Consider the following 54113-nt stretch of genomic DNA (forward strand, 5'->3'; position numbering starts at 1 on the left):
CACACGGACCGGAGGTTGCCGACGTTGACGTTGTTCAGGTACGCGCCGTTGCAGTAGCAGTGCCACATGCCGTTGATGCCGCCGTACACCCGGCACCGCACCCACCGGCCGCGGGCGTTCCACGGCTGGACGAACCGCGTGTCGCCGCTGCTCGTGGGCTTCCCGTCGCCGTCCCTGCGGTCCCACGACGACAACTCGCGGGCGTCGGGCCAGCCGTCCGGGCCGCGGGTGAACCGGTCCGCGCCCCATCCCGAGTTGAACGCGGCGAGTGGGTCGCGACCGCTCGGGCTCATGCACAGCCGCTCCGAGGCGAGCGGGAACCCCATGCCGGCCAGGAGCGCGAGCAGGTGCCGCCGGGTCCACACGAACCGGAGCCGCGTCAGGTAGTCCATCCGGTCGACTTTGCGGAAGTCGTACCGGCCGCCGGCGGGGTTGCTCGCGCGGCTCTCCTGCCACGCCTCGAACTTGACCGTCCGCCCGCTGAGTTCGAGGGAGTAGTCCAGTTGCTCCCGGCGGCCGCGGCGGTGGCCCGGTGCGAGCGTCGGGTAGTGCTTCTCCGTCTCGGCGCAAGGGCCGACGGTGAACCCCAGGCGGAGCAACTCGGCCTGGAGCGCGGCGTACACCGGCCGCGCGAGGGCCTCCGTCTCGTGCCAGAGCATCAGCCCGGTGTCGGTGGTCGCGATGTGGGGCTCACGCATCACGCCGCCCCCCGCAGTTCTTCGCCGAAGGGCAGCGACACGCCCACCTCGCCTTGGTCGAGTTGCTGCCGCAGCGACTCGCACTCGGCCTCCAGGTCCGCGACCCGGCCGGCCCGCTCGTGGCACCTCGCCGTCGCCTCGGCGAGTTTGCTGCGGAGCCGCACCCCGTACTCGCGCTCCGCGGCCAACTCGCGCCGCAGCCGCCCGACCTCGTCGCTCAGCGTGTCCATCGCGTCCTCCTTGCACACATAAAGGATCAGGTCCGCCAGCATCCCCAGCACCTCGGGGTCCGTCCCGAGCGTGCCCCGCCGCACGAGCGCCGCCAGCACGCCGGCCCCGCGCATGGCGTCCGCCCGCCCCGGCATCAGGCCGCCACCGCTTCGGCCGCGGCAACACAGTTCGCCCGCATCCCGCCCCCTGTGCTTCCTGGTCCGGTCGTGCTGATTGCGCGACTCGTGTTGGCTGGATAAGACATACGGCCATGCCGTTTTTCGCGCGCAGCGTCGCTCCTGTTACGTGATCTTGTTCCGTCTGACTCCTGAGCCGGAACGCTGGCCGTTCGCGCCCTACGCAGCGCCCTGGCGCGAACCCGGGCCGGCTCAGGATCGGGCCGCGTTCTCGAACCGGACGCACGACCTGCGGTAGGCGAGCGTCACGTCCCCGACCGGGCCGTTCCGCTGCTTCGCGATCCCGACGTCGATGAGCCACACGTCGTTGGCCTTCGGCTGGTCCGGCTGCGGGTGTAGAAGCAGCACCACGTCGGCGTCGGCCTCGATGTCGCCGCTCTCGCGGATGTCGGCCAGCCGCGGCTTCGCGTCGGCCCCGCGGTTCTCGACGCCGCGGTTGAGCTGGCACAGGCACACCACCGGCACGTCGCACGACCGGGCCAGGTGCTTCACCCGGCGGCTCATGAGCCCGACCTGCTGGGTCCGGTTCTCGCCCGGGTTCTCGGGCCGCATGAGCTGGAGGTAGTCGATCACCACGAGCCCGACGCCCCGGCGGCGGACCTCGCGGCGGGTCGCCGCGACGAGCCGGGCCGCGGTCTGGCCCGGGGCGTCGTCCACGTACACCGGCACCGTGCCCAGGCCACCCGGGGCGGCCACCGCCGCCAGCCGCTCGTAGTCCTCGGGGGCCAGGTGCCGGTCCCGGACGATGCGGTTGAGCGGCACCCCGGAGCCCATCGCCAGGAACCGCTCGCCGATCTGCGACGCCGGCATCTCCATCGAGAAGAACAGTACCGGCGTCCCCTGCATCGCCGCGTTGGCCGCGAGGCACGCCGCCAGGGCCGTCTTCCCGCCCCCGGGCCGCGCCCCGACTACGACCATCTGCCCGCCGCGGAGCCCGCCCAGGAGGTCGTCCAGGTCCACGAACCCGGTCCCGAGTTCCGGCTTGCCCGTCCCGGTGACCCGGTCGTCGATCCGCTGGAGCGCGGCCCGCACCGCGTCCGGGACCGCGACGATCCGGTCCGAGCCCCCGAGGGCCAGCTCGTTCGCGTCGGACAGTTGGGCCGCCGCCCGGGAGATCACCTCGGCCGCGTTCTCGTCGGCGTGCGCGGCCCGGATCAGCTCGTTCGCGACGTGGACCGCCGACCGCAGCGCGGCCTTCTCGCGGACGATGCCCGCGTGGTACACCGTGTTCGCCCCGGTCGGCACCGCGTCCCAGACCTCGGCGAGGTAGCCCGCGCCGCCGACCTCGGCCCCGTGCCCCACGGCCCGGAGGTGGTCGTGAAGGGTCACGAGGTCGATCGGCCGCCCGGCCCCCGCGAGCGCGATCATCGCCTCGAAGAGGACCTGGTGGGCGCGGAGGTAGAAGCTCCCGGGGCCAATTGCGGCGGCCACGTCGTGGAACGCGTCGGGGTCGCGGAGCACGCCCCCGACGACGGCCCGCTCGGCGGCCAGGTCCTGGGGCGGGATTCGGGTGGCGAGTGAGTCGTTCACGTCAGGCGGCCTCCGGCCGGGGTTTGGGCTTGGGGTACGGGGCCGCGGTCGGCGGCGCGTACCCGGGGTTGTCCCGCGGGTCGTGGACGTGCGGGACGTGCTTCGGCTTGTTCGCCCCCGAGCCGGCGTCGTCGAACTCGCCCTCGAGGACGCGGACGAGCATGTCCGGGTCCTTGAGGAACGTGTCGAGCCGGAGCCCGGAGGGCCACGAGGGGTCCAGGCCGCGGAGCTTGGCCGAGCGCCCGGCGCGGTCCACCGCCGCCCGCCACCGCTCCCGCCAGTCGGCGGCCGCGAGCCGCTGCTGGAGCAGCCCGACGCGGTTCGCGGTGCGCTGGACCTTGCCCGCCCCGGGGAGGCCGGCGGCGGTCCACGCCGCAACGAACTCGGCCCAGAGGTTCGTGTCGATGATCTCGAAGGCGGCCGCCCCTTCGCCGCCCCCCGGCTCTGCGGGGGGTAGGGGGGTCTTCTCTTCTCTTCTCCAATCTCCAATCTCTAATGGCATTGCTTGGGCATTGCTCGGGCACTGCTCGGGCACTGCCCCGGCTATAGCTGGAGCAATGCTTGTGCTATCGGTCGTGCCGCCTGCGTAGTCTGTGGCGGCCGGGGGGCCGTGGTCGCCGCGTTGCTTGCCCCGGGTGCCGTCCGGACCCGCCCCGACCCGTCGCCCACGGGCACTGCTCGGGCACTGCTCGGGCATTGGCACGGGCATAGCTGGAGCAATGCCTGTGCTATCGGTCGCGCGGCCTGCGGGGTCTGTGTCGCGGGGGTCGCCGCGCCGCCACCGCTGGTCGGACCCGCGCCGGCCCTTCTCCTTCGCGGTCCGCATCCGCTTCAGTGCCTCGTCGTACTCCTGCCGGAGACGCTTGCTGTGCAACCTGCCGTCCGTGCCGACGCGGAACGGGACGAGCACGCCGCGCTTGATCTCCTCCCACGTCGCCGCGTCCACGCGGGCGAGCCGCGCGAGGATCTGGTCGTCGTTCGGGAGACTCGCGGGCGGGTCGGCCTGCCACGCCTTACAGAGCAGGAGCACGTAAGCACCCACCTGGAGTGTGGACATCGCGGCGACGTTGAAGTCGTCCGCGAAGTCCGACGGGTAGAACGCGAAGAACGGGGGCCGCATCAGGTCCTCACGCTGCTTCCAGGTCCGGGTACAGGTCGGCCCGCTGCTCCGAATCCGCCAACTCGACCGGTTGGCCCTTGGGCGCTGTTTCGAGGTTCGCGATCGCCTGCCGGTAGTACGCGCGCTTCAGTTCGACGCCCACCCCGCGGCGGCCGTGCCGACCTGGGCCTTCGAGTCGAGGAACGTCGCGTAGTCCTTCACGCAGCCCTCCGATCGGTCAGCCAGGGAAACCGCCGCCCGTCGATCGCCCGCATCGTCTCGGTGACCGCGGCCGGGAGTTCCACAACGACCCGCACCAGGGCCGGCCCCGACCCCGTCGTAACCACCGCCCGCGTGTGCTTCAGGAGGATCCGGGGCTCTCCCCCGAACCCGGCCCGCCGCCGCACCCAGGTCGCGACCGGGCAGTCGAGCGGGTCGTGGGCCGGCCCGTGGCACCCCGCCGCGGCGAGCGCCCGGCCGACCTTCTCGGCGGCGTCCGGGCCGTCGCCCGCCAGCACGCCCGCGGCCGCGAGCAGATCAGCGAGGGCCGCGCCGACACGGGCGGCGACGTCGGCGTGGTTCACGCGGCCCCCGCTTGGGCCCGTGCCCGGTAGTGCGCCCGGACCATCTCGATGACCGCGTAGCAGTCGTGCAGTGCGCTGTGCGGGTGGTCGTTGGTGACCCCGGCCCGCTTCATGCACTCGCCGGTGTCGGGCACGCGGTCGTCCGCGAGCGGGTCGAGGAACATCGACCCGGGGTCGAGGACGCGGTGCCGGAACCGACAGTGCTCGTGCCAGTTCTTCAACCGCTCGAGGAAGCGGAAGTCGAACATGCCGAAGTTCTTGCCGGCCAGGGTCGGCGTGCCGGCGACGTGCAGTGCGGAAAACGCTGCGATCCGGCACGCCACCTCGTGGGCCCACACCGACTCGACGAGCCGCTCGGCCTTCGGCTTGGCGAGTTCGAACAGGAGCCGGGCGTTCATCGCCAGGCCGAACGGCTCGCCGCGGTACTTCTTGTGCTCGACGAGGAACCGAACGCTCGGAAGTCGGTTCACCGGGACCGACCAGTCGCGGGACTCTGCGACCGCCGCGACCTCGAGGATCTGGCACTTCCGCGGGTCGAGCCCCGTCGTCTCGATGTCGATGGCGATGTACGGCGTCACGGGTCAGGCCCTCTGGAGGTTGGTGCGGACGAGCCCGGCGAGGCGGAGCAGCTCGGCCGTGGTGAGCTTGTCCACCGCGGGCGGCCTGCCGGCCGGCCAGCCCATCTCGGCGGCGTGGTAGTGGGTCAGTGACTCGGCCGACTGATCCGCGTCGTCGCACGCCTGCTGGAACCGCTCGAGCGCCGCGGCCCGGTCGGCAACCGGGTCGGCCTTGGCCCCCGCGGCCGGCCGCCGGACGGTCTGTTCGAACTCCTTCACCACGTCCACGGCGAACGCCAGGGCCGGCCCGGTCCAGTCGGTCATGTTCGCGGTGTACCCGGCCCGCACCCCGGCCTCGACGACATGGGCCAGGAGCGCCCCGCGGCCGCACAGTTTTTGGGCCGCGAGTTTGGCGTCGTACTCCTGCAACCGGCGGTGCAGCTCCTGGCCGGTGGCGGGGAGGGCGGCCGTCGGCGGCTTCGGCTGTTCCGGCGGCTTCGGACCGGCCGGCTTCTGGGTCGGAGCCGCGGCGGCCGGCTTCGCGGGCTGCTGCTGCGGGGCGGTTCCCTTGGCGGCGGGCCGCTGCTTCGCGGGGAGCGCGAAGGCCGGGAGCTGCGGGACCTGGGTGAGCTGCTTCTTGGCCGGGTCGTAATCGACCCACTGAGACGGGATCCGGTACAGGTACCGGCCGACCCCGAACTTGACCGCGGCCCGCTTGAGCGCGTCCGACACCGCGGCCTTCACCCGGTCGCCGGAGTCGGGCTGCTCACTGGGCGAGCCCACGTCGGTCTTGGCGACCCACTTCCCGCCGAGCCGCAGCCGGAGCCGGCACACCACCGACCCGTCCGGGAGGAACTCGTAGCCGTCCTGCCAGTTCTCGACGCCGAGGACCGCGTCCAGCCGCTCCTGGACGAGCCGCGCGTCGATGTACGCCATCGCCAGGGCGCGGTTGCTCTTCACCATCTGGGGCTTGAACCGGACCTCCTTCGGGTCGAACGGGTCCGCCAGGGAGGCCTGGATCGCCTGGAGCTCGGGGGTCTGGGTCGCGTTCACGTCGGCCTCGCGTTGGTGGTCTGTGGAACGGGCGGGCCGCCCCGCCGGTTGGGCTACGAGCCCGGTTGCCTGTCACGCCGCCATCGGCAGCGGCGTCCGCGTCGTGCGCTCCAGGGCGCGGCGGGCCTTGTTCGAGCCCCACCCGTGGAGGGCGAACCCGATGACGAGCCCGGCCGTGCGGAGCCGCCCGTCGTCGAAGCACAGCCGGCAGTCGGTGCAGGCCCGGCCCCGCGTCTGCTGCGGGCACGGGAGCAGCCGCACGCCGCCGGCCGCGTGCGCCGCTTCGGCCCCGAACTCCGGCACCACCAGGGCGGCCGCGTACCCCCGGCCCCGGGCGGCCGCGACGTCGGCGGCCGTCTCGCAGCTGGCCAGGACCGACACCACGCCCCACGCGGCCCGGGGCACGGTCCGGTAGGCGTGCGTGTACGCCCACACCTTCACGTCGCAGCCGGCGCCCCGGCCCCGCTCGACGTACCGCCCGCACGCGGCGGCGATGGCCCGCGTCCCGGCCACGGTCACCGAGTCGCCCGCGACGTGGAGCCGCAGGTCGCGGGTGCCGGGCAGGCCGTCGATTAGGGCGGCCTCGCGCCGGGCCAGCTCCACCGGCCCGGCCCCGGCCGAGCCCGCGGTGATCCGGTCCCACGTCGCCCGCGTGTTGTCGTGCTCCGCGTAGCACCCCTCCGCCCGGAACGGGCACGAGGCCGGGCACGACTGGCGGGCAACGTAGGTCGCCGCGGCCCGGCCGAGCTTCGCGTTCAACGAGTGGGCCTTCGCGATCACGCCCGGGTGCGGGGCGACCGCCGACCGCCAGGCCCGGAACGCCGCCAGGGTCGCCCCCGAGACCCGCCAGGGCCGCTCGGACGCGAGCGGGAACCGGCCCCGCATCGGGGACCGCGGCCCGGTCGCCGAGCGCCGGGCCCACCGCCGCGGCTGGGCGGTGGCAACCCCGAACAGGCGGGCCACCTCGGCGGCCTTGTACAGGCGGTCCGGGTCGATCTCGGGCGCGGCGTCCATGCGGTCCCCTTGTTGGTTCAATAAGCCGGCTTACCGCACCCCCCGTCGAGAGGATTGGACCACCGCCGGCGGGGCTCCGTCTTGGGCGGACGGAGACGCTGGACACTCGAGGCTGTCCTGCACCTTCCTCCCGGCCCGCCGTCCTTGGCGGGCCGGCCCTGCCGTCCTTGGCAGGGGTGGTTCGTGGCCCGGGGGCGCTCAGCCGAGGAGGGCCGAGTCGGCGCACCAGGCGTAATCGATCAACCGCGACGGGGAGGGCGGGTTGACCACCCGGATGAGCACCCAGCCCGGCTCCTCCTCGTCCAGTAGCTTCACGAGCTTGTCCGCCGCTTCGCGGAGTGTCCTTTGCCGCGGGATCAGGTCGACCCCCCACTCGTCCTGCACGATCACTTCTTTGCGGTCCACGGTCACTCCTTGGGTCCGATCCGCCCGGCGATGTCGGGCATGTTCTTGTCTCGCCAGTCGTCGTCGGGGGCCGGTCCCGGGTTGCGGCCGCGCCGGGCCGCCTCGAGTTGCCGCTCCAGGTCGCGGATCCGGTCGTTGGCGGCGAGGATCGCCTCGACGCCCGACGCCCACACCCGCTGTGCGGCCCTGCGGCACTCGTCCAGTCGCTCGCGGCACGCCGCGTGTCGTGACCACCCGACCAGGGCCGCGACCGCGAACCCGATGAGTCCGGTTGCGAGGTGGCTCACGGTCCCTCCGGGGCGACGGGGAAGGGGACGGCCGGCACCGGGATCAAGTCGCCGGGGCCGACCTCGGCGAACGGCCCGGCGGGCTTGTGCAGCTCGTGCCACAGGTCGGCGTTCGCCAGCGCGAGCCGCGCCGACAGCACCCACAGGTCCGCGAGGTCGGCCGTGACGCGGAGCGAGTGCGACTCCGCGGCGTCCGCCCGGGCGGCGGCGGTGTCGGCCCGGATCTTCAGCCGGAGCACCTGGTCGCCCAGGTCCCGCTCCCGGGCCGCCGCCTCCGGGTCGGGGGCGAACGGGTCGTCGACCGCGAGCATCGTCACGCACGTCCCGGCCGACCCGAGGAACAGGCCCGCGACGAGCGCCATGAACTGCCACCGGTCGTCGAGCCGCCGCCGCGCCACCGCGGCCCGGCCCTCCGCGACCCGCACCGCCTCGTTTGCCACCCGCGTCATCCCTGACCCTCCGTGGTTGGGCCGCCCGTCGTGGGCGGCCCGGTTCATTTGGCCCGGCCCGCCAGCACCAACTCGACCTCGGCGAGGAGCTCGCGCCGCATTTCGGCCCGCGGCGTGTCGTCGAACCAGTTGAGGAACCACCGGCACGCGGCGGGCTCGCCGAGCCGCTGGTCCGCGTCGAAGCATAGGGCCGCGAACACGTGCTCGACGTGACCCGTCGTCGTGGGTCCGCCGCCCACGAAGGCGCACAGCCCGAGGACGCACGCCGCCTTGGCCTCGGTGGTCGGCGGCACGGACAGCGGGACCGGGCTCGCTGTTTGCCCCTGGATGAGCCGCGGGTCGTCGTCCCGGAGCGCGTCGCGGATCGCGACCAGGCGGTCCGTAGAGATGACCGGAGCGAACCCGTCGCGCCACACCAGTCGCCAGCTTTCCATGACCTTCTCCCAGTTCAGTAACGGCGTGCGGAATCGCACCGCGGCCCGTAACGTCGAACACCCCGGACCCGCTCCGCCGGCGCGACCACGAGTCGCCCCGGCCCGCCGTCGTGTCTCACACGCACGCCTCGCGGCGCGCCCGCGCCCACCGGAACAGCGGGTCCAGGTCGCGCCGGATCGCTTTGGCCATGTCCCGCGGCTTGACGGCCCCGGCGCGGCACCAGTCCTTCTCGACCCGGTTCCGCCAGTGGTGGGCGATCTGGTGCCAGGAACCCCGCGTGTGGTCGCAGAACAGCGGCCGGCCCACGTACTCGCCGTCCGCCCCGTACGTGGCACTCGTGAACTCGCCGAGCCGGTTCAGCACCGCGGCCGCGTCCCTGCCGGCGGACGCCGCGTCGCGGAGCACCCGGTCGAGGTTCGTCACCCGGCGGATCAGCAGTTCCGTGTCCATCGCCGCCTCCTCAGGTTCGTGTGGCGTGTTCCGGCGTTCACCTGTTGAAGTCTGTCACACGGACCCGCGTCGCGCAAACTCGGTTCATCTCTTGGGCGGTCCAAACCAGCCGGCCGCGACCAGGGGGCCGACGGCGTCGAGGTGCTTGCACCCCGCACTCGGGTGCGTGTCCCGGCCCTCGTTCCAGGCCCGCTCGTTGGCCCGCTCGGTCGACAGGAACGACGTCCCGCCGCACGAGCAGTCGCTCCCGTCCCGGCCCCCGCACCGCAGCGTGTGCGGCTCGGTCTCCCCGTCCTTCAGGGCGGCAAAGGCGAACCCGAACCCGGCGTCCGCGGGGAAGGGGAGGAGCGCGTACCGCTCGACCGTCCGGCCCTGCGTGATCGTCAGCCGGCACCGGCCGGGCTCGTACACCGCCCGGCGGGCCCCGGGGCGGGGGAACTTGTGCGAGGTCACCATCTGCACCCGTGCCGCCACCAGGCCGCCGCCGTCGCACGCGAGGCACCCGACCGCGTCGCCGTCCTCGAACGGCTCGACCCCCGACCCGTGGCACCACGGGCACGCCACCGGCGGCGTTGCGGTCCCGGGTTCCGGGGCGGCGTCCGTCACGACTTCCTCCCGACGGACGCCCGGTAATTGATCACCGCCGCCTTGGCCCGGCCCGACACGCCGCCGCCGGCCTCGACCGCGACGGCCAGCTCGTCCTCGAACACGTTCCGGTGACACGTCGTGCCCCGGTCGGTCGGGTCCCGGGGGTCGGTGAACACCGGCCCCCAGTGCCGCCAGAACGTCACCCGGCAGATGCCCATGGCGCGGCAGGCGTCCCGCTGGCGGATCAGCGACGTCTTCAGCCTCGGTGCGGTGCGGGCCACGCTCAGCCCTCCCCGCCGGGGGCCGCGGCCGGGACCAGGGCCCCCGGGACGCCGTCCAGTTCCGCGAGGCCGGCAGCCTCCCTTTGCGGGGCGACCGGGGCCGCTGCCCGGAGGGTGCGGACGCCCTCGAGCAGCGCCTCCAGGTCCGCCTCGGTGAGCGCCACCTCGATGCGGGGCGGGAGGCCGCCGCACTCGTCGAGCACGAGCGTCGCTCCGGACGCCGCGTACCGCACGTCGGCCCGCAGCCGCTTCAAGTCGCCGGTGATTGTCATCTGGGGCTCCTGCGCGCGTACCGTCCCAGGCGCACGGCCGACGGGGCGGTGCGGGTGGGTAACGGTCCTGTTGTGGTGTGGTCAGGCAGCGAGCCGCGGCTTGGCCTTCTTGCCGTCCCGCGCGTGCTTTTCGCGGAGCAGTTGTTCGTACCGGCCGATGATTGCCGACGGCTCGCAGAACGTCCGCTCAAGACCGACCGCGTCGGCGACCGCCACGCGGACCTCGGCGATGAGTTCCGCTTCGGGCGGCGTCGGCACCCCCGTCGGCCAGTTCTTCGTGTAGAGCAGGTGCTTCGGAATGCGTGCCTCGGCCCCCTCGCGAACCTTGGCCCGTTCCTTCGCCGCGGCCAGCCGGCCCCGGGTCTCGTCCGACAGGTGCACTGCGAGTGTGTCCCCGAGCCACCGGGAACCCTGAAAGGCGAACGTCGAGCGAGTCTCCAGGTCGGCCATCCGCCGGGCGAGTGCGAGGTTTCGTTCGTCCCTGGCGCCCGCCTTGTGGTCGGCGACGGTCGCCAGGATGCACCAGACGCACGACACCCGGGACGCCCCGAACCTCGTGTACGCTTCGTGGAGCGGGAAGTTTTGCTCCGCGGCGTAGGCGAACACGTCCGGAGTGGACCAGTCGATGATCGGGTGCCAGTCCGTGCCCGCCGTCCCGTGGGTGACGCTGGTGAGCTTCGGCTGGGCTTTCGCTACCGGGGCCTTCGCCCGCTCGGTGGACTCGGCCCGGCGGATGCCGGTCACGTTCAAGATGTGGCACCCGGAGTACCGCTTGCAAAGGGCCCGTGTGATCTGATCCACCTTCAACTCGGCCGTGCAGAACCGCATGGCCGGGGTCGACCAGGGCAGGATCAACTTCACGCAGGAGAGCGCCTCCCACCGGGCAACGTTGTCCCGCCACCGCTGCTCCCACCTGTCCATCATGTCCCCCTGCCTGCGCCGCACGACGAGCAGTTCCAGCCCGAGGCGGTCCGCGAGCCGCCGGCACGTCGGGAGCGAATCGGCCCACTCCGTGGCTCCGAGGTCCGCGTGGACGAGGGTCCGCGGTCCGGCGTGGCCGATTCGGTCCAGGTGGGCGACGGTGGCCAGGGCGACAGCGGACGAGTCCTTGCCGCCGCTCACGCCGATCGCCACCGGCGAGCCGACTGCCAGGAGCCGGTCGACCTCGGGCGCCGTTGCGATCCCCCTCGGGGTCTCGGTTTCGGCGATCGTGGGGAGGGGCTTCACGGGTCGTCTCGCTGGGCGGTTGCGTGTCGTGTGGAGGGACAGTACCTTCGCAATTAATTGTTGTCAACAACAACTGAAGTAATTTTTCTGGTGACGAATACCGTTAATGGTTACAATTCCAGCGCGAACCAACAGTAATGGTTTTCGTAAGCCGTGGGAGAACGTATCGTGCCCTCTGCTGTGGCAAAAGCTCCCAAAAACTCTGGTGCGTCTCCAGGCAAGCGCGGCCCCGGCCGGCCCCGCGCGAAGGTCGAGACCGACACGATGACGTGCCGCGCTCCGGTCACCTTCAAGGCGGCCTTCGAGTACCTCACGGACGCGCGGCGGACGAAGCACTACGGAACGGAATTGCTGAACGCTGCCGAGGCCTACCTGCGGCAGATGTACCTGCTCATCAAGTCCGACCCCGCCTCCCGCTTCCTGGACCCGGTCGCCGCCGCCGCGTTCCTCAAGGCCGCCGAGGCGTACTACGCGGAGGCGGGCGAACCGCTCCCCCAGCCTCCGACCCCGTGACCTTCTCGGCCTCGACGTGTGGAAGTATGCCGGCCAGCCCTCCGGGTTGCGTCCGGTTCTCGGCCAGAAGCGGTCTGGTCTTTGGCTGGTTCGTTTGGCTCCCGTCTGGCTCTCGACCGGGCCGGGCCATGCAACGAAAGCGGCCCCAGGGAATTCCTGGGGCCGCGCGTTTGGGTCGGGCCGGCCGGCTACCGGAGTTGGAGCGAGTACCCGGACCCGGTCGGGACGATGATGTCGCCCGGGAAGTCACCGAACAGTTCCTTCAGCGACTTCTTCAGTTCGCCGACGGTCCACTGGATCGTCTTCACCTCAACCACGCTGCCCTTCCACGCCGGGCGCAGCTGGTCCACGTCGGCAACGTCCTCGCGGATCAGCACCTTCAATAGGTCGAGCTTCCGCCCCGACAGGGGCACCAGCGTCCCGTCGAAGTAGACCCTCCCCTTCCGCTCGGACCATCCCGCCTCGGCCGCCTCCGGCTCCTCGCCCCCGCCGCCGCCGGCCGCGACGGAGGTGACGGGCACCGCCATGTCGAGCAGCTTCCGGCCGGCGAGGTCGAACACCACCACGCGGTCGGCTTGGGCGCCGGTCAGGTGCCGCGCGGCGTTCTGGGCGCTGACCTGGAGCTGTCGGATGGGATCGGACATGAGCGAAGCCCCCGGCCGCCGGCTCTTGTGCCGGTCGCGCCGGTGGTAACTATACACCTGTTTACGCAGCCGAGGGAGGCGAAGATTGTGCCTTGCGCGTGAGGCACGATTTGGGCGACGGCGCGTACCCGCCGGCCCGCGACACCTGGACCAGGTGGCCGGCCGCCACGAGCCGCGTGAGGGCGTGGGCGACGCTGTTGGTGCTCTCCGCCATGCCGCTCGCCCGCTCCAGGTGGGCGACGATCTGCTTCCGGCACACCTTGGCCGCCCCGCCCGCCCGCATGTCGCGCACGGCGATCGCGACCCGCCAGTCGAGGGGCCGGACCCCCGGGGGCGCGGCGTCCGGGTCGCCGGGCGGGTCGCCCGGCACCGGCTCGGGGGTGTTGTCGAACAGGGCCGGGGTGGGCGGGCGCGCCAGCCCGGGCAACGGGGCGACTGTGACCGTGAGCCGCACGCCGGCCCGGTCGACCGACGCGGACGACCTGCGCGAAACCTGCCCCCACACCTTCCCTAGGACCATTTCGGCCGCCGCGAGCGCCTCCTTCAGCTCGCCGTCGTGGCTCTCTCCCACGGGTCACCGGGTTCCTGGAACCGTGCCCACAGCGGGAAGGCACGGTTCGGGTATTTGCTAGTTAAGTGAACGCGAGTACATATTGAACGGGCGGTCCGAAGTTACGCGATGTCGGGAGCGGCGGAATCTTGCCTGCCGCGCCGATTCGGCGGACGGTCGGGGCGCGCGGGGGCAGGAAATCACAACGGGGGTCACATCATGGCAGGTCCGACTTGGTTCTGGGCGTTCGTGGACGCGGCCGGGGAGTTCACCACGGTCCCGAAGGGGGGCCGGGCGCTGTCGCTCACGTCGGCCGCGGTCACCGACGCCGACGGCGTCCGGCACGCGGTCCGGGGGGCGGTGGGGTTCGTGGACCGGCCGCTGCCGGGCGGGAAGTGCGAGTCGCGACTGGCGGTCCGGGGGCGGGTGCTCGGGACGTGGGACGGGCTCTGGCGGGTCGCGTTCACGGGCGGCACGGAGGTGAGCCTGCGGTGGGAGAGCCCGTACCAGATCGAGTATGGGCCGGCCCCGAAGACCGCCGCGTGAGGGCCGCCCAGTGCCGATGCACGGCCCGACGACCGACTGGCGGCCCGTGTTCGCGGTCTTCGCGACCGGCCGCCCCGACGCGGTCCCCGCGTCGCTGCTGTTCGCGCACGCGGACCCGACCCGGTGCCGCGAGGTCCCCGGTGTCCGCGCCGCGTGGGAGTTCCTCGACGAGTGCTTCAGCCGGCGGACCGGGGCGCACCGGCCGTGCGTGTTCGGCCGCGCGGAAGGGGAGCCGATCGACCTGGCGGTCCAGTGCTACGCGGCGGCCCGCGGCTACCTGTACCTGCCGGAGTACCCGGACATCGCGGGGTGGGGCCGGGCCGCGGTGTTCCGCCGCGACCTGCACCTCGTGGCGCGCTCGCGGGGGGTCGTGTGGTTCGGCCCGGACGCGGACCGGGACGACTCGCCGCACCACCTCGCGCAGCTCCTGGGGATCGACTGCCGCGTGGTCCGCGACCTCGCCGCCGGTGGACGCGCCCCGGCCCGCTGAAGAGAATGGCCCGCACCCCCCGGAAGGAGTCCGCACATGGGCAGGATCTTTAACCCGAGCTACACCCGCGCCGTGCCCCCCGGGGCGAAGGTCACGACCCGCGCCGGCGCGCGGTCGGTCACGCTCACCATCCGCGGGGCGCCGACGGTGTGCGAGGTCCGCGAGGTCCGCGGCCGGCCCCGGGCCGTGGTGGTGCTCGCCGACCGGTGGGCGATCGAGTGGACCGACGCCGCCGGCCGGACGCGGCAGAGGACCGTCGGGAGGGACAAGCGACTCGCGACCGCGGCGCTCGCCCGCGAGGAGGAGGCCGCGGCGCGCGCCCGGCACGGCCTGCCCGACCACGCGGTCGAGGCCCGCGCCCGGCTCCGGCCGCTCGCCGAGCTGTTCGCGGAGTACGGCGAGGTCCTGGCCGGCCGGGACACCGTCAACGAGTACCGCGTCACCGGCCGGGTGCGGCTCGACGCGGTCCGGGCCGGGTGCCGGTGGGAGACGTGGGCCGACGTGTCCGGCGACGACCTGACCCGGTTCCTGGGGCGGCTGCGGGACCAGCGGACGGCGAAGTACCCCAACGGGCTCTCGCCGGCCACGCTCAACGGGTACCTGCGGACCGTGAAGGCGTTCGCCAACTGGTACGCGGCGAAGGCGGGCGAGCGGTCGCCGGTCGAGGGGGTCGCCCGGTACGCCGAGGCGCGGGACCGGCGGCGCTCGAAGCGGGTGCTGACCGACGCCGAGTTCGTGCGGCTCCTCGGGGCGTGCCGGGCCGCCCCCCGCCGGCACGGCACGCTGATCCCGGCCGCGGACCGGGCGGTGCTCTACCTCGTGGCCGCGTACACGGGCCTGCGCGCGAGCGAGCTGGCCCGCCTGACCCCGGCCCACTTCCGCCTCGACGCCGCGCCGCCCGTCGTGACCGTGCTCGGCAAGGACAAGCTCGTCCAGTCGACGCCGCTCCCCGGGCACGTCGCCGACGAGGTGCGGCCCTGGCTCGCGGGCCGGAAGCCGTTGGCGAAGCTGTGGCCCGGGACCTGGGCCGCGGGCCGCAAGGCCACCCAGACCCTCAAGCGCGACGCGAATCGCGCCGGCCTGGGCGAGGGGGTCACGTTCCACGGGCTGCGGCGGAAGTACGTGACGGGCCTGATCCGCTCCGGGAACGACATCGACGTCGTGCGGCGGATGGCCCGGCACAAGGACCTGAAGACCACGCTCGACTACTACGCGGTGTCGACGGACGCGGACATGGCGGCCGCGGCCGAGAGCCTGCCCCCGCTGCCGGACGCGCCGCGCCCCAAGGGGAAGGGCCGGGGCAAGTGAGCGGTCGCTTCGGTCCTGGGGGGCCGGCCCTTACGGGCCGCTTACGGGAATTGGGTTAATCGCGGTGAACTTTGGTGAACAAGCTGGCATGCTGAGTGTGCGCCCACCAACGAACAATCCCCTGGGAAACCCAGGGGATTGCAGTGCCGAGGAGAGGACTTGAACCTCCACGCCCTTGCGAGCGCTAGAACCTGAATCTAGTGCGTCTGCCAATTCCGCCACCTCGGCCCACTCGGTAGCGTTGGTATCTTAATGCCCCCGACGGGATCGTCAAGCGGTTCCCCCGGGGGCGCATCGAACTTTGCCGTCAGTCGCCACCCTTCGGGTTGAACCCCTTCGGCGGGAAGCCCATCGGCGGCACCCCCATCGGGTTCATCGGGTTCATCGGCGTCGGCGGCTTCGCCTCGACGAGCGGGATGTCGAGCCCGACCGGCGGGACCGTCTTGATGTACTCGAACCAGGAGTCGGTGAACTTCGCGAGCCCCTCGGGGGTGTTGGCGACCCCGAGCGACCGGCAGAACGCGTTCAGAACCGTGTCGCCGTCGAGCGGCAGGTCGCGGGGCAGCGCCGCGAGTTCGCCCACGAACTTCTGCAACTCGTCGCGGCGGTCCTTGGCGAGGTAGTAGTACAGCGCCCACGCGGTGGCCTGCCCCTTCTCCGTGAGCGCCTCCCGCTTCTTGCGGAGCAGCGCGATCGTGTCGTCCTTGGGGGCGTTCGGGTCGATCACCCCCGGCACGCCGGGGACGCCCGGCCCGCCGGGCGTTGCGATGGGGGGTTGGCCCGCGCCGAACGGCGGCCGCACCCCGGGACCGGGGCCCACGCCCGGGCCGGACGGTTGCCCGCCCGGCTGGCCGGTTCCGCCGCCCGAGTTCAGGCCGACGCCCGACTTGTCCTGCTTCACCGGGTCGGGGTCGGAGACCTCCTTCGGGTCGCGGAGCCCGTGGAAGTAGGCGTCCGACAGTACGTTCTTCAGCAGCGCGACGCGCTCGGCCTGTTGCTCCTTGGCGTCCCTCCGGAAGTCGATGAGCGGGGCGTAGTGGAACCGCAGTTGCCGCTGGAGGACGTAGTTCGGCACGCCGTAGCCCGGGGCGGGGGACACGTTCATCCACCACTTGCCGTCCTTGTCGGCGTAGAAGAACGGGTCGCGGGGCCGCGCGAAGAAGTTTGCGGCCCCGGTGGTGACCCACTGCGGGAGCGCCACGAACTGGGGGAGCTGGTTCGTCGCGTACAGGAGCTGGAGCGTCCCCTCGCGGCTGATCGCGGCGGTGGCCGCTTGCTCGTCCGCGACCCGCTCGACCAGCGCGACGGTCTGCATGCGGGCGACGTCGTCGGGCCTCATCCCCCGCTGGCCGGTGATGTCGACGTCCGGGCCGCGGCCGGCCAGGAGCCCCTTCTGGTTCACGCCCTCGCGGTACGTGGCCCGGGCCTGGGCCGCGAACGTCTGGCCGACCGCGTCGAGCCGCTCCGGCGACAGGACGAGGAGCCCGTACTCGGCGGAGTAGAACCCGTCGGCGAGGAGCCGCGGCGGGGCGTCGAGGGCGCGGGCCAGCGCGTTCACGTCGCGGCCCTGCTTGGGGAGCGCGACGAGCAGCGGCGCGTCGGGCACCTTCAGCTCGATGCCCCGGGTGGCGTGCCACAGGAAGAACGCCTTGAAGTTCTCCTCGAGCAGGCTCCGGCGGCGGCTCACCTCCTCCTCGGTCGCGTCCCACGAGAGGATCGCGAAGTGCGGCGACGGGGTCACGGTCCCGGCCTCGAGCTTGCTCTGCCAGAACTCGGACGCGGCCCGCTTGGTCGCCCCGGCCTTGAGCCCGGGCTGCACCGCGGCGTACGCCTTCAGGAACGCCGCAACCTCGGGGGGGGCACCGTCCTTCTTCCCGTCGGCGGCGGCCAGCAGGTCGTCCGCGTAGGTCTGTGCGTCGCCGGCCGCGCCGGAGCTGAGCGCCTCGACGACCAGCGCGAGGGCGGCCTTGAGGTCGGTCTTCCCGGCCTTGACCCACCGCGCGTGCCGCTCGCGGAGGTCGGTGGCGTGCGTCTTCCGCAGGCCCGGCGTCTCCTTGAACGTCGTGTACCACTGGATCATCGTGCCGTCGGTGAACAGGTTCGTGACGATCTTCTCGCCGTGCAGCGTCGTGTGCAGCTTCGGCTGCCAGAGCGGGTTGTAGTGGGTGTTGGCGTTCCGGGGGTAGAACGGGGCGGCCTTCGTCAGGTCCTCCTCGACGGGGAGGACCACGACGACCGACCGGCCCGCGTCGATCGGGCCGGCGTTGACCGCGGGAACCCCGCCGGGCGCCCCACCGGGGCCGATCGGCGGCTGGCCGATCCCGTAGGGCTGGCCGAACCCGATCGGCGGGCGGCCGCCGGGGCCGCCATCGCCGCCACCGAACGGGGGCCGCACGCCACCGGGAGCGGGACCGGGGCCGCCGGGCACCCCGCCGGGCTGCTCGGCCCCGCCGCTCCCTTCGAGAACGATGCGGATGATGAGGTACCCGGCGTGGACCGGGGTGGCGACGGCCAGCACCAACAGGGCGGGCACGGCCGCGAACAGAAACCGCCGCATGGCGCTCCTCCGGGGATCTGAGTTGAGTTGATTTTCCGCGAGGGGGCGTCGTGGCACAACGGGAATCCGAGCGCAATCCGGGCCGCCGGCGAGCGCCGGCGGCCCGGATTGCGCTCCGCGCCGGGCGGCTACTTCACCTCGTACTTCGGCAGCGCCGTGGCGGGTACGCCGGTGATCAGTTCGTTGTTCCGCTTCGGGTTCGCCTGGAGTTGCCTCAGGTACGCCCGCATCTTCTCGATGTCCACGCGGTCCGGGAGGCCGCCGGCACCGGCCTTGTCCATCGGCGCGAGGACCGACGTCTGCACCTGGGCGATGACGTCGGCGACCGCCTTCGGAGTGAGTTGCGCCTCGAACTTGGTCGGGGCCGTCGGGTCGTACAGCGGGTCGAACAGGGGCCGCCAGTTCCGGAAGGCGTCGCCCATGCGGATCGCGTAGCCGCGCCACGGGAGCGACCGGTCGAGCGGGTTCGAGGCCCGCGGGCTGGCGAACGTGAGGACCGCCGCGGCGACGGCCTCGGCGACCGCGTCCCCGTTGTACCCCTTCACCGGGGCGCCGTTGTTCACCGGGGCCATGTTGCACAGCCCGATGATCGCCTCGCCGCAGTCGGCCGGGACCGGGGCCGGGACCAGGGTCGGGTCGGACAGGCACACGCGGACCAGCGTGTGGGCCGGGTAGAGGGGGGCGCCGGTCGGGCCGGGGAGCGTGACGAACCGGCACCGCCCGAGCGCCTTGATCGCCTGGCGGCGGACGAACCCGACGACCTGGAGCTGTTCCGAGGTCGCGTTCTCGGCCTTCCCGTCGGTCAGGGGCACGAGCGCGTTCGGGTTGGTGACGCACGCCTGGAGCGCCGCGATCAGCTCGCCGATCTGCTTGTTGGCGGCCGACCGGGGCTCGACGGTGAAGGCGTGGCGGCGGCTCCGGTAGTCGAACACGTCGTAGGCGTCGAGCAGGTTCGCGGCGGCCTGGAGGGCGTAGTACTTGATCTCGGTCGGCGTGTTCGGGTTGGCGACCCACGCGGTGACCGTCGGCCAGTGGGCGTTCGCCCCGGTGGTGCAGACGGCCGCGTAGAGGCGGGCCGCGTTGACCCGGACCACGCGCTCGGGGTGCGTATCAACGAGCGGCTTGAGGGCCGCGTCGAAGGCCACGCCGAGTTCGCGGATGTAGTCGGCGTTCCAGTCCCGGACCTTGGGCCGCGGGTCGTCCGAACTGGTGCGAACGGCCGGGTTCGGTTCGAGGAGGAACCGCCCCAGGTCCTTGATGATGGTGTCCACGGACGGGATCTCGCGGCCGCTGGCGTCCTGCTTGAGGCTCGGGTCCTGGGCGGCCTTGTGAAGGAGCGGGTGCGAGATCAGGTCGGCATAGTACTTGGCAAAGGTCGCGAACTGGGCCTGGGCCACCTTCATTTCGGCGGGCGGGATGCCGCGGGCCTCGCGCCGTTCGGAGAGGAGGCTGGTCCCTGGCGGGGACTGGGGGAGCTTGGCCGCGTCCTGGGCGGCCGCCTGCCCCGCGGGGAGTACGACGGCGGCGAAGGCGGACCAGGCGAGCAGTCGGAGGAGGGTCATCGGGGTTCCCGGTGGGTGTCGATGTGGCGTCTACCGGTTCAACACCGCACCGCCGGCGGGCGTTTGCCGGGTACGGGTGGAACGTGCGTTCGGCCGATGACGTGAGCCTACCGGGGGCGGGCGGCGACCGCAAGGGAATCGCGGGCCGGCAAGCGGTCCGACGGGAGCGGCAGGGCGGGTTGGGCGGGTGCGGTCGGGTTCCGGGCGACCGCCGGGGCGTGCCGGCGGTCCGCCCGTCGTGATGAGAACCAGAGGACAGAACGTCAGAAGGGCAGGGGCCCGAAGAAAGACCGGGGCCGCTTCGACCTCTGACCGTCGGTCCTCTGGGGTTCGGTCCTCTGCTCCTCAGAACCGGATGCCGGCGGTCATGAGGAGGTTGAAGTTGTGCAGGTTCCCGTTGATCGGGGGCACGAGGTTGGTCCAGTCGTAGCCCCACTCGGTGCGGAGCCCGCCGAAGAGGATCCACGCCCCCATCGGCACCTCGACGGTGGCGTGCGACTCGATGAACACGCCGTGCGTCACGGCCTGCCGCCGCGCGTAGTTCCCGAGCCCGGCCTCGTCCTGCGGAACGAGGTCCACGTGGGCCGTGCCCCACCGGCCGCCGGCGGTGGTGCCGAACCGGTAGTTCCACCCGCCCTCCGCGCCGACGACGCCCGGCCCCCAGTACCACCAGTCGCGGCCGACGCCGAAGTTGAAGTTGGTCCGGCTCAGGCCGCGGATCGCCAGCGGGGCCACGATGTCCGACCGCGGGATCGTGGTGTTACCGATCACCGTGGGGGCCCGGCGGAGTTCCAGTTCGGTGTAGTGCCCGACCGACCCGCGGTTGAACTGGTAGCTCAGGCCCAGGTCGAGCGCCCAGGCCGCGTCGTGGGCCGGGTTGAAGAACAGGCTCCGGCCGCCGCCGCCGGTCATCCACCCGGTCTGGAGCTGGCGGGCGAACCGGCCCTCGCCGAACGCGAACGTCGGGCCGGTGTACGAGTACAGGTCGTACCCGATGCGGCCGTTGCGGCCCAGCGGCCCCAGCGCGCCGGGGCCGTCGGTGTAGTACGGGCTCGCGTACGCCCCGGGGGGCAGGGTGGGCGGTGTGGGCGGCTGGGCCGGTTGCCCGGTGAGCGTGCCCACGGGGTCCGCGGCCTGCTCGGACGCGAGCCGGACCGGCGCGGCGACCCGCTGCACGGCGCCCGCCCCGCCGGTCGGGGCCGGGTCGCCGCCCGGCGGCGGCGGGTACAGGGTGCCCCCGGGTTGGGCCGCGGCCGGCCCGCCCGTGGCCGCCGCCAACAGCAACACGCCGCAGAGTCGTCGGGTGTGGATCGTCATGCGCCCCTCGCCCGGCCCCGCGCGTTCCCGCCGGCGGCCGTGAACCGAACGAAACCCCGTCTCGTCCCCTTCTATCGGCACTCCGGATGTGCCGACTTTACCGCAGGGTCGGGTTGTAGCGTCGGGACATACCCACTTTGGTTCCGGGCCGGCTGGCGGGTATAAACAACCTGGTGAACCTGGGGAACGCAAAGGCGGCACGATGGAAGCGCACGAACTCCGCGACCTGGACACGGCGAAGCGGTACGTCCTCGAGGGGCTGTGGCTCCAGCGGGCCGTGCGGCCGACGAGCGCGACCGTCCGCCCGGCCCTGGAGTGGGCGATGGAGATCGCGTCGAGCGGGCACCCGCTCCCGCCGGCCGGGTTCGTCGCCGACGTCGGGCACATCGCGTTCGGGGCCGACGCCGAGTACCGGATGAAGGACCCGCTCCACGTCCCCGGGTGGCCCCCGGCCCTGGCCCGCACCTACGAGGACCACGTCCTCGGCAAGCTGTACGCCGATTGGGTGTTCGAGCGGGCCGGCGACGCGCTCCGCAAGTACCAGGGGAAGGACCGGGTCAAGGGGGTCGGGTACGTCATCAACCAGATCCGCGAGCGGGCCGACATGCCCGGCGTCCTGCTCCCCCCGGCCGTCATCCGCGGGCTGCTCACGTCGAACCCCGACGACGTACTGTCGTCCGGGTGGGACGCGCTCATGCGCGACGGCCCGTCCGAGTTGCAGGTGAAGCTGTACGAGGAGCTGGTCTCCGCCGCGCGCCGCACCACCGACGTGCTCGCCCGCGAGGACGTGGACGCGCTCGACGACAAGTCGGCCCTGGGCGACATGGGGCAGTACGTCGCGCTGCGGCAGATCCGCCAGACGACCGCCCGGATCGAGGCGCGGCTCCCGGGCCGGCCGGTGAAGCCGCTCGTGGGCCGCAAGGAGGTGCCGACGCGGGTGCTCGACGAGGACCAGTACCCCGTGGGCGGGTACACGTCGATCTCCAACCGCGGGTCGATCGAGAGCCTGCTGCACTCGCAGCTCGCGTACATGGAGACCGAGAGCCCGGACCTGTTCGACGTGAAGTTCGTCCGCGACGAACTGTTCTACTACTCCCGCGACGAGAACCAGTTCCTCCGCCGCCGCCGGGCGTTCGTCGTCGTGCTGTTCCCGGACCTCGTCACCGCCCGGTTCAAGGACCCGGAGCTGCCGCACCAGCGGATCGTGATGCTGATGTCGTCCGTCCTGGCGCTGTTCCGCCGCCTGTCGGACTGGCTGAGCACCGACGCGATCCGGTTCGAGGTGCTGTTCGTCCAGGACCCGAGCGGCAAGCGGCCCCTTTCGGAAGAAGCGACGCTGATGGAACTGCTGCTCCGCGAGCCGATCGAGCGCGGCGACGGGCTGGTCGCGTGGCTCCCGGACCGCGACGCGGCGGTCACGCACCTGAACCGGCTGTCGCGGCTGTCGCAGGTCCACTGCCTGGCGGCCGCGACCGAGCCGTTCGAGATGGACCTCGACAACGTGGTCGTCACCGAGGTCGTGGTCGACGGCCCCCGGCCCGAGGTCGGCACCGGCGACGGCGTGGTCGCGGCACTGGAGGGCGAGGACGCCCTCGACGTGTGGCACGAGACCGTTCTCCGCGTCCTGCAACTCTGGGTGTGACGGGAGCGTGCCGTGACCGAGCGGGAGTGGATGGCGGCGACCGACCCCGTACTGCTGCTCAGGTGGACGGCGGGCCAGGCCAGTGACCGGCAGGTGCGGATGTTCGCGACGGCTTGTTGCTGGCACGCGTGGCCGTTGATCGCGGACCCCGTGAGCCGACTGGCGATCGAGGTTGCCTCGCGGTACGCGGAGGGTGAAGCGAACCGAGCGGAACTGGAGGAGGCCCGTCGCACAGTAACTGACTGGCACTATCCAGCGCACCTTGAACGAATGGCCGCCCGCGGAGTGTGCGAGGAGCAAGCAGAGGCGGTCTGGGTTGTGTCCGCGGTCGAGCAACTACTCTCCCTTCACGAGGTGGAACGGCAGTCAATTCGTGCCAGCGTCGGCACGGTTCCGACCCCCCGCTACACAGCCCTGTATCGTGACATCTTCGGCAATCCGTTCCGCCCCGTCGCGTTCGCCCCCGACTGGCGGACCTCCACCGCAGTTGCCCTGGCACGTGAGATGTACGAGTCGCGCGACTTCTCCGCGATGCCGATACTGGCCGACGCTCTCCAAGACGCGGGGTGCGACAGCGAGGAGATCCTGAACCACTGCCGTGGTTCGGGGCCGCACGTCCGCGGGTGCTGGGTCGTCGATCTCGTGCTCGGGAAGGTGTGATGCTTTCGAGCCACGGGGCTTGTCCCCGTGGTGCCTGGGACCGCAGAAGACCACGGGGGCAAGCCCCGTGGCTCTAAAGACACGAGGCCCGCGGGCGGCCCCATCCCCGCGGGCCGTGTGAAATCTTCGCGGGCCGTGGACGAACACCTTCGGAGCGGTTAGCTTCTGGGTTTGGCGACCGCATCCTCCACGTAGGGCGAACCATGGGACTCGGCAGTTGGATCGGCGGACAGTTCATCGACATCATCGAGTGGACCGAGCCCAGCCAGAACGAGATCCTGGCGCACCGGTTCACCCGCCACAAGAACGAGATTAAGAACGGGGCGAAGTTGATCGTCCGCGAGGGGCAGGCGGCCGGGTTCGTCAAGGAGGGGCAACTCGCCGACGTCAAGCTGCCGGGCATGTACACGCTCGACACCAAGAACATGCCGATCCTGTCCACCATCCTCGGGTGGAAGTACGGGTTCGAGTCGCCGTTCAAGTGCGAGGTCTACTTCATCGCCACCCGCCAGTGGACCGACCAGAAGTGGGGCACCCAGAACCCGGTGATGTACCGCGACCCGGAGTTCGGCCCGGTGCGGCTGCGGGCGTTCGGCAGCTACGCCTTCAAGATCACCGACCCGGCCACGTTCCTGAAGGAACTCGTCGCCACCGACCCGTCGTTCGAGCTGTACGAGATCTCCGCCCAGTTCCGCAACGTCATCGTGTCGCGGTTCATCGACGCGCTCGGCGGCGCGAAGATCCCGATGCTCGACCTCGCCGGGAACTACGAGAAGGTCAGCAACCTCGCCAGGGAGCGCGTCGCGCCCGAACTGGCGAAGATGGGCGTGGCGCTCACGCAGTTCTTCGTCGAGAACATCTCGCTCCCGCCCGAGGTCGAAGCGGCGCTCGACAAGCGGTCGCAGATGTCGGTGCTGGGCAACCTCGACCAGTACGCCAAGCTCCAGACGGCCGACGCGATCCGCGACGCGGCGCAGAACCCCGGCGGGCTCGCGGGGCTCGGCGCGAACCTCGGGGCGGGGGTCGCGATCGGCAACGCGATGGGCGGCGCGTTCGCGGGCGCGGGTTCGGCCCCCGGCGTCGTCACCCCCGCCAACACCACCTCCCCAGCGGCCGCCGCCGGCCCGCCCCCGCTGCCCACGGCGGTCGCGTTCCACGCCTCGATCGACGGCGTCGCGTCCGGCCCGTTTGACCTGGCGGCGCTGACGCAGCACGTCCGCAACGGGAAGGTCACGCGCGCGACGCTCGTGTGGAAGACGGGCATGGCCGGGTGGGTCGCCGCCCAGACGGTGCCGGAACTCAACGCGCTGTTCGCCGACGTGCCGCCGCCGCTCCCTGGCTAAATCCGAAATTCGAAGCACGAAATCCGAACATTGCAGCAGTCCCAAGCTGACCCGCGTCGGTTAGCGCCCGGTCTTCGTTTCGAATTTCGTACTTCGAATTTCGGATTTGCTCATGGACGCCCCGCCCCCCCTGCCGACTCCGAACGCGCCCGCGGAGACGCGCGAGCCGTCGCTCTCGAAGGCCCCGCCCGCCGGGAAGCTGTTCCCGTGCCTGAAGTGCGGGGCGAAGGTCGAGTTCGACCCGCGGACCCGCTCGCTCAAGTGCCCGTACTGCGGCCACGAGAGCACCCTCGCAGCCCCCGGCGAGACCGACGCCGTCGTCGAGCGCGACTTCGACGAGTACGCCGCGAAGCGCGCGAGCGGCGCGCCCATCGAGGGCCGGTCGTCGCAGGTCCGCTGCTCCGGGTGCGGCGCGATGGTGCTGCTCGAAGACAAGGTCGTCACCGAGAAGTGCCCGTTCTGTAGCACCCACCTGGAGAACAAGCCCGAGGCGGCCGCCGGGATGATCCCGCCGGAGTCGCTCGTGCCGTTCGGCGTGGACCTGCGCGCCGCCCGCGAGGCGTTCGACGCCTGGCTCAAGGGGCTGTGGTTCGCGCCCAACGAGTTAAAGAATGTCGCCAACCTCGGCCAACTCGCCGGCGTCTACGTCCCGTACTGGACCTACGACGCGATGACGTACACCGGGTACTCCGGCATGCGGGGCGACGACTACACCGAGACCGAGACGTACACCGAGCGGGACGCGCAGGGGAACAACGTCACCAAGACCCGCACCGTTGTCCGCACCCTGTGGTACCCGGTCTCGGGCGAGGTGCAGCACTTCTTCGACGACGTGCTGGTGTGCGGGTCGAAGAGCGTCCCCGCGCACCTCGTCCGCGGCATGGAGCCGTGGGAACTCGGCGCGCTCGAGCCGTTCCGGGCCGAGTTCCTCGCCGGGCTCAAGACCGAGCGGTACGCGGTGGACCTCACCGAGGGGCTCGGCGTCGCCAAGGAGATGATGGAGCCGACCATCGACCAGCTCATCCGCCGCGACATCGGCGGCGACCACCAGCGGATCATCGACAAGTCGACACAGTACCTCGGCGTCACGTTCAAGCACTGCCTGCTGCCGGTGTGGGTCGCGAACTACCGCTACCACGAGAAGCTGTTCCAGATCCTCGTGAACGGCAGCTCGGGCAAGGTGTCCGGGGAGCGGCCGTACAGTTGGGCGAAGATCCTCACCCTAGTCGCACTCATCGCGCTCGTCGTCGGCGGGATCATCGCGACCGTGATGGTTCTCAAGAAGTCGCCGGGCGTCGCCCACCAGCCGCAGCGGCAGTCACGGCGACAGGCGGTCCCGCACCCAGGTCGCCGGTGGCGCGAGGGTGAACCGGACGCGGTCGTGCAGCCGGCTCGGGCGGCCCTGCCAAAACTCGAACACCCGCGGCACCACGCGGTACCCGCCCCAGTTCGGCGGCCGCGGCACCGCGCCGTACGGGTACCGAGCGACTAGCTCCGCGTGGCGCTGTTCGAGGAACTCGCGGCCGGGGATGACCGCACTCTGCGCCGACGCCCACGCGCCTAACCTGCTCCCGAGCGGCCGGTTCGCGAAGTAGTCGTCCGACTCGGCCGCGGTCACCCGCTCCACGGTCCCCTCCACTCGCACCTGGCGTTCGAGCGCGTGCCACGGGAACACGAGCGCCGCCCGCGGGTTCGCGTCGAGTTCGTGCCCCTTGCGGCTGTCGTAGTTCGTGAAGAACGTGAACCCGCGGTCGTCGAGCGCCTTCAGCAGCACGAGCCGGGCCGACGGGAACCCGTCGGGCGTACTGGTCGCGAGCACGAAGGCGTTCGGCTCGTGCAGGCTCGCGGCGACCGCCTGCGCGAACCACTGGTGGAACAGCGCGAACGGGTCGGTCCCCGCGTCCCCCTCCGAGAGCCCCCCGGCGGCGTACTCCTTGCGCATGTCGGCAATCGATGGCGTGCTCACGGCGTCTCCAAAGTAGACCCACGGACCCGGGGTTCGCACCCTGGGCTACGCTCGGTCGTCCCTCCGGGACTCAAGGCACTGAGCCCCCGAAGGGGGCGGCAGTGCGGAGCCCCACGGACCCAGGGTTTACACCCTGGGCTACGAACTGTCGTCCCTTCGGGACTGAAAGCATTCAGCCCCCGAAGGGGGCGGCAGTCCGTAGCCCAGGGTGTAAACCCTGGGTCTCCTGGGCTATGCACCCGAACCGCTCATCATAGGCGGCCAGGCCGAACGGCGGGCGGTAGGCGTGCAACTCGTTCCGCCCGGCGAACGGTGCGCACTTCAGGAACATGCGGCGGTTGTCGGTGCGGAGCCGCGGCGTCTGGAGCGTGCGAATTCCGGCCCGCGAGCCCCGCAGCACCTCCCGGCACATCTTCAGCCGCCACCGCCACCCGAGGCGCCCGGGCTGGTCCGGCGGGTCGAGGAACGCGCTCTCGGTTTCGGTGAAGTACGTGCCCCGAAGAAGTTGCCGGAAGGCGTCGGGCTCGGGGAGGAACTCGCAGTTGTGGTCCGCGAAGTTGAACAGCGCCTCCTGCCGGCCGAGTTCGGTGGCGACCGACCCTTCCATCAGGACGACCGTGTTCGCGTGGCAGCAGTGGCGGATCTGTGCGAGCGCGTAGAACGGGTCGAACAGGTGGTACCAGACCCCGAGGAACAGGATCACGTCGAACTGCTCGTTCAGCGAAGCGAGGTCGTACGCCGAGACGTTCTGCCGGATCTCGACCGCGGAGCGGAGCAGCTCCTTCGCAACGTGAATCCCCTTACCCGCGGCCCAGTTCTGCGAGACGTCGTCGGTCGCGAGCACCCGCGTCGCCCCGCGGCGCTCGGCCAAGAAGCTCCAGTGCCCGTCCCAGCACCCGATGTCGAGGACGCTCTTGCCGCGGAAGTCGGTGCGGCTCAGGTGCCCCTCGATGAACGCCCAGATGCGGCGGTGCCCCGCGTCGGGCGGCGTCCGCGGAACCGCCCGCAGCCCGTTGCCGAAGTCGAACTCGTGGTACCACTCGACCGAGTCGATGCGCTCCTGAGCGGTCTGCTCCATCGGTCGAGTTCCGGGGGAGTATGCGACGGGACCGGATGGTTCCGGAAGTGGTCCGGAGACAGGCTATGTAACCGGGCCGCACGAGCCTACGCAACTGGCGAGTAGATCAGAATTTGGTACCGGACTGTGAAGTTGGGATATCTGCGTAGTTTACGGTGATTCCGGAGCCACAATTCCGCCTCCGCACTGACAACAACGATTGCAAGGCACTCCGGATTATCAGCTTGTGGCAAACCGAGATCACTCAAACAATATTCCTTCCGGTTGAATGGGATGGTTCCGGAGGAGGGGTGTGCAGGTCGGCCGGAAACAAGAAGAATCATGCGAATGTGGCCCCGGTCGCGCAGCAGGCACGCGACCGGGGCTACGGTTCGGGACTACTTCTTGCGGCGCTCCTCGTAGACGTACCCCGGGTCCTTCGGGTCGTCGGAGACGAACCACGGGAGCCCGCTGCGCAGGTACATCTTCCGCTGCTCCTCGCCGTTGAGCGGGCGGGCCCCGACGCGTCCGAACACGCCGATTTGGTTCCCGCTCTCGTCCACCGCCCGGTCCCGGTCGATGCCGCGGGAGATGGACAGGATCTCCCCGCCGTGCGGGGGCCGGTAGGTCGCGATCAGCCGCGGGGTGGGCCGCGGGCTGAACCCCTCGAACCCGGGGGTCTCGGGCGAGATGAGCTGGACGAGCCGCATCCCGTTCTTGCCGTCGGCGACGTACGCGATCAGCGAGTTGTAGGTGATGCCGAGCTTCACGTCGCGGACGTCGCACAGGTGCCCGCCGGCGTTGAACACCTGGTCGAGCTTCGGCTCCTCGGGCCTGGTGATGTCGAGGATAACGAGCCCCTTCGACCCGCCGGCGACGTAGGCGTGGGTCCGGGCCATGTAGACCGAGTGCGCCTCGGGCAGGCGGAGCACGGACTTCGGCACCGGCTTGGCGAGGTCGGTGATGTCGAGCACCTTCACCCCCTCCTCGTCGCACACGTAGGCGTAGCGGAACTGCGTGGCGACCATCTTCGCGCCCTTGATCGCCTTCTCGCCGACCACCGCGGTGATCTTCGGCTTCAGCGGCTCGTCGATGTCGACGACGACGAGCCCGGCGTCGCACGAGATGTAGATGTAGTGGCCGACGACCAGGGCGTGCCTGGCCCCGCATAGGATGCCGTCCGGGTTGAACGTCACCTCGCGGCGGAGGAAGTTGTTCACCGGGTTGCCGTCGAGGAGCGTGGCGGCCCCGGTGAGGATCAGCCCCTCGTACTTGTCGCAGACGTACAGGTAGCCGAACAGCGGGTGGATCGGCTGCTCCCGGTTCGCCGGGTTCTGCTTGCGGGTCGGGTCCACGGCGACCGTGGTCGGGGCCGCGACGTACGTGGCGTACCGGGTCGGGAGGTAGAACTTCTGGCCGACCGGGGACACCGGGGCGGTGGTGATCCGCTCGGCGAACCCCTTGTGGTCGATGAACGCGATGTCGAACACGCGGACCCCGGCGTCGCCGCACGCGGCGTACAGGTACTCGCCGCGGTTCTGCACCATGAGCACCTCGGACTTCTTGAACGGCTTGGTGACGCCGGTGAGGACGTCCCGCCCGGGGTGCTCGTGCGCGTCCTTGAGGAGCCCGCCCCGCTCGACGTGCTTCTTGAACTCGTCCGGGTACGCCCACCGGTGCAGGTCGCTGCCGAACACGGCCTGGGGCTCGGTGGTCTCGGTGACGACGACCGCGAACAGCCCCTCCTCGCCGGCCGCGGCCCACGCGAACTTGCCCATGAAGTTCACGAACCCGGTCCCGTGCATGAGCAACTGGCTCATCCAGGCGTTGTTGTTGTTCTCCTTGGAGACGTGGCAGTCGGAGCACTGCTTGGTCTCCCGGACCCCGCGGCCGCGGACCGTGTGCGGCACGTTCGTGCTGAACGCGATGCCCCCGTACCCGTCGGCCGAGATGGTCTGCTGCTGCGGGTAGATGGTCTCGCGGTTCCCGTTGTTGCTGGTCACGTGGATCGCGCAACTGGACCGGGCCGGGTTCACCTTGTTCTTGGTCGCGTCGCCGTCCCGGGCGAGCATGAAGACGTCGTCGCGGAGGGTCTGGAAGTTGTACGCGGTGAAGTTCCGCTGCACGTCGCCGTCGGCGTGGAGCATGGGCATCTTGAGGTTCGCCCGCTGGGGCAGGTGGCACCCGAAGCAGCTCGGGTTCCACGCCGAGTGGCACGAGATGCAAGTCATGTTGTCGTTGCGGTGGGCGGTGCACTTCTCCCCGCCCTCGGGCAGGTCGCCCCAGACCATCTTGTCGCCCTCGAACCGCACCGTCTTGGCCAGGGCCGACTTCTCGTTGTACCGGGCGTGGCCCTTGGTGATCGTGTCGCGGGTCTGCACCAGCTCCCACCGGAGCCCCTTCTCGACGGACGAGTTCTGGAAGTACCGCTTGCGGCCGTCGGGCAGGTCCTGGACCTCGAACCGCGGGGTGCCGAACGGGGTCTTCATGGCCAGCAGGTTCCGGCCCTGGCCGTCCGGGGCCGACGTGTACGACGCGGGGCCGGACGTGCGGAGCGTGGCGGTCTTCTCGACCGTGCCGTGGCAGTCGATGCACTGGATCTCGGTGGCCGCCCGGACCTCCATGTGGAGCCGGTTGTTGCCGTGCATGTCCTGCGAGAAGTGGCAGTCGACGCAGTGCATCCCCTTTTCCATGTGGATGTCGAGGAGGTGGACCGGCGCGCCGGACCGGCACCCGTCGAGCTTGGTCTCGGCCTCGCGGGCCGCCTTCGGGCCGGTCGCCGGGTCGTCGAACTGGCGGGTCTTCTCGTGGAACGTGCGGGCCACGTTCGGCCACTCCATGCCGGCGGCGAGCTTGGTCGGGTCGGGCGGGCCGACCGGGCCGCCCGTGTGGTCGATGAAGTTCCCCTTCAGGTCCTTCTTGAACACGGCCCGGAACGCCCACCCGTGGCTGTGGAAGTCGCCGAACTGGATCTTGGACAACTTCGGGTTGAGCAGCGACAGGTCGTTGAGGAACGCCTGGTCGGACAGGTTGCTGCGGGCCGCGGACTCGTTCGGGTTGAGCGCCAGCGACCGGACCAGCTCCTCGGCCGTGGGGTTCTTCTGCTTGGCCGGGTAGATGTGCCGGGCCTCGGTCTCCTCGTCGTACCACATGTACCCGATGTAGCTGTTCATGACCGTGGTGCCCGGGTGGACGTGGCACACCATGCACTGGCTGGTCGGGATCGCGTTGGTGAACTTGTGCTCGATCGGGTGCCCGCTCTCATTGGTCGGGATGGTCGGGTCCTTGGTGAAGCTGGTGCCGCGGTTGCCGTACTGCGCGTACGGCCCGGAGTGCACCCGGGACCGGTCGTTGGCGTACACGACGTGGCACGCGGTGCACCCGCTCTGGCGGTAGTCGCCGGGGTGGTCGTTGGTGCCCATCATGTTGAGGGTCGGGTCGAACAGGCGGGTCTTGTTGGCACTGACGAGGACCGGGTCGGTCCGGTTGCTGGTGCCGAGCCCGCGGACGCTGAGCCGGGTCCGCGGGCGGCCGGGCTCCTCGGTCCGCTCGGGGATGCCGATCTCGGGCAGGAACCGGCCCCCGGGCTCGAAGATGCGGAGCACGTTGCCGGGCTGGCTCATCTCGAACCGCGGGAGCGGGTCGAGCTGGACGAGCACGCCGTGCCGGTCCTGCTCCTCCTGGGTGGGCGGCGGGAACGTCTTGAGCCGGAGCCCGGCCCCCTTCATGCCGTACGCCTCGCCGAGCACGGGCCGCTTGACCGGCAGGGTGCCGTTGTTGTACGCGGCCGAGCCCCACAGCATGCACCCGGTGGACATGATCTGCTTGCGGTTCGTCTGCACCTCCTTGGGGTGGCACCCGGCGGTCCCGCAGCCGATGTGCGCGACGCGGAAGTCGCCCGGGTTGACGAACCGGATGAAGGCCGGGGACTCGTTGTTCAGCAGCGTGTACGCGCGGACCGGGTTGGCGGACGCGGGCCACAGGTGCGGGTTGCGGGAGGCGACGTGCGCCTTCTCCTTGGTGGCCGCGCACGGGTCGCCGCCGTGGCAGTCGGTGCACCCGATGCGGAGGGTGGGCTTGCAGTGCGGGTCGCCGGTGTTCTGGTGGCAGGTCACGCACAGCCCGGACTTGGCCTGGGCCTGTTCGGCGGTCTGCTTCATCAGCTCGACGCCGGCCAGTTCGGGCGGCATCGGGAACGGGTCGTTCGGGTCGGTGGACCACTCGGGGTTCAGGGGGTCGCGGGTGCCGTCGCCCAGCGGCAGCAGCGGCGACGCCTTGGACAGGCTGGCGGCGGGGATGACGGCACCCTTGGGCGCGGGCTGGGCGGCGTACGCGGCGAGCCCGATGAAGAGGGGCACGGCGGCGGCCACGGTCCGGACGGCGAACCCGCTGCGACCGGGGCGGGCGTGGCGACCGGATGGAACTGAAACGGGCGCGTCCATGCGTCCCCCCGAGCGTGCGGCTGGTACAAGAACCGGGGTGTATACCACCACCGCAGGGGGCGTCAAGGTAGACCCGGGCGCGAGCCGGGGGCCAGGGTCAGCCGCCGGCGTTGGCGAACGACACGTTGGCGGCCGGCGGCAGTGCTGCCGAACGTTGGTGCAAACCGGTGGGTCAGACCGATCACCGCACCGGCCGTGTACGAGCCCTCGGCCCCGCACCGGCACCGCCAGTACCGGCGCCCCGCCCTCCGAACGCCAAGGGTCGTCACGACCCGGCGGGACGACGGCCCGCGGTTCTCCTTGGCTCGTCCGCAGTAGCCGGTGCGGATCGGTGACCCTTTTTCGTCGGCCTCGATGCGTCGATCCCACGCGTCGGCCAACAGGTTTTTGGTCGCGTCTCGCCCTTGGGTAAGACGGTAGCTTCGCGAGCGTCCAGAACCGTGCCGTCGGCCGCGGACAGCGCGACAGGCTGGAGTTCCTCGTGCAGGGCCAGGAGTTGTCGGACGAGGGGTCCGATGGCCGCGGGGATCTCAATCGTGACCGTAACGCCCAGAGAACATCCGTGTTCGGGTGAGGGCTACATCATTTCCCCAAATCATCCCACTGCCGCCAGAAAAGTTGGCTACACCTTGCACCCCGCCGGCTCGACGGATGGAGTTGACAATTCGGTCAAGGTGACTAAGATAACGACTCGTGAAGTGAATCGCGGGCTGTAGCTCAGCTTGGTAGAGCGCTTGGTTCGGGACCAAGAGGTCGCAGGTTCGAATCCTGTCAGCCCGACTGAATTTCCGAGACGTATCCCCTTTCAGCCGAAGCACTTCAGCTTACCGCCGGGTGGTCCGGCGTGCGGCACGAGACCCCAGGGTTTTGCGGAACCTTCCGCAAAACACCCGGAGCGTGTTGCATGCCCCGACCGAAGAACCCCGTCCCCGCGTACCGTTTTCACAAGCAGTCCGGCCAGGCGATCGTCACCGTGAACCTCGGTGACCGCCGCAAGGACTACCTCCTCGGCCCCTACGACTCTCCCGAATCCAAGGTCGAGTACCGCCGCGTGCTCGACGACCTGGCCGCCGGCCGCCTCGACCGCGCGGCCCCCGCCGACCTCACCGTGAACGAGCTGTGCCTCCGCTACTGGAAGCACGCGGGCGAGCACTACCGCAACCCGGACGGGTCGCCGACGTCCGAGGTGGACTGCGTCCGGTACGCGGTCCGGGTTCTCCGGGAGGAGGCCGGGGAGGTTCACGCCCGCCTGTTCGGGCCGGTGCTGCTGAAGCAGGTCCGCGAGGCGATGGTCCGCAAGGGGTGGGCGCGGCCGACGGTGAACGAGGCGTGCAACCGGGTGAAGCGGGTGTTCCGGTGGGCCGTCGAGAACGAACTGGTGCCGGCCGACCGGTGGGAAGCGCTCCGGTCGGTCCCCGGGCTCCAGAAGGGGCGGACGAACGCCCCCGAGCCGGATCCGGTCGGCCCCGTGGACCGCGGGCGGGTCGCGGCCACGCTGCCGTTCGTCCGGTCCCCGGTCCGCGGGATGATCGAGGTGCAGCTCCTCACCGGGATGCGGCCGCAAGACGTGGTGCGGGTCCGGCCCCGCGACCTCGACGCGAGCGGCCCCGTCTGGCTGTACCGCCCGCCCCTCCACAAGAACGCCTACCGGGGCAAGGCCCGCGTCGTGGCGATCGGCCCGAAGGCCCAGGCGGTGCTCAAGGAGTTCGCCCCCGCGGACCCGGACGCGCACTACTTCAGCCCCCGCTCGGCCGTCGAGTCGCTCCGGGCCGAGCGGGCGGCCGCCCGGAAGACGCCCCGCTGGGCGAGTCACCTCCGGCGGAACGAGCTGAAGAGGAAGGCCGAACCACTGCGGCCGCCAGGCGAGGGGTACACGACGCACGGGTACGCCGTGGCGGTCGCCCGCGGGTGCGAGCTGGCCTACCCGCCCCCGGCCCACCTCGCCCGGCGGGACGGCGAGTCCCGGAAGGAGTGGAAGCTGCGGCTGACCCCGGCCCAGAAGGCGGAACTGAAGGCGTGGCGGGACGCGCACCACTGGCACCCCAACCAGCTCCGCCACACGCACGGGACCGAGGTGCGGAAGCGGTACGGGCTGGAGGCGGCCCAGGTCGTGCTCGGTCACGAGTCCGCCGACGTCACCCAGGTGTACGCCGAGCGGGACGCGGCCCTCGCCGCACGGGTCGCCGCGGAGATCGGGTGAGCAGGTACTCCCGACCGCGCGATCGAGCATCCCGGCCACGGACAAGGGGGAATCAACGCCCTCGTTGATTCCCGGCGGGGTTGTCGTCCGGGCGGACCGGTACGCCCGGCGACGGGATCCTCGCGGATGACGTCTCGGGTGTGGCAAGCCGGTAGGACGTGCTCATCTCGTACGGTTGGGCCGCCGTTTGGCGGGACAAGTTGGCGTTGCATGCCTGATACAGGCAAAAGGCGGCCACAGCCACGAACACGATGAAGGGGCCCACCTTCAGTACTTGAATCTTGACCCCGGCTCTCTCCATCGTGAGGTCTGTCGAATTCTCGTCGCCCCGCTTCAGTCGGAGAACAAGATAGGCGAGGCTCACGCACACGATGGCGACGGCCACCAGCGACAGCCGCACGATGTCTTGGAAGACGTTCACCACCAGCAATTCTGTCGGGCCCATCTTGGTCCTTCGGTTCGGTTACCTCCGTTGCCACCTGGGCCGCGACATAGCGGTTACCTGTTCGACGTGCAATGCCAAGTTTTCCTGCGTCCCGCAACCTGCCGCACACCCGCCCCTTTCGCCGCCCGCGCGGGCGGCGAACCGCGGTGTTCTCCCCCGCGGTTCGGTTGAGCTAGCGGCCAAACGAACCGGCCCGGGGAGCGCTCCCCGGGCCGGTCGTAACGATCCCCGTTACAACTGATGCCCGCTCACCGCTCGGCCTGCCCCGCGTAGAGCTGGGCCTCGACGCTGCTGGCGGCCGCCGCGAGGTCCGCGGGCACGGGCCACGTCTCGACCTTGATCGTCTTCGGCGGACCCTTCTCGCCGATCGGGGCCAGCTCCTCCCGCTCCTGTACCTCGGTCGGGAACCCGGCCGCCTTCAGGGCCGCCCGCACCGGCCCCGCGTACCGCGACCGGAGCAGATCCTCGACGCACCTGCCGGCGGCCCGCACCGCCCTCTTGAACTCGGCGAGAGAGGCTTCGGCACCGGCCAACACGGGATCTTCGGCGGCCCGCACCTCGGTCGCCGGCTTCTTCTCCGCCCGCTTCTTCCGCACAACAACTTCGTCCCGGGCAAGTGTGCTCGGGGACACGCCGATCTCCTTGGCCGCCTGGGTGGTGCTCAGCCCCTGCTGCTTCAACTCCTCGGCCAGTTCGACGCGGGCGACCTGATCCCGCGACAGCTCCTCGGCCGGGATGAGCCGGGCGGTTATGCGGTCCACCCTCAGCCCGGCCGCAGCGATGTACTTGTCCACGACGCCGTGGGACAGGCCGCACGCCCGGGCGATGGCCCGGCCGGTTCCGCCGTTCCGCTTCCCGGCCTCGATCACGCGGGCGAGGAGCATTGGGTTCGACACGAGCCGGTCGAACGCCCGGCGGCAGTCGTCCGGGGTCCGCTGCATCCCGTGCCGGGCGTTGCTGGAGAGGGCCCACAGCTCGGCGTCCTCGCGGGTGCCGGCGAACACCAGGCACTCGACCCCGGACACCCCGCGGCGGCGGTACGCCTCGCCCCGGTTGAACCCGTCGATCACGTACAGCCACGGGTCGGCCGCCGACCTCCCGGGCCGGGCGACCTCGGCCACTTCGAGCGGCTCGAACCGCTCGCCGTCCTCGTGGGCCTCGACGAGCCGGCGGACGTGCTCCTCGTTGAACGGCTCCCCGCGGACCTGGAACGCGGTGTCGAACAGCAGCCGCTCCAGGGGGAGCGTCACGCGGCGGGGCTTGGGGCGGACGATCTGCGACATGGGGGAACTCTCGGGTGGGGTGCGGGAACTGTCGGCCGATGCGGGAGCGAGGTGCCACTCCGAATGTGGCACCTCACCCGGATGGTATCATGCGTACACCAGTGGTCCGCCCGCGCGGGCGCGCGACGGGGTTCAGTAGTCGCGGCCGCGGTCGGTGATTGCGGCGGCGGCCGCGTAGTCCCAGGCCGTGTCCAGGAAGAGTTGGCGGATCGGGTCGGAGGCGTAGCCGGCCGGGCACTCCTCGTCGATCCACTCGGCCAGCCGGTACAGCCGCACGAGCTTCACGCGGAGCGCCTCCGCGTCCCGCTTCGGGTTCGTGCGGGTCGCCGTCCGGGTCGCCGTCCGGTTCGCCGTGCGGCCGGGCTTCTTCGCCGCCGTCCTCGTGGCCCTGGTCGCAGTCGTCATGGTCGGTCCTCAGTGGGTGGGGGGCCGCTGGCGTCTGGGGGGGCCCTCGGGGGGGGGGGGGTGCGGGGGGGGGGGGGCCCGCGCCCCCGCGGGGGCGCGCGGCCGGGGCCGGGGGCGTTCTCAGAACTGCTCGGGCTGGTCATCGACCTCGGTGCGGCCGGTGTCGGCGTCCGGGTTGACTGGGGAGTCCATCCAGCCGTTCGCGAGGATCGCCCGCACGGCCTCGACGTGCTTACAAGGCCGGCCCTTGCCGTAGCTGAACCCCTTGCAGTCGCACCGCCACTCGGTGCCGCGGTGCGGGACGAAGACGTCGTAGCCGTCGGCCGCCCCCTCGGCGTCGGTCTGCCCGCCGCGGCAGTCGAACCGGAACGCCCGGCCGGGCCACGGGGTCTGGAACTCGCGGACCGCGTAGGTCGCCATCACCCGGGGCTTCTCGATGATGAGGAGCCCGGTCCCGGGGCCGACCGGCGTCCAGCGGATGCCGGACCGCGGGGCACTCTTGGTCGGGGGGAGCAGCTCGGTGTAAACTTGCATTGCTCGACTCCTGGTAACTTCAGGGGTTGGGAAGTGGCCCGGCCGGTGCTCGTAACACCGGCCGGGCCGCGTCATTCACGTCACTCGTCCTCGCCGCCGCTCATCGCCGCCGTCAGCCCGGCCCCGGCCAGGACCACACTCCCGACGACGACGTTGCCGAGGGCGATCAGGGCCAAACCGCACACGACCTGGATCAGTGCTCCGAACATCTCGCGTCCCCCACTCGGTGTTTCCGGCCCGACCGCACCAACCGTCTCGACACGGTGAACTATAGCCAACTGGCTATTGCTAGTCAACTGGCTATCTGGAAAATTCTTGCCAGTTGGCTATACTGATGTGGGGCGAGTTCACACGCGGGAGGGCAGTTGATGCCAGACAGAGAACTGGTCGATGGGCTCGCGGCGAAGCTGAAGGCGGCCCGCGACGCGGCCGGCCTGTCGCAACAGGACGCCGGGGAGAAGTCGGGCGTGCATCACGTCAGCATCGCCCGCTTCGAGACGGACAAGCGGGTGCCGACCCTAGCCATCCTCTACAAGCTGGCAGCGGCCTACGGTGTGACCGTCTGCGACCTGCTACCGCCCGCAGACGGGGAATCGCTCCCCGGGGCGGGGGAGACGGCCGCCCGCGCGGGCGGGGCTGGGACGACGGCGAAGAAGAGAGGCAAGGGGAAGTGAACGACCTTGCGGCCTAAACCGATTATGCAGTTGACATGCTGCATAATGGTGTATACTATGCAACGTAGTTCCGCACCTCATCTCAAGAGGAACTACGGATGGCCGACGACCACGCACGGAAACCAGTCAAGGTCGGCGTCAAAGAAGGCGCGGGGCCGCCACCGGGTTACAAGTGGAATGTGGACCTGCTTGACCAGTCCCACCGGGAGGCCATGGGCATCCTGACTGAGGAGCAGTACGACCACGTTTCACGGCAATTCCGTGAACTCGCTACCGAGGACGAGCCCTCTAATAGCCCGACGGTGGATGTGAGGCCGTTCAACGATTTGTTTGAACTTCGCGACAAGGGAGGTATCCTTGGGAAGATCAACATTCGTGTTTTTTTCGCTGTCTGCCGGGGCAAAAGAACGCTTGTTGTTCTCGGCACGATCAACAAGAAAAACGACGGCAAGACCCCGGGTTGGGTCGCGCCACTGATGCGGTACAGATTGCGTAAGTACCTTGCCAGCAATTGACACACGACACAGACCAACAGGGGACCAACGTGAACCATTCGCAGGGGGGTAGAGCCGTGACCGCAAAGGAAACCTATGAGGTGCTCGACAACCTGCCCGAAGAGGACCAGCAGTTCGTTCTCGCATTGTCGGTCATCATGAACCGGATCAACCGACTGGACCCGGCCGACCGAGACGATCTTTTTGCCCTGATGAACGAGTGGCAAAAAACGAGCGATCGCGAGGAGCGGGTTAAGATCAAGACGGCGATGCTTGAGATCATGACCCAGGGTCAGGTCGCCTCGAATCCGCTCGCCCTCGCGGGAGATCATCCGGTCCACCCGATGGCGAGCAACTGGTCGCGTCACGTCGGGGCGAAGATTCGGAAACTCCGTGAAGAGATGGGGCTGACGCAGACTCAGCTGGCTGAGAAAGCTGGTTTGCCGCAGCCTCATATCAGCCGGATTGAAACTGCTACCTACACCGCAACCCGCAAAACTCTTGAGAAAATCGCCGCAGCTCTTGGTGTGCCGGTGGGGCAGCTCGACCCATGTGAAGACCTAGACTGAGGTGATCGCACGACGCACGACGCCGGCGGGGAGTGCTCCCCGCCGGCGTCGGTTGTTGTTCAGTAGGCAACGACTCAACCCGCGCGTCGGTCGCCCTGTTTGGGCCGTCGGATCACGTCAACCGCCCGGCCCGGCTGCACTTAGACTCGCGCGGCAACCATCGTCTTTTCGCCAACGGTTCAACCTCGTTCCCAGCCGCTCACCACCGACGCCGCGAACCGCCTCGCTTCCGCCGTCGAACCGTCGTTGGTCATGCTCGCGACCGCCGCCCCGATGCCGGAGGTGGCCGGGTCGTCCGGGGCGTTGAGGATCGGCCCCACCGCGGCCAGCACCGCCTGGCGTCCGGCCGCTTCAAGCTTCAGGGCGTTGAGCAGGTCCACGAGGAACGCGGCCACCTTGCCGGGGGAGTCGAGAGCGGCAGCAACGGCGGAGACGTCGAGGTCGTACATGATCATTCCTTCAGAGGTGGTTCAAGGATTCTCGCCCGCGCGGGCGGGGCTCAGGCGTCCGGCTCGTACCCCGGGCACGTCTCGCACTCGACCGACTGGCGGACGGTGCCGCGGCCGGCGTCGCAGGTGCGGCCGTCGTCCCGGCGGCACGTCCGGCATCCGGATCGCTTCACCACGCGGCCGAGGTGAACGCACGGCAGCGGGCGGAGCACGGCGGGCTTGTGGGCGGCCGGTGGTGCGGAGGCCGGGTCGATGACCACCTGCCCGCCGGACAGGGCCACGGACGCCGCCGGCCCGCCGGCCCGCTCGGTCCACTGCGGGTCGACGCCCCAGCGGGGGTTCAGGTGGCTGGCGTGGGGGGAGCGGCTCACGCGGGCTCCTCGCTGTTGGCGATCGTGACGCGGTGGAGGTCGGCTCGCACGGCCGTCACCGCTGAGGCGGTGGCGGAGAGGCCGACCGCGGCGGCGATGCGCGAGACCCCGGACGCCGCGTCACGTACCAACTCGCCGAACCGCACTTCGAGGACGGGTGCCCCGAGCGATCGAGCGATGCGGTCCGCCTGGGCGGCGGTGTCCAGGACGAGACGCCGGCAATCCCCCAGTACGCCCCGGTCGCCCCGGCGTAGTTCGAGGGACGCGACGCTCTCCTCGATCGCCCGCTCGGTCCGGATCACGAGGTCGGGCCGGGGCAGTGCGGCCACGGCGTCGGGCCACACCTTCTCGGAGAGCAGCGCGTGGCACTTCAGGCCCCACGCGCCGTGCTCTCGACGCTCCTGGACGAGGGCCGAGTACCGATCGGCCACGGCGGCGAAGCCACGGTGGGTCGCCTCCAGGTGGAGCGACTTGAACTCCAAGTCGCTCCAGTCCCCGGCCGGGTTCCACTCGCCGGCCGGGAGGAACCCCCTCCCCATGAAGACGCCCAGCGCCCGGAGCACGCCCGCGACGGCGCTCGTTCCGGACCGGACATGCCCGACGACGAGGATGAACTTCGACACGGTGACCTCGCATCAGGGAACGCTTTCGATCACCCAGGTGATCGGGATGGTGGCACACGCCCCGGACCCGCCGCCCAGCGTCCCGTTGAACGTCCAGCGGTACACGCCGGGGGACAGTTCGCACACCTCGGTCGCGGCGACGTTGCCCGTGGAGCCCCCGTTGCCCATCGAGATGACGCTGATCCAGTCCCCGCTGCACTGGAGCGTCGCGTAGCTGAACTGGCCGGGGCAGTTGACGCCCGGGATGGACCCGATCCACCATGCCGCCTTCGCTTCCCAGTTCATCGCGCCCAGCATGCCCGGGTCGTAGCACGGGCACGTCGTCGTCACACTCTTCAGGTAGACGGTGGGGTTGGTCCCGGATGTGAACTCCCCGCACTCCAGAGTCGTCGGTTCGCACCCCGCCGGCTCGGCCACCGTCACCGTCCCCGGGCCGCACGTCACCTCGGTCCCGCAGGCGTCGGTCACCGTCACCGACGGCGAGTACGGCCCCGCCTCCTCGTAGGTGTGGCTCGGGTTCTGGTCCGTGCTCGTCTCGCCGTCCCCGAAGGTCCACAGGTAGGTGTACGGGCCGACCCCGCCGCTCGGGGTGACCGTGAAGTCCACCGCCGTCTCGGTGTCCGTCTCGGCGTCGCTCCGCGTGCACTCGGCGGTCAACTCCTCCGCCGCACAGCACGCCTCCAGGTCGCACAGGTCGAGGTCCTTGTTCGTCGCCACCGGCTCGCCGGCGGTGCGGTCGATGTGGACGCCGAGCGCGTTGAAGTGGTTGGTGTACGTGACCTTCGTTTTGACGAGCCGGACCTTGCCCGCGTACAGCGTGATGTCCGCGTCCACGAGGAGCGTCTCGGTCGTAGTGCTGTCCACCTCGGTGTCGATCGCCAGCGGCGGGCACGCCCCGGGGCCGGTCACGAGCCCGGTGAGCGAATTGGTCCCGGCCAGGCCGGTCGGGGTGACGTTGACCACCCCGTCCTCGGTGATGTCGATGTGGCACCCGGCGGTGAGCGCGTCGGCCACGGACGCCCACTTGACCCCCAGGTCTTCCGCCGCGTCCGCCGTCAGCACCTGGCCGTCCTCGCCCACCGGGAGCCGGACGTTCCGGTCGCCGTCGTGGACGGCGAGGTCGCCCTTCGTCGTCTGCGGCGACGCCAGGGTCCAGTACAGCGGCACCCCGTCCTTCTCGCCCGCGACGACCGCGGGGTACGGGTGCCCGGGGTTCAGCTCGATCCCGTCGAGGTCGGCGAGCACGACGCTCTCCTCGCCCGCGTCCTCCCAGTCGCCGTCGTCGAGCCCCGGCACGTTCTGGAGGGAGCCGCTGTAGTGGGGCCGCGGGGACGAGCCGGCGAGGGAGCCGCACCACACGACCTGGACGTGCCGTGTCCACCCGCCCGGCCCGCCGCCCGCGCGGGCGGGCCGCTGGTTGAGCAGGGCCCTCAGCTTCATCGCGGCCGCGGGGGTGAGTCCGCCGAGCATACCGGTCTCACGGGTCGAGGATGGGTCTGCGGCCGATGCTTCCTCAGCTACTGGGCTCGAACGCGGCCACGAGGTCGGCCGGGCTGACGCGATGCGGGGGAGCAGCGGTTGCAGGTGCGGATCCGGTGCAGAGGTCGGTCACGATCGAGCGGAGCTGAGCCGCCCTCGCACTCTCGGCGACGACGGCGGGGATCTCGGCCCCGACCCGCCGGTTCCACGACTCGAACACGGACTCTGTGGTGCCGCCCTTGTCCACCACGTCAACACTCAGCACCTGGACGATCTCAGCGGCAACTAAGAACCCGTCGCGGTCCCGTTCCCGCTGCCACCGCACGTTCATCAGCGGCGAGAAGCTGTAGGCCGTCGGCTCGTTCTCGCACGCCCAGGCGAAGGGAGCGGCGAACCCGTGGGCCACGTTGAAGTGGAGGTCACCTTGCAGGCCGTCGCCGTGGACGCGCGGCTCGAGGATCCGGCCGAACACCTTCTCCGGCGGGACCGGGATCGGCTGGCCCCTCTGGTAGTCGAAGCTGTGGTCCAGGTTCGAGGGCACGCCGGCGAACTTCGACACCGCGGCCGCGAGGACGTGCGTGGGGTATCGCCGGCCCCACGACACCGACACCGGCCCCACGAGGCGGACGTTCCTGACGATCCCCCGGACCCGGTCGACCGCGCCGGCCGGCGCGGCAAGGGACAGGCGTTCGGACACCCACGAGGTTGACGTGCTCATGCCCGGCCGATGCCGCTCGCCCGCGCGGGCGGGAACCCGGGCCGTGTCCTACAACGCCTCCGGGCGGTAGCCCTCGAAGGTCTTGTCCGCGCTATCGGCGAAGGCGGTCGGGTAGAGGACCATCGACCGCCAGAGGACGCCCTCGACGCCGTTGACGGTCCAGCCGTTCCCCTCCCAGCGGGCCACGACGTAGCCCGAGGTGGTGCCGTCGTCGTGCTCGGACGCGCACAACAGGCCGTCCTCGGTGGCCCCCACGTTCGCGAACGGCCCGAGGTCGAGCGTCGCCGCCGGGTCGTGGTCCGCCTTGAAGAACCGCAGGTTGATCTGGTTGACGCCCATCCGAACTGCCCCCCTAACCACCGGTCGCGGCCCCCGACTCACCCGTCGATCGGGAACAGCATGTCGTCCCCGCCGGCCTTCAGCGTCTGCTCGCGGAGCAGCTTCTCGTACACCTTCTGTTGCTCGATCGCCTTCGTCCCCTGGTCGGCGAGCGTCTTCAGCAACCCGACCACCATGTTCCCCTGCTCGACCTGCTTCGCCTGGGCCTGCTGGGCGGCGGCCGCCGGGTTCATCCCGCCGCGGCCCGTGTTGGCGATGATCGTGGCGGCCGCCTCCCGACTGCCCGCGAGGGCGACCTCCGCCCGCGGCACGGGCAGCTTGGGGGCGTAGGCCTTTTGGCGTGCCTCGTTCGCGTCCCACTGACCCATGAGTACATCGAGCTGGTCCTCGTTGAATCCTTGTCGCTGGAAATCCGCCCTCTTCTTGTCGCGGTCGCCCAAGCCGATGATGGCGGCCTCGAAGTTGAGCTGCTTCAGGGTCTCGTCGAACTTGATCTTGGTTTCGAACTCCTTCTGCACCTTCTCGAACTCGCGGGCCTTGTCGAGCACCTTCTCCATCTGCTTGTCGGTCGCGTTGAACTGCTTCTGGATGCCCAGAAGTTGTTGCTCCAACGGACTCATCGACATTCCGGCGAGCTTCGTATCGAGGTCCGCGCCAAACCGGTTGAGGGCACCGACGAATGCCTTGTTCTTGCTCGCGTCGGCGAGTTGCTCCAGCTTCTCCTTGGCGTCGCCGAGCCGCTTGGCGACCTCGGCGGCCTGGGCGTTCATCTCCCCCAGCCCGCCCTTAAGTTGTTCCACGGTGGAGTCGAACTTCCCGGTCACCCACCAGTTCCAGCCGTCCTTCGAGAACACGCTGTTGGCGTTGTCGAGTTTCTGAACCACCTCGTCCGACGTAGTGGTGAGGGCCATCCTCTTCGCCTCCAACTCGGCGATCTGCTTCTCCAGCTCGGCCTTCTGGCCCGCCGGGTCGACGAGGGCCGCGAGCGAGTCGTCCCGGTTCTTGTTCATGCGGGCGAACTTGTCCGCCACGTCCGCGGACCACCGGGACATGGCGAGGCCCTCCGTGTTGACCATCCGCAGCCCGACGGCGAGTTCCTTGATCGCCTTGCCGCCGACGTCGCCGATCGCGGTCAACGCCCCCATCACGCCGCCGGCCGCGAGCCCCCCGCCGAACCCGCCGGCGACCGCCTCGCCGATCCGCTTCAGGGACTCGCCCGACTTCTCGCTCGACTTCTTGACCTTGTCCGCGGCGGACCTGATCCGGTCCTCCATGTGCTTGGTCATCTCGCCGAACGCGGCACCCGCCTTGTCGAGTTGCCGCTCGAACTGGCTGACGTCGGCGGTGAGGGCCACGCTCACCGGCCCGTCGCCCGTCCCGCCCGCACCCGCAGTCAGTTCGCCGGCCATGTTGTCACTCGCTGTTTGGTCAGAGGAATGGGCGGGGAGCGCTCGCCCGCGCGGGCGAGATCCGTCGGGGTCAGGTCCGCACCCGCTTCGGGTCGATCAGGATGCGGAACACGTCCGCCCGCTTCCAGTACCCCTCGCGGCGGGCGACGTAGCCGGCGGTGTCCGGGTCGTAGGTGCGGCCCGTCACGGTGCGGAGGTCCGCCTCCTCGGCGGTCCGGCTCCAGTCGTCGAGCCGCCACCCGTCGCGATCGAACTGGGCGGCCCGCACCACGCGGACGAGGGGCGAGTCCTCGCGGGCGGGCGGGGTGCCGGTGCCGGAGAAGTACCCCCACGTCGGGTTCCCGGTGAACTTCTCGGCGACCCTGATGACCCCGTCGCAGGCGGCCCGGTCCGTGCCCCGGACCTCGACGATCAGTTCCGCGGCGAGCCCCCCGAGCCCGTGCCAGTCGTCGGGCCACACGCGGCCGCCGGCGACCAGCACAGCCGTCGGGTAGGTCTCGGTCCACAGGGGCGGCAACTCGCTCTCGGCGGTCCTGACGTGCTCCGGCCGCACCACACGGGCGACGTCCGAATCCGCGCGGAGCGACCGGGCGAGTGACTCGCACACGGACAGCAGGGCCGCCCGGCGTGCGGAGGCGACCGCCGCGGCCCGGTTCTTGTTCTCCTGGTCGCGGGCGAAGTGCTCCGCCTCGCTCATCGCGACCGCTCTCCGGCTCCCCATCGTCGGCCCCTGCTGTGCGTGGTGCGTGAACCCGGCCGCGGCGGTCAGTCGGCACCGATGCCGGCCCGCCGGCCCCCGCCGGAGGTCCACCCGTCCTTCAGCACCCGGGCCGGCTTCGTGGGGCCGTCGGGCTGAGGATCGGTCCCGATCGCGACGCTCAGCGTCTGGTATCTGGTGAAGTGCCCGTGGACCGTCTGCACCCTCTGCCCGAGGTCCGCATCGAATTTGCTCGCGACCGTGACGCGGTCATCGACCCGGGCGGAGCCCTGCAGCCGGGCACCGACGCGGGCCGCGTGGATGGCTTGCCGGAGCGGGCCGTCGGACAGTGACACCCGCTCGCGCCCGGCGAGTGCGGCGGACACCGGGTCCGTCTCCTCGGCCAACAGCCGCTCACAGACGTTCGGGTCGGCGGACCGAACCACGACGATCAACCCACCCGTCCCGTCGCCGCGGGCCTGACCGACGGAGACCTCGATCGAGGTCGCGTACCGCTCGACGTCGGCCGGCGGGAGAGGCTCGCCGGGTGCGATGATGCGGTCGGCCGCAACCCACTTCAGAAGGCCCTCGTCGGCTTGGAGCTTCGCCACCAACTTCGCGGCGACCGCGGCCAACCGGCCCGCCCTGGCGTCGAGTACGGCGGCGACCTTGGCCCGCTCGGCGGCGGCCACGGCGTCCCGCTGGCGTCGCTGCTGCTCCTCGTCCCGGCGGTTCCGCTCGGCCGCGGCCGCACGCTGGGCCACTTGCTCATCGGTCAGGTGTTCGGCCATGTCGAGCACGCGCATCAGTTCTTCCTCATCGGCGGTGGATAGAGTTCTCGTCTACGCAGGGGCGGTCATGTGGTGCGGGCGGCCGCGTCTTCGCGGAGTTGCCGCCGGCGTGAAACGGCCAAGAGGAATCGCACGTTTTCCTTCTCGGTCAGCACGTCAGGGTGCTTGTCCAGCACGGCGGCGAGGCCCGCCTCCGGGTCCAGGCGTGCCGCCTCGTCGATGTCGAGAAGGAGCCGGTCCACCTCGTCCTCGGACACGGGCGCGGGGATCGCTTCGAGCTTCTCGATGCGGGCTCTGAGGTTCACTGCTTGGCCCTCGATTCCAGTTCACGAACCCGCCGCTCAAGTTCTTCGAGCTGGGCGACCCGAATCGCGTGGTCGAGGATCCGGTCCGCGGCCCGCAGCTGCACCGGCTCCGAGTCGGAACCGAGCAGGGTCCGCAGAACCCCAATCGCCTCGGTCAGCGAATCCGCCAGTCGGCCCGCGGCCCGGGAGATCATGGCGTCTCGCAACTCGACGACGCGCCGGTTGAACGCCTCGTCCTTCAGCCGGCGGTAGGCCGTTCGAGCGGAGACGTGAGCCGCGCCGGCCGCCTCCGCGACGGTCCGGCCGCTTGCGAGTTCCGCCGCGAGGGTGTCGTCCGCCGATGATCTGCCACGCTGTGCCACCGTCTGCCACTCCGCATGCCCTGACCGGCCGATGCCTCTCGGTTGGCCGTTCTGAACCTCGCCCTCGCGGGCGGCCGCTGATCGGCCCAGAGGCGTTCACCGAACCTTCCATTCTCGCCGTCGTCAAACTCGGGCCGCGCCGGTCACCTACAGAGAAAGTCAAAAAGCCCCCCTACCCCCACCAGTGTTGTGAGAGACCCCCGCGGTACTTGATGAGTCGCCCCGCGACCGCGGCCCCTCGCGGGAACCGCCCCACCTCGCCCGCGAACGGAACGAGCTGCCTGCCCACGGCGACTGGGGATCGCTCCCCAAGAACCCGCCGCGGATTCGAACCGCGGCCCGCTGCCCGACGCAGCCGGGTTAGTTGTGCTTCGACAGCTCGGCCGGGGTGTACCGTGCCGAGAGGATGGCCAGCGTCTCGGCCGCGGCGTGGAGTGCCGGATCGTACTGGCGACGGTGCAGCCCATCGACCACGGCCGCGGCGAGCGGCTCCACGTCGGGTTCGAAGCTGGTTCGCCCCGCGAAGTCGAGGAGCCGCTGCACGAGCCCCATCACGCCGATCACGCTGGATGCCGTTGCGGGCTTCATGGCCGGCCCCCCGCAACGTCGGCGACCGCGGCGATGATGGCCGTGAGCGCGTCCACGTCGAGCACGCGGTTCGTCTGGTGGCTGTCCCCGGTGCGATCCATGCCCGTCAGGTCGTCGATGTTGAGCGACACCCCGCGGCGTTCGAGTGCGAGCCGGAACGGCCGCCGCTCGGTTGCGGCACGGCAGAGCCGCCCCAGGAGCCGCTTGGCGTCGTCGCGGATCTCGGCGAGGTCGGCCGGGGTCGGGTCGAAGGTGTTGTGCTTCGGCCGCCTTGACGGCCGGTTGCGTACCGGGCCGGAGGGCTCTCGGCCGGCGATCGGCGTCGGCTCGGCGACGTGCTCCAACTCGGTATCGGGTTCGTCGTCGCCGTCGCAGTGGTCGGCCTGCCGCTCCTTGAGGAGCTGGTACGCGGCCGCGACGCTGGTCTCGTCCATCTTCGCGGGCAGGTCGCCGAACCGGTCCGGGTCCGCTTCTGCGGCCTCGACAACCCGCTTACCCATCTCGTACTTCTTGCCGCTCACCCCGAGGGCGTCGCCGACCTTGTCGCGGACGTCACCTTTCTTTGACCCCCCTTCCGGCAAATTTCCGGAAGGGGGGCCGTGGCTCCGGCCCAGGTCACGCTGACGGGCGGCGGCCGCAGGGCGCTCCAGCGCTTCGAGCCGGCGGCCCGCCTCGACGAGTTCCGTCGGCTCGAACTGCTTGCGGCAGTGGTTCTCGTCCCGCTCCGCGCGGGCCTGCGACACGGCGTCGTCGAGGTTCAGGAAGATGAGGGCGGGGATGTCGGTCCACCCGAGCCGCTCGGCGGCCCGGAGCCGCCGCTCGCCGAAGATCAGCTCCATGTCGGGGCCGAGCCCGATCGGCTGGAGCAGTCCGGTCCGCATGCTCTCGGCGAGTGCGGCGAGGTCGCCCAGGTCCTTGCGGACGCGGTCACCGATCCGGACGTCACCGATCCGCACAAATTGTGGGACCAGCTTGACGGGTGTACGTTCGTGCGCCATGATTCTGATACGAGTAGTTGGTGAGAACACGCCTCGGGGTAGCCGCCACAGCAGCCCGGGGCGTGTTCGTTTTCATCTCTTCTGTGCGAGCCGCTCAGCGATCATCGGCAGTGCTGCCGCCTCCGCCACGAGCTGGCGGCCCAGCAGCTTGAACATGCCCCTCAACACGGGATCGGTGCGGATCCGCTTGCGGATCACGTCTGTGCTCAATCCGGTCCTCAAGCTGATGGCGAGCGGGCTCAGGAACGGGGGCGGGTCGGCGGTCGCGGTGCTCGTGTTCATGGTGGGCTCGTGGTGCGGGGTGCTCGACGGTCGGCCAATGGCACGCCGACGTTTCGGCGTGCCACCAACCGAGTGTACGGGCGACTATCAGTTGCCAGAGGTCCGTTGACCGGTTTCGCGGCGGGCCAGACGGGCGGGTCCAGGATGCCGACGATCAGCATCCCGGCTTCGGTGAGCGACAACCCTCGTCGCGTTGCACAGGTGAGCGGCAAGCGGCCGGCCCGCCAAATCTCGCCCGCGCGGGCGGGGACGGATCAGACCCCGAGCCGTTCGAGTTCTTCCCCGGCCGCGGCACTCGCCCGCCGACGCTCGGCCGGGGACCGCGGGGCCGACGGCGCGGGTTCCGGCCCGGCGTTGAGAGCGGCGAGGAACCGGTCGAGGGCGGCCGCCGTGCTCATCAGCCGGCCGCCGACCTGGAGCGATTCGAGCTTCACGCCGCGGACGCCCCGCTGTGCCCACCTCAGCAGGGTCCGCGGGTTCAGGTTCTTCGTCGCGGGGTTCGAGCGGCCGACGGCGGCGATGGGGCGCGGGCCTTCGGCGATGAGTGCGGCGGACATGGTGTTCGGCTCCGGGTGACACGACGGACACCAACGGCCGATGTGACAGGCACGACGGAGCGGCAGAGACGCGACACGCCGGGCCAAAAGCACTCGCGGAAGGAAGCGCGGAATCTTCCGCACAACTCGCCGGCGGTCCGCGATTCGTAGGGTGTTTTTGTCCGAGATGTGGTGACTTGTCCGTGGCGGTCGGGTATGCTCGTCCGCTAGAAATCCCTGGGTCTCGTGGGGGTTGAGCGGGGGTCCGGCGGTGTGTTCGGGACCAAGAGGTCGCAGGTTCGAATCCTGTCAGCCCGACTCGTTTTAAGTTCTTCGCCGAACGCCGGTTCCGGCGTACCCTCCGGTGGTCGGAGGTGCGGCAGAGTCCCTCGGAAGTGAGTAGTACTACTCACTTCGCCGAGAAGGATCTGCACGCCATGCCCAAGCACCGCATCCCGTCGTACCGCCACCACAAGGCCACCGGCCAGGCCGTCGTGGTCTACCAGGGCCACTCCCACTACCTCGGAAAATTCGGGACGCCCGAGAGCCGGGTCGCCTACGACCGCGTCCTCGGGGACATTCTCGCGCGCCGAGTCTCGACGGCGTCCGCCCCGCTCCCACCGCCCGAAGTGACTCCAAAGGCCGCGGCTTCTGGACCGCCGCTCCTGGTGGGCGAACTGATCCTGCGCTACTGGCAGTTCGCGAACAACTACTACGTCAAGAACGGCCGGCCGACCGGCGAGCTCCACCCCCTCAAGTCCGCGCTCCGGGTGCTCCGCCGCCACTGCGGCGGCCTCCCCGTCACCGCGATCGGCCCGCTCGTGCTCCGGGACCTCCAGCAGACGATGATTCGCGAGCCGGTCACGCGGCGGGTCAAGGTCACCGCCCCGGACGGGACGGTCGCGTTTGAGACCAAGGTGGTCCGGGTGGGGTTGGCCCGCCGGACCATCAACAAGCAGATCGGCCGGGTCAAGCGGGTGTTCCGCTGTGCCGTCGCCGAGGAGCTGCTCCCGCCCGGCGTGTACGCCGCGCTCCGGGCGGCCCCGGGGCTGAAGAAGAACCGCTCGGCGGCGCGGGAGAAGGGGCGGGTGCGGCCGGTCGCGGCCGGGCACGTCGAGGCGGCTTTGGAGCGCGTGCCCCCGACCGTCGCGGCGATGGCCCGGGTCCAGTGGCTCTGCGGGTGCCGGCCCCAGGAGGTCGTGCTGATGCGGGCCGGCGACATCGACTGCACCGGTCCGGTCTGGGAGTACCGGCCGGCGGTCCACAAAACCGAGCACGCGAACGACAGCGACGACGAGGCGCTGGAGCGGGTCATCTTCCTCGGCCCCCGGGCGCAGGCCGTGATCCGGCCCCTGCTCGCCGCCGCCCGCGGCGGGTACGTGTTCCGACCGACCCGGCCGCCCCAGCAGCGACCCAAGGCCAGGGCCGGCACGGGCGTGCGGGCCGCCCCGCGGAAGCACTACACGGTGGCGGGGTACCGGCAGGAGGTGCAGCGCGGCTGCCGCCGCGCCGGCGTCCCGGTCTGGTCCCCGAACCAGCTCCGGCACGCCGCGGCCACGCGCCTCCGCAAGGAGCTCGGGCTCGAAATGGTGCAGGCGGTGCTCGGGCACCGCGAACTCGGCGTCACCCAGGTGTACGCCGACGTCGACCGGGGGGCGGCCCGGAACGCCATGGCCCGGCTCGGGTGATGGCCGTTGAGGCCGGCACTGACCCGTGTCCCGGCTGGCTTCCGGGACACGCCTTCCACCCCGAGTTCGTACTCAGCGAGGCCCCCGTGAAGCGCGACGAACCGAAATCGGCGGCAGAATTGTTCACGGGCGCTCGTGCGGCCGACAGGCCGACGTTCGACTGTTGGCCCCCGACGGATTGGTTCGTCGGGCCCGACGAGTCCACTGCAGGGGGTGGCCGGTTTGACTGGTCGCCCCCGCCGCCCGGGTTTTCGGTCGAGCTGGCGTACGCCTGGGTCGGACGTGTCGCGGACCTGTACCGGTACTGGGACGCGGTGAACTTCTCGTATTCGCACCAGAACCGCCCGTCATCCTCGGCGCTCAGCAACGCATACCTTCTCGTCGGGGACTTGCGACGCCGCGGTTTGGTGCCGCTGGGTGGCTTCCAGATCTACCGGGTGCCGATGGACGATTGCCCTGTTGGCTTTGAGGCTCGCGAACTCGCGGTGGTGTCCGACTGGCTCGGCGGGGTGCTCCAGCAGGTCCCCCGCACCTCAACGATTCGACTGGCCGCGACGCCAGCGACTGGAATCGTGACCGTGGACGGCGTCCAGTACCAGGTTGGTGACGAAGCGGCCTCGCTCGTGCAGGGCATCTTGGACTCCGGCGAGTGGGTTTCCCTCAAGACCCTCAAGTCGCAAGTTCAAAAGGAGTATCGCCTCGAACTCAGCCACCCCGAGCGGACGCTGAAAAGACTTCCGAAGGAGGTCCGCGACGCCATCGACGTGGACCAACAAAGGGGCCACCGCATCAAGCCCGAATACCTGGGGTAGCCGTCCCACACTTTGGGTACGGCCGTCCCAGCGAGCCGTCAGTGAAACAGCGTGCAGGACCGAGCATCACCATGCCGGAGCACGCGATGATCGACATTAAGACCGAAAAGCTCATCTCTGTGGCTCAGGCGGCCGCCATGCTGCCGCCGACCCGTCACGCGAAGAAGACCCACGGCTCCACCATCATCCGCTGGATTCACCGCGGGGTCCGCGGCCGCCGCCTCGACGCGCTCCGCGTCGGCGGGTGCTGGTACACGTCGGTCGAGGCGCTCGCCCGCTTTGCCGAGTGTCCCCACGCCCCCGCCGACGAAACCATCGACTCCCCCAGCCGGTCGCGGGCGCGGCGCGCCGACCGCGAGCTGGACCGGCTCGGGCTCTAGCGGCCCACTCAGGTATGTCCGAGACGCGCCGTACGCGACGCCCACGGCCCGGGCACCCGTCCCGTGAGTCCCGCCCCACCGACACCACACACCAGACCAGGTCTCTACCATGCCACAGCGCGACCAACATCCTTCTCCGGCCACACGCGACCCCGCGCCCCCGGCCGACCATGGTGTCCCGCTCGACGACCTCACGCCCCACGCCGTCCTCACCGCGTACGCGCACGCCGTCCCGGGGGCCGAGCCGTCGATGGACGACTACCTGGCGCAGATCGCACGGGGTGGGCTCCCCGTGCTCGTCGTCGCCGGGTCGATGATCTTGTTCGGGATGGTGGGCTTCCGGGCGGCCCAGCGGTCCGGGCGGTCGCGCGTCGAGGTCCGGGAGTGCGACGGGTGCGACGCCCTGTGCGAGACGGAACTGGCACTGCGTGCGGCCCAGCTCCACCTCGGGGCCGTGATCCGTCGCACGGCGCCGTCCCCGTTCGACGCGCGGCTCGTGACGGCGAGGCTGTACCAGGCCTGGGCCGGGGCGGTCGTCCGTCGGCCGCCGCGCAAGCGCACCGCGGAGGTGCGGCGGGAGCGCGAGGCGACGCGGCAGCGGATGATCCGGGAGGCGTTCGGCCGCGCCCAGCGGAGCCTCGAGCGCGACCTCGTGCTGCTTCACCTACGGCCTGCACTCCAGGACGCTGTCCGGCTCGGGCGGCTTCCGGAGCGGGACGTCGAGACCGTCGCTCGCCTTGAACCCGAGCAGCAGCGGCGGCTGGCCGACGCGCTCGCCCGCGGCACCCCGTACTCCGAGGCCAGGGACGAGATCCTCGGGCCGCCGGACGGCTGCCACAAGTCGATGCAGGGTGCCCGGCGGGCGATCGGCACGGCAATCCGGACGTTCGCCCGGGAGGCCCGGGGTCGCGAGGACTGCTTCGCGCTCCGCGCGGACGAGTACCCGGACGCTCAGTACGCCCACGGCCTGCTCTCGAACTGGCTGGGTGTGCCTCCCCCGGCCCAGTCCGTCGAGGCCGCGGTCGAGCAGATCGCCGACGAGGTGCGCGGCCGGCCCCATCGCCGAACCGACTCCACCGCCACCCGCGGCGGCCGCGGCGCGGCAGGAGGGACGCCGTGACGCACACGCCGCGGACCACGCCGGTCGCGATCACGCCCAGCGGCCAGTTCATCGACGTCATCCCGGCCCCGGTGTGCGGCGTCCTCGGCGCGCTCCGGGTCGGGCGCGTCGAGGACCGCGGCGGGAACGGCACCGAGTTCGCCCCCGGCGACCAGGCGCTGTTCGCCGCCGCCCGCACCGCGACCGGCAAGGTCAAGGTGCGGATGTGGGCTGGGATGGGGCCCGTCTGCCGGGGCCTCCTCGCGTCCGCGGGCGTGCGAGTCGTCGATGGCCCCCGCCCCGGTCGTGCCGAACCCGTTGCCGGTGCCGAACCCGTTGCCGGTGCCGAACCCGTTGCCGACGCCGACTCGATGGCCACCGACCCGGCGGTCGTGCGGTTCCTCGGGGACCGCGAGCGGGGGCTCGTGCGGTACGGCCCCGGCGTCGACCCGCTGCTGCTCGTCACCCAGGTGTGCCTGGCGCTCGCCACCGCGCGGGTTGTCGTCATCGTTCGGCGGCGTGATGACGCTGTCGCCCTCACGCACCTGCTGGCCCGGCACGGCATCACGCCCGAGACGACGGGCGGCGGTGCCGTCCCGGATGTTCAGCGGCGGGTGGTGGTCACCCTGCTCGGGCAGATGGGGCTCGTCGACCTCGCCCGGGCCGACGTCGTGCTCGTCGTGGACGCGCTGTACGCGACCTGGACCGACCCGCTCACGGCCGCGCCGCTCACCGACCCGAACGACCCGACGGTGCCGCCGGTGCGGACCGCGGTCGGGCTGCTGGAGCGCCTCGTCAACGTCGCCACCGCGAAGGTGTTCGGGTTCCTCCCGATCGACTACCCGCGCTCGCCCTTCGATATTGCCCGGTCCTGGCAGCTTTACGGCCCGGGCGAGCTGCTCATCCCGACCGTCGGGTCGATCGAGCGGCCGGTGCAGGTCGCGTTCCTGAACACGCACGTCGACAACTCGGTGAAGAACACGATCCCGTACATCGGCAACAAGATCCGGATGAACCCGGCGCGGAACCGGCGGCTCGCACGGGTCGCCCGTGCGCTCCAGATCGGCGACCACGAGGAACTCGTCCGACTCGTTCCGACCCTGGCCGCGATGCCGCACGTCGGGGTGCCGCAGCACGTCCTGCTGCTCGCCGAGAACCTGAAGCAGGCCACGGCGCTCGCAATGTACCTGCCCGGCTGGCCGCTCATCTCCGGCCTCGGCGACGACACGTCCAGCGTGAAGTACGGCGCGACCGCCGCCACCCGCGGGGTCATCGCCACCGCCCTCGGCGTCGAGGCCCTGACCGGCGACGAGTACGGCGTCGTGGTCCGGGCCGACGCCGGGGACGGCTCCGCCCCGCTCCCCAAGAACTGGAGGGTGACGACGGACGCCGACGCACGGCCCCTGCTCGTCGTCGATGCCCGGGACACCGGGCACCCGCTCGCCGCATTCTGGTCGCGACAGCGGGTGCGGGGCTACCGGGCGGCCGGCTGGTCGGTCGTCGGCGAGGACAGCGACGTGGGCGCGTGGCTCCGGTTCCGCGAGACGGTCCTGAAGCGGAGGGGCCTCGCATGAGCCTGTCGAACTGGAAGTTGATGAACGGCCGGTGGCGGCGGCCGAAGCCGTCGCCACGGTGGCGGGCCCGGCGCAC

62 protein-coding genes and 2 tRNA genes (1 of these 64 cut by a window edge) are annotated in these 54113 nt (G+C 70.9%); 17 read left to right on the forward strand and 47 right to left on the reverse strand.

From position 1 onward, the window contains the following. From ACTIGN_RS21240 to ACTIGN_RS21325, 18 genes are all read right to left on the reverse strand, one after another. Positions 1-698, reverse strand: the 5' portion of a protein-coding gene (locus ACTIGN_RS21240) for a hypothetical protein (RefSeq protein ID WP_439627544.1). It extends 157 nt beyond the left edge of the window; only the first 698 of its 855 coding nucleotides appear in the window; the start codon lies at positions 696-698; the stop codon falls past the left edge of the window. Further along, the gene (locus tag ACTIGN_RS21245) at positions 698-1063 is read right to left on the reverse strand and encodes a hypothetical protein (RefSeq protein WP_439627546.1); all 366 of its coding nucleotides are present in this window, start codon (positions 1061-1063) and stop codon (positions 698-700) included. The genes ACTIGN_RS21240 and ACTIGN_RS21245 overlap by 1 nt, the downstream gene beginning before the upstream one ends. A gap of 234 nt (positions 1064-1297) precedes the next feature. After that, positions 1298-2635, reverse strand: coding sequence for a replicative DNA helicase (locus ACTIGN_RS21250; RefSeq protein ID WP_439627548.1), 1338 nt, complete (start codon positions 2633-2635; stop codon positions 1298-1300). 1 nt (position 2636) lies between these two features. After that, positions 2637-3755: a DUF1376 domain-containing protein gene (locus ACTIGN_RS21255; RefSeq protein ID WP_439627550.1), complete on the reverse strand. Its 1119-nt coding sequence runs from the start codon at positions 3753-3755 to the stop codon at positions 2637-2639. 7 nt (positions 3756-3762) lie between these two features. Then, entirely contained in the window at positions 3763-3897 is a 135-nt protein-coding gene (locus ACTIGN_RS21260) for a hypothetical protein (RefSeq protein ID WP_439627552.1), read from the reverse strand. Between the two features lie 55 nt (positions 3898-3952). Beyond that, positions 3953-4318 carry a hypothetical protein gene (locus ACTIGN_RS21265; RefSeq protein WP_439627554.1) on the reverse strand — a complete coding sequence of 122 codons (366 nt, stop codon included), beginning with the start codon at positions 4316-4318 and terminating at the stop codon, positions 3953-3955. Then, positions 4315-4896 (reverse strand): hypothetical protein, encoded by a 582-nt coding sequence (locus tag ACTIGN_RS21270; RefSeq protein WP_439627556.1) that lies wholly within the window; start codon positions 4894-4896, stop codon positions 4315-4317. The genes ACTIGN_RS21265 and ACTIGN_RS21270 overlap by 4 nt, the downstream gene beginning before the upstream one ends. A 3-nt stretch (positions 4897-4899) precedes the next feature. Next, on the reverse strand, positions 4900-5928 hold the full coding sequence (locus ACTIGN_RS21275) for a Rad52/Rad22 family DNA repair protein (protein WP_439627558.1): 1029 nt from the start codon (positions 5926-5928) through the stop codon (positions 4900-4902). Between the two features lie 72 nt (positions 5929-6000). After that, the gene (locus ACTIGN_RS21280; protein WP_439627560.1) at positions 6001-6942 is read right to left on the reverse strand and encodes a DUF7227 family protein; all 942 of its coding nucleotides are present in this window, start codon (positions 6940-6942) and stop codon (positions 6001-6003) included. Positions 6943-7140: 198 nt separating this feature from the next. Next, positions 7141-7347 carry a hypothetical protein gene (locus tag ACTIGN_RS21285; protein ID WP_439627562.1) on the reverse strand — a complete coding sequence of 69 codons (207 nt, stop codon included), beginning with the start codon at positions 7345-7347 and terminating at the stop codon, positions 7141-7143. A gap of 2 nt (positions 7348-7349) precedes the next feature. Beyond that, positions 7350-7634 carry a hypothetical protein gene (locus tag ACTIGN_RS21290; RefSeq protein ID WP_439627564.1) on the reverse strand — a complete coding sequence of 95 codons (285 nt, stop codon included), beginning with the start codon at positions 7632-7634 and terminating at the stop codon, positions 7350-7352. Next, on the reverse strand, positions 7631-8083 hold the full coding sequence (locus ACTIGN_RS21295; protein WP_439627565.1) for a hypothetical protein: 453 nt from the start codon (positions 8081-8083) through the stop codon (positions 7631-7633). The genes ACTIGN_RS21290 and ACTIGN_RS21295 overlap by 4 nt, the downstream gene beginning before the upstream one ends. A gap of 44 nt (positions 8084-8127) precedes the next feature. Continuing rightward, a complete protein-coding gene (locus ACTIGN_RS21300; RefSeq protein ID WP_439627567.1) occupies positions 8128-8517 on the reverse strand; it encodes a hypothetical protein in 390 nt (129 codons plus the stop codon). 115 nt (positions 8518-8632) lie between these two features. After that, entirely contained in the window at positions 8633-8968 is a 336-nt protein-coding gene (locus ACTIGN_RS21305) for a hypothetical protein (RefSeq protein ID WP_439627568.1), read from the reverse strand. Positions 8969-9052: 84 nt separating this feature from the next. Beyond that, entirely contained in the window at positions 9053-9574 is a 522-nt protein-coding gene (locus tag ACTIGN_RS21310; protein WP_439627570.1) for a hypothetical protein, read from the reverse strand. After that, entirely contained in the window at positions 9571-9837 is a 267-nt protein-coding gene (locus ACTIGN_RS21315) for a hypothetical protein (RefSeq protein ID WP_439627572.1), read from the reverse strand. The genes ACTIGN_RS21310 and ACTIGN_RS21315 overlap by 4 nt, the downstream gene beginning before the upstream one ends. Positions 9838-9839: 2 nt before the next feature. After that, the gene (locus ACTIGN_RS21320; RefSeq protein ID WP_439627574.1) at positions 9840-10109 is read right to left on the reverse strand and encodes a hypothetical protein; all 270 of its coding nucleotides are present in this window, start codon (positions 10107-10109) and stop codon (positions 9840-9842) included. Between the two features lie 81 nt (positions 10110-10190). After that, positions 10191-11336, reverse strand: a complete 1146-nt coding sequence (locus ACTIGN_RS21325) for a phosphoadenosine phosphosulfate reductase domain-containing protein (RefSeq protein WP_439627576.1) — start codon at positions 11334-11336, stop codon at positions 10191-10193. Between the two features lie 264 nt (positions 11337-11600). On the opposite strand from ACTIGN_RS21325, the gene ACTIGN_RS21330 reads away from it, so the two are divergent. Then, a complete protein-coding gene (locus ACTIGN_RS21330) occupies positions 11601-11849 on the forward strand; it encodes a hypothetical protein (RefSeq protein WP_439627578.1) in 249 nt (82 codons plus the stop codon). Positions 11850-12037: 188 nt separating this feature from the next. Here ACTIGN_RS21330 and ACTIGN_RS21335 read toward each other — a convergent pair whose 3' ends face one another. Beyond that, positions 12038-12493 (reverse strand): hypothetical protein, encoded by a 456-nt coding sequence (locus ACTIGN_RS21335; protein ID WP_439627580.1) that lies wholly within the window; start codon positions 12491-12493, stop codon positions 12038-12040. A 61-nt stretch (positions 12494-12554) separates the two neighbouring features. After that, positions 12555-13064, reverse strand: a complete 510-nt coding sequence (locus tag ACTIGN_RS21340) for a hypothetical protein (RefSeq protein ID WP_439627582.1) — start codon at positions 13062-13064, stop codon at positions 12555-12557. Between the two features lie 198 nt (positions 13065-13262). Between ACTIGN_RS21340 and ACTIGN_RS21345 the strand changes: the two genes are divergently transcribed. The 3 genes from ACTIGN_RS21345 to ACTIGN_RS21355 are packed head-to-tail and all read left to right on the forward strand — an operon-like array spanning position 13263 to position 15387. After that, on the forward strand, positions 13263-13589 hold the full coding sequence (locus ACTIGN_RS21345) for a hypothetical protein (RefSeq protein ID WP_439627584.1): 327 nt from the start codon (positions 13263-13265) through the stop codon (positions 13587-13589). A gap of 10 nt (positions 13590-13599) precedes the next feature. Further along, positions 13600-14079, forward strand: a complete 480-nt coding sequence (locus tag ACTIGN_RS21350) for a hypothetical protein (protein WP_439627586.1) — start codon at positions 13600-13602, stop codon at positions 14077-14079. A gap of 36 nt (positions 14080-14115) precedes the next feature. After that, positions 14116-15387, forward strand: coding sequence for a tyrosine-type recombinase/integrase (locus tag ACTIGN_RS21355; protein ID WP_439627587.1), 1272 nt, complete (start codon positions 14116-14118; stop codon positions 15385-15387). 144 nt (positions 15388-15531) lie between these two features. On the opposite strand, the gene ACTIGN_RS21360 is transcribed toward ACTIGN_RS21355, so the two are convergent. The 4 genes from ACTIGN_RS21360 to ACTIGN_RS21375 all read right to left on the reverse strand — a co-directional run bounded on the left by ACTIGN_RS21360 (position 15532) and on the right by ACTIGN_RS21375 (position 20823). Next, positions 15532-15615 (reverse strand) — tRNA-Leu (locus tag ACTIGN_RS21360). A 79-nt stretch (positions 15616-15694) separates the two neighbouring features. Beyond that, complete coding sequence (locus ACTIGN_RS21365) at positions 15695-17944, reverse strand: hypothetical protein (RefSeq protein ID WP_439627589.1); 2250 nt, start codon at positions 17942-17944, stop codon at positions 15695-15697. Positions 17945-18072: 128 nt separating this feature from the next. Continuing rightward, the gene (locus ACTIGN_RS21370) at positions 18073-19506 is read right to left on the reverse strand and encodes a hypothetical protein (RefSeq protein ID WP_439627591.1); all 1434 of its coding nucleotides are present in this window, start codon (positions 19504-19506) and stop codon (positions 18073-18075) included. 345 nt (positions 19507-19851) lie between these two features. Further along, positions 19852-20823: a hypothetical protein gene (locus tag ACTIGN_RS21375; protein WP_439627593.1), complete on the reverse strand. Its 972-nt coding sequence runs from the start codon at positions 20821-20823 to the stop codon at positions 19852-19854. Between the two features lie 202 nt (positions 20824-21025). Between ACTIGN_RS21375 and ACTIGN_RS21380 the strand changes: the two genes are divergently transcribed. The 3 genes from ACTIGN_RS21380 to ACTIGN_RS21390 all read left to right on the forward strand — a co-directional run bounded on the left by ACTIGN_RS21380 (position 21026) and on the right by ACTIGN_RS21390 (position 24468). Continuing rightward, the gene (locus ACTIGN_RS21380) at positions 21026-22465 is read left to right on the forward strand and encodes a hypothetical protein (protein WP_439627595.1); all 1440 of its coding nucleotides are present in this window, start codon (positions 21026-21028) and stop codon (positions 22463-22465) included. Positions 22466-22477: 12 nt separating this feature from the next. Continuing rightward, entirely contained in the window at positions 22478-23125 is a 648-nt protein-coding gene (locus ACTIGN_RS21385; RefSeq protein WP_439627597.1) for a hypothetical protein, read from the forward strand. Between the two features lie 203 nt (positions 23126-23328). Further along, positions 23329-24468 (forward strand): SPFH domain-containing protein, encoded by a 1140-nt coding sequence (locus ACTIGN_RS21390; protein WP_439627598.1) that lies wholly within the window; start codon positions 23329-23331, stop codon positions 24466-24468. 1318 nt (positions 24469-25786) lie between these two features. On the opposite strand, the gene pdxH is transcribed toward ACTIGN_RS21390, so the two are convergent. The 3 genes from pdxH to ACTIGN_RS21405 all read right to left on the reverse strand — a co-directional run bounded on the left by pdxH (position 25787) and on the right by ACTIGN_RS21405 (position 31849). Then, entirely contained in the window at positions 25787-26410 is a 624-nt protein-coding gene (pdxH, locus tag ACTIGN_RS21395; RefSeq protein WP_439627661.1) for a pyridoxamine 5'-phosphate oxidase, read from the reverse strand. A gap of 196 nt (positions 26411-26606) precedes the next feature. Further along, positions 26607-27512: a class I SAM-dependent methyltransferase gene (locus tag ACTIGN_RS21400; protein WP_439627600.1), complete on the reverse strand. Its 906-nt coding sequence runs from the start codon at positions 27510-27512 to the stop codon at positions 26607-26609. A 377-nt stretch (positions 27513-27889) separates the two neighbouring features. Then, the gene (locus ACTIGN_RS21405) at positions 27890-31849 is read right to left on the reverse strand and encodes a hypothetical protein (protein WP_439627602.1); all 3960 of its coding nucleotides are present in this window, start codon (positions 31847-31849) and stop codon (positions 27890-27892) included. A gap of 790 nt (positions 31850-32639) precedes the next feature. Between ACTIGN_RS21405 and ACTIGN_RS21410 the strand changes: the two genes are divergently transcribed. Both ACTIGN_RS21410 and ACTIGN_RS21415 read left to right on the forward strand, forming a co-directional pair. Beyond that, positions 32640-32713, forward strand: a tRNA-Pro gene (locus ACTIGN_RS21410). A 124-nt stretch (positions 32714-32837) separates the two neighbouring features. Beyond that, entirely contained in the window at positions 32838-34133 is a 1296-nt protein-coding gene (locus ACTIGN_RS21415; RefSeq protein ID WP_439627603.1) for a tyrosine-type recombinase/integrase, read from the forward strand. Positions 34134-34185: 52 nt separating this feature from the next. On the opposite strand, the gene ACTIGN_RS21420 is transcribed toward ACTIGN_RS21415, so the two are convergent. The 5 genes from ACTIGN_RS21420 to ACTIGN_RS21440 form a co-directional block, all read right to left on the reverse strand. Continuing rightward, the gene (locus ACTIGN_RS21420; RefSeq protein ID WP_439627604.1) at positions 34186-34578 is read right to left on the reverse strand and encodes a hypothetical protein; all 393 of its coding nucleotides are present in this window, start codon (positions 34576-34578) and stop codon (positions 34186-34188) included. Positions 34579-34826: 248 nt separating this feature from the next. Further along, positions 34827-35861 (reverse strand): hypothetical protein, encoded by a 1035-nt coding sequence (locus ACTIGN_RS21425; RefSeq protein WP_439627606.1) that lies wholly within the window; start codon positions 35859-35861, stop codon positions 34827-34829. 132 nt (positions 35862-35993) lie between these two features. Next, positions 35994-36266: a hypothetical protein gene (locus ACTIGN_RS21430; RefSeq protein WP_439627608.1), complete on the reverse strand. Its 273-nt coding sequence runs from the start codon at positions 36264-36266 to the stop codon at positions 35994-35996. Between the two features lie 120 nt (positions 36267-36386). After that, positions 36387-36800 (reverse strand): SWIM zinc finger family protein, encoded by a 414-nt coding sequence (locus tag ACTIGN_RS21435; RefSeq protein ID WP_439627610.1) that lies wholly within the window; start codon positions 36798-36800, stop codon positions 36387-36389. Between the two features lie 80 nt (positions 36801-36880). Then, positions 36881-37009, reverse strand: coding sequence for a hypothetical protein (locus tag ACTIGN_RS21440; RefSeq protein WP_439627612.1), 129 nt, complete (start codon positions 37007-37009; stop codon positions 36881-36883). A 159-nt stretch (positions 37010-37168) separates the two neighbouring features. Here ACTIGN_RS21440 and ACTIGN_RS21445 point away from each other — a divergent pair, with 159 nt between their 5' ends. From ACTIGN_RS21445 to ACTIGN_RS21455, 3 genes are all read left to right on the forward strand, one after another. Beyond that, positions 37169-37474, forward strand: coding sequence for a helix-turn-helix domain-containing protein (locus tag ACTIGN_RS21445; protein WP_439627614.1), 306 nt, complete (start codon positions 37169-37171; stop codon positions 37472-37474). Positions 37475-37572: 98 nt separating this feature from the next. Next, entirely contained in the window at positions 37573-37989 is a 417-nt protein-coding gene (locus ACTIGN_RS21450; RefSeq protein WP_439627616.1) for a hypothetical protein, read from the forward strand. A 56-nt stretch (positions 37990-38045) separates the two neighbouring features. Then, entirely contained in the window at positions 38046-38537 is a 492-nt protein-coding gene (locus tag ACTIGN_RS21455) for a helix-turn-helix domain-containing protein (protein WP_439627618.1), read from the forward strand. A gap of 179 nt (positions 38538-38716) precedes the next feature. Here ACTIGN_RS21455 and ACTIGN_RS21460 read toward each other — a convergent pair whose 3' ends face one another. From ACTIGN_RS21460 to ACTIGN_RS21530, 15 genes are all read right to left on the reverse strand, one after another. Then, positions 38717-38986, reverse strand: coding sequence for a hypothetical protein (locus ACTIGN_RS21460; protein WP_439627620.1), 270 nt, complete (start codon positions 38984-38986; stop codon positions 38717-38719). A gap of 50 nt (positions 38987-39036) precedes the next feature. Beyond that, positions 39037-39357: a hypothetical protein gene (locus ACTIGN_RS21465; protein WP_439627622.1), complete on the reverse strand. Its 321-nt coding sequence runs from the start codon at positions 39355-39357 to the stop codon at positions 39037-39039. Then, positions 39354-39980: a hypothetical protein gene (locus ACTIGN_RS21470; RefSeq protein ID WP_439627624.1), complete on the reverse strand. Its 627-nt coding sequence runs from the start codon at positions 39978-39980 to the stop codon at positions 39354-39356. The genes ACTIGN_RS21465 and ACTIGN_RS21470 overlap by 4 nt, the downstream gene beginning before the upstream one ends. A 12-nt stretch (positions 39981-39992) precedes the next feature. Next, the gene (locus tag ACTIGN_RS21475) at positions 39993-41450 is read right to left on the reverse strand and encodes a PKD domain-containing protein (RefSeq protein WP_439627626.1); all 1458 of its coding nucleotides are present in this window, start codon (positions 41448-41450) and stop codon (positions 39993-39995) included. Between the two features lie 43 nt (positions 41451-41493). Further along, entirely contained in the window at positions 41494-42177 is a 684-nt protein-coding gene (locus tag ACTIGN_RS21480; protein WP_439627628.1) for a hypothetical protein, read from the reverse strand. A gap of 48 nt (positions 42178-42225) precedes the next feature. Then, the gene (locus ACTIGN_RS21485) at positions 42226-42516 is read right to left on the reverse strand and encodes a hypothetical protein (RefSeq protein ID WP_439627630.1); all 291 of its coding nucleotides are present in this window, start codon (positions 42514-42516) and stop codon (positions 42226-42228) included. Positions 42517-42554: 38 nt separating this feature from the next. Then, positions 42555-43925, reverse strand: a complete 1371-nt coding sequence (locus tag ACTIGN_RS21490) for a hypothetical protein (protein ID WP_439627632.1) — start codon at positions 43923-43925, stop codon at positions 42555-42557. Positions 43926-43995: 70 nt separating this feature from the next. Next, a complete protein-coding gene (locus tag ACTIGN_RS21495; protein WP_439627634.1) occupies positions 43996-44622 on the reverse strand; it encodes a hypothetical protein in 627 nt (208 codons plus the stop codon). A 68-nt stretch (positions 44623-44690) separates the two neighbouring features. Continuing rightward, the gene (locus tag ACTIGN_RS21500; protein ID WP_439627636.1) at positions 44691-45428 is read right to left on the reverse strand and encodes a hypothetical protein; all 738 of its coding nucleotides are present in this window, start codon (positions 45426-45428) and stop codon (positions 44691-44693) included. Between the two features lie 50 nt (positions 45429-45478). Then, positions 45479-45718, reverse strand: a complete 240-nt coding sequence (locus ACTIGN_RS21505) for a hypothetical protein (protein WP_439627638.1) — start codon at positions 45716-45718, stop codon at positions 45479-45481. After that, entirely contained in the window at positions 45715-46080 is a 366-nt protein-coding gene (locus tag ACTIGN_RS21510) for a hypothetical protein (protein ID WP_439627640.1), read from the reverse strand. Before ACTIGN_RS21510 ends, ACTIGN_RS21505 begins: the two co-directional genes overlap by 4 nt. A gap of 360 nt (positions 46081-46440) precedes the next feature. Continuing rightward, the gene (locus ACTIGN_RS21515; protein WP_439627642.1) at positions 46441-46668 is read right to left on the reverse strand and encodes a hypothetical protein; all 228 of its coding nucleotides are present in this window, start codon (positions 46666-46668) and stop codon (positions 46441-46443) included. Further along, entirely contained in the window at positions 46665-47666 is a 1002-nt protein-coding gene (locus tag ACTIGN_RS21520; protein WP_439627644.1) for a ParB N-terminal domain-containing protein, read from the reverse strand. Before ACTIGN_RS21520 ends, ACTIGN_RS21515 begins: the two co-directional genes overlap by 4 nt. Before the next feature lie 72 nt (positions 47667-47738). Further along, the gene (locus ACTIGN_RS21525; protein WP_439627646.1) at positions 47739-47948 is read right to left on the reverse strand and encodes a hypothetical protein; all 210 of its coding nucleotides are present in this window, start codon (positions 47946-47948) and stop codon (positions 47739-47741) included. Between the two features lie 254 nt (positions 47949-48202). Next, positions 48203-48505: a DUF1580 domain-containing protein gene (locus tag ACTIGN_RS21530; protein ID WP_439627648.1), complete on the reverse strand. Its 303-nt coding sequence runs from the start codon at positions 48503-48505 to the stop codon at positions 48203-48205. A 374-nt stretch (positions 48506-48879) separates the two neighbouring features. Here ACTIGN_RS21530 and ACTIGN_RS21535 point away from each other — a divergent pair, with 374 nt between their 5' ends. The 5 genes from ACTIGN_RS21535 (at position 48880) to ACTIGN_RS21555 (ending at position 54037) form a co-directional block, all read left to right on the forward strand. Next, positions 48880-50172 carry a tyrosine-type recombinase/integrase gene (locus ACTIGN_RS21535; RefSeq protein WP_439627651.1) on the forward strand — a complete coding sequence of 431 codons (1293 nt, stop codon included), beginning with the start codon at positions 48880-48882 and terminating at the stop codon, positions 50170-50172. Positions 50173-50258: 86 nt separating this feature from the next. Continuing rightward, on the forward strand, positions 50259-50984 hold the full coding sequence (locus tag ACTIGN_RS21540; RefSeq protein WP_439627653.1) for a hypothetical protein: 726 nt from the start codon (positions 50259-50261) through the stop codon (positions 50982-50984). 71 nt (positions 50985-51055) lie between these two features. After that, on the forward strand, positions 51056-51364 hold the full coding sequence (locus tag ACTIGN_RS21545) for a DUF1580 domain-containing protein (protein ID WP_439627655.1): 309 nt from the start codon (positions 51056-51058) through the stop codon (positions 51362-51364). A 109-nt stretch (positions 51365-51473) separates the two neighbouring features. After that, a complete protein-coding gene (locus tag ACTIGN_RS21550; RefSeq protein WP_439627657.1) occupies positions 51474-52484 on the forward strand; it encodes a hypothetical protein in 1011 nt (336 codons plus the stop codon). After that, entirely contained in the window at positions 52481-54037 is a 1557-nt protein-coding gene (locus ACTIGN_RS21555) for a hypothetical protein (RefSeq protein WP_439627659.1), read from the forward strand. Before ACTIGN_RS21550 ends, ACTIGN_RS21555 begins: the two co-directional genes overlap by 4 nt. Positions 54038-54113 lie beyond the last annotated feature (76 nt).

Origin of the sequence: Gemmata sp., from assembly GCF_051859125.1 — a bacterium.
In the GTDB taxonomy this organism is placed as follows: domain Bacteria; phylum Planctomycetota; class Planctomycetia; order Gemmatales; family Gemmataceae; genus Gemmata.

Coding starts and splice junctions, on each gene's coding strand:
- ACTIGN_RS21245 (WP_439627546.1), bottom strand. CDS start 1,063: ATGCCGGGGCGGGCGGACGCCATGCGCGGGGCCGGCGTGCTGGCGGCG.
- ACTIGN_RS21255 (WP_439627550.1), bottom strand. CDS start 3,755: ATGCGGCCCCCGTTCTTCGCGTTCTACCCGTCGGACTTCGCGGACGAC.
- ACTIGN_RS21280 (WP_439627560.1), bottom strand. CDS start 6,942: ATGGACGCCGCGCCCGAGATCGACCCGGACCGCCTGTACAAGGCCGCC.
- ACTIGN_RS21295 (WP_439627565.1), bottom strand. CDS start 8,083: ATGACGCGGGTGGCAAACGAGGCGGTGCGGGTCGCGGAGGGCCGGGCC.
- ACTIGN_RS21300 (WP_439627567.1), bottom strand. CDS start 8,517: ATGGAAAGCTGGCGACTGGTGTGGCGCGACGGGTTCGCTCCGGTCATC.
- ACTIGN_RS21305 (WP_439627568.1), bottom strand. CDS start 8,968: ATGGACACGGAACTGCTGATCCGCCGGGTGACGAACCTCGACCGGGTG.
- ACTIGN_RS21320 (WP_439627574.1), bottom strand. CDS start 10,109: ATGACAATCACCGGCGACTTGAAGCGGCTGCGGGCCGACGTGCGGTAC.
- ACTIGN_RS21330 (WP_439627578.1), top strand. CDS start 11,601: ATGACGTGCCGCGCTCCGGTCACCTTCAAGGCGGCCTTCGAGTACCTC.
- ACTIGN_RS21335 (WP_439627580.1), bottom strand. CDS start 12,493: ATGTCCGATCCCATCCGACAGCTCCAGGTCAGCGCCCAGAACGCCGCG.
- ACTIGN_RS21345 (WP_439627584.1), top strand. CDS start 13,263: ATGGCAGGTCCGACTTGGTTCTGGGCGTTCGTGGACGCGGCCGGGGAG.
- ACTIGN_RS21355 (WP_439627587.1), top strand. CDS start 14,116: ATGGGCAGGATCTTTAACCCGAGCTACACCCGCGCCGTGCCCCCCGGG.
- ACTIGN_RS21365 (WP_439627589.1), bottom strand. CDS start 17,944: ATGCGGCGGTTTCTGTTCGCGGCCGTGCCCGCCCTGTTGGTGCTGGCC.
- ACTIGN_RS21370 (WP_439627591.1), bottom strand. CDS start 19,506: ATGACCCTCCTCCGACTGCTCGCCTGGTCCGCCTTCGCCGCCGTCGTA.
- ACTIGN_RS21375 (WP_439627593.1), bottom strand. CDS start 20,823: ATGACGATCCACACCCGACGACTCTGCGGCGTGTTGCTGTTGGCGGCG.
- ACTIGN_RS21380 (WP_439627595.1), top strand. CDS start 21,026: ATGGAAGCGCACGAACTCCGCGACCTGGACACGGCGAAGCGGTACGTC.
- ACTIGN_RS21390 (WP_439627598.1), top strand. CDS start 23,329: ATGGGACTCGGCAGTTGGATCGGCGGACAGTTCATCGACATCATCGAG.
- pdxH (WP_439627661.1), bottom strand. CDS start 26,410: ATGCGCAAGGAGTACGCCGCCGGGGGGCTCTCGGAGGGGGACGCGGGG.
- ACTIGN_RS21400 (WP_439627600.1), bottom strand. CDS start 27,512: ATGGAGCAGACCGCTCAGGAGCGCATCGACTCGGTCGAGTGGTACCAC.
- ACTIGN_RS21415 (WP_439627603.1), top strand. CDS start 32,838: ATGCCCCGACCGAAGAACCCCGTCCCCGCGTACCGTTTTCACAAGCAG.
- ACTIGN_RS21420 (WP_439627604.1), bottom strand. CDS start 34,578: ATGGGCCCGACAGAATTGCTGGTGGTGAACGTCTTCCAAGACATCGTG.
- ACTIGN_RS21425 (WP_439627606.1), bottom strand. CDS start 35,861: ATGTCGCAGATCGTCCGCCCCAAGCCCCGCCGCGTGACGCTCCCCCTG.
- ACTIGN_RS21430 (WP_439627608.1), bottom strand. CDS start 36,266: ATGACGACTGCGACCAGGGCCACGAGGACGGCGGCGAAGAAGCCCGGC.
- ACTIGN_RS21435 (WP_439627610.1), bottom strand. CDS start 36,800: ATGCAAGTTTACACCGAGCTGCTCCCCCCGACCAAGAGTGCCCCGCGG.
- ACTIGN_RS21440 (WP_439627612.1), bottom strand. CDS start 37,009: ATGTTCGGAGCACTGATCCAGGTCGTGTGCGGTTTGGCCCTGATCGCC.
- ACTIGN_RS21445 (WP_439627614.1), top strand. CDS start 37,169: ATGCCAGACAGAGAACTGGTCGATGGGCTCGCGGCGAAGCTGAAGGCG.
- ACTIGN_RS21450 (WP_439627616.1), top strand. CDS start 37,573: ATGGCCGACGACCACGCACGGAAACCAGTCAAGGTCGGCGTCAAAGAA.
- ACTIGN_RS21460 (WP_439627620.1), bottom strand. CDS start 38,986: ATGTACGACCTCGACGTCTCCGCCGTTGCTGCCGCTCTCGACTCCCCC.
- ACTIGN_RS21475 (WP_439627626.1), bottom strand. CDS start 41,450: ATGCTCGGCGGACTCACCCCCGCGGCCGCGATGAAGCTGAGGGCCCTG.
- ACTIGN_RS21480 (WP_439627628.1), bottom strand. CDS start 42,177: ATGAGCACGTCAACCTCGTGGGTGTCCGAACGCCTGTCCCTTGCCGCG.
- ACTIGN_RS21485 (WP_439627630.1), bottom strand. CDS start 42,516: ATGGGCGTCAACCAGATCAACCTGCGGTTCTTCAAGGCGGACCACGAC.
- ACTIGN_RS21490 (WP_439627632.1), bottom strand. CDS start 43,925: ATGGCCGGCGAACTGACTGCGGGTGCGGGCGGGACGGGCGACGGGCCG.
- ACTIGN_RS21495 (WP_439627634.1), bottom strand. CDS start 44,622: ATGAGCGAGGCGGAGCACTTCGCCCGCGACCAGGAGAACAAGAACCGG.
- ACTIGN_RS21500 (WP_439627636.1), bottom strand. CDS start 45,428: ATGCGCGTGCTCGACATGGCCGAACACCTGACCGATGAGCAAGTGGCC.
- ACTIGN_RS21515 (WP_439627642.1), bottom strand. CDS start 46,668: ATGAAGCCCGCAACGGCATCCAGCGTGATCGGCGTGATGGGGCTCGTG.
- ACTIGN_RS21520 (WP_439627644.1), bottom strand. CDS start 47,666: ATGGCGCACGAACGTACACCCGTCAAGCTGGTCCCACAATTTGTGCGG.
- ACTIGN_RS21525 (WP_439627646.1), bottom strand. CDS start 47,948: ATGAACACGAGCACCGCGACCGCCGACCCGCCCCCGTTCCTGAGCCCG.
- ACTIGN_RS21530 (WP_439627648.1), bottom strand. CDS start 48,505: ATGTCCGCCGCACTCATCGCCGAAGGCCCGCGCCCCATCGCCGCCGTC.
- ACTIGN_RS21545 (WP_439627655.1), top strand. CDS start 51,056: ATGCCGGAGCACGCGATGATCGACATTAAGACCGAAAAGCTCATCTCT.
- ACTIGN_RS21550 (WP_439627657.1), top strand. CDS start 51,474: ATGCCACAGCGCGACCAACATCCTTCTCCGGCCACACGCGACCCCGCG.